This is a genomic window from Streptomyces sp. NPDC030893, from assembly GCF_055571535.1.
Window position 1 is genome coordinate 57,506 of the sequence record NZ_JBVIFC010000019.1, and the last position, 57,501, is coordinate 115,006.

Here is a 57,501-nt window from a genome sequence, read left to right on the forward strand (position 1 = left end):
CCCGACCTGGTGCATGATCCGCAGCACGCGCAGCACCGCGGTGTCGACGAGCGCCGCCTCCTGGGAGTCGCGGAAGATCGTGCCGACGTACTTCTCGGCGGACCAGTTGTCCAGCCAGGTGTCCTCGACCAGCCGGTAGACGGCGTCGGTGACGTCCCCGTAGCCGGGCACGCCGGCCAGCCAGACGTCCCGCTGGAAGCCGGGGTCGGAGAGCATGTGCAGCGCGGAGCGCACATTGCTGCGCCAGCGCCACCACGGCATGTCGTTGAGCGGCATGCCGCCCATGGTGGAGGAGCGACGGCCGCGACGGGAAGAGTTCTCCGAACCTTGCACGGTCATCGATCGTACGTTTCCGCGCATCGGGGAGGGTACGGGACCCCGTAATTCACCTCCGCGTCACCGTCCGTTGACCAAGGGTCACTCGGAGGTTGGCCGTGTGGCGGAATCGTGCGGGAGCATGACCGGCAGGCGACAGACCCGCAGCACCTTCCTCTCCCGCCTCCTCACCCGGCCCGGCAGAGCCGCCGCCCTGACCACGGGCGCGCTGGTGGCGTGCGGGTCGCTCGTCACCGGGTGCGGTGTCGTCCCCGGTGCCACGGGGGGCTCCGGGGACGACACCATCACCGTGATGACCTGGGCGCCGGAGGACACCGACGCCACCAACAAACCGGGAATGCCCGCGTTTGCCGAGGCCTACGCCCGCTCGGTCAACGCGGACGGCGGTATCAACGGCCGCCGCCTCGAGGTACTGACCTGCAACGAGCGCAACGACTCGGTGACCGCCGCGCGGTGCGCCCGGCGCGCGGTGGAGGAGCGGGCCGTCGCGGTCGTCGGCTCCTACAGCCAGTACGCCGAGGCCTTCCTGCCCACCCTGGAGGCGGCCGGCATCCCGTACATCGGCGGCTACGGCATCACCACGGCCGAGTTCACCAGTCCGCTGTCCTATCCGGTCAACGGCGGCCAGCCGGCCCTGCTGGCCGGTCTCGGCCGCACCCTCGCCGACAGCTGCGGCCCGGTCACCCTGGTCCGGCCCGACACCCTCGCGGGCGACCAGCTGCCCCCGCTGCTCGACTCGGGGCTGCGGGCGGGCGGACACGCGCTCGCCGGCGACCAGCGCGCGGCGGAGGCGGCGACCTCGTACGAGAACCACTCCCTGCGTGCCCTGGAGCGGTCGACCGCCGACCCCGCCGAGCCGGGCTGTGTGGTGCCCGCGCTCGGTGACAGCACGGGCACCTTCATGGACTCCTTCCGGCGGGCCCGCGCCGACTTCCCCGAGGTGCGCGCGGCGACCGTGCTGGGCAGTGTCGACCAGTCGGCGATCGACGCGTCCGGCGGGGCCTCGGGCCCGTACGAGGGGTCGTACGTCACCGGCTGGTACCCGGCGGCGGGCGATGCCCGCTGGGACGCCATGAAGAGGGTGATCGAGCAGGAGGCGTTCGGCGACAACCGGATCGACGCGGCGGACGCCGGTGTGCAGACCACCTGGATCGCCTACACCGTCCTCCGGCAGGCCGTCGAGTCGCTCGGCGACGGCGAGGTGACCGCCGACACGGTGAGCGAGGCACTGGACAGCGGTCTCAAGGTCACCACGGGCGACCTGACCCCCACCCTGCGGTGGAGGTTCCAGGACGAGCTGGCGGCCGTCGGCTTCCCCCGGCTGGTCAACGCGAACGTGACCCTTCAGGTGGTCGAGAACGGCCGGCTGGTGGCCGCCCGCGAGGGCTTCACCGACATGACGCGGACCCTGCGGGACGCGGACCTGTAGCCGGAGGCCGGCGGCCCGGTGCCGGTCCCCCTCGCCCCCCGGCGGCCGGTCAGAGCTGGGTCGGCTGGCGTTCGGTCAGGCCGTACTGCCTGGCGATCCCGTTCCACAGCGCGGCCGCCTTGCCCTTCTCGGCGGTCGCCGTGCCGCTCTCGCGGTTGCCGGCCTGGGTCTGCTTGGTCGTGCGGGCCTGGCCCTTCCGGCAGCCCTTCTTGCCGGCGACCTGGTCGGCCCAGGCCGCGTAGTGGTTGTCGGCCGAGGCCGACGCCTTCCAGGCCTTGGTCAGCGCGTCGCTCAGGGCCTGGTGGTCGGGCAGCTTGTCCACCGGGAGGGCGGAGAGGTCGGTCACCAGCTTGTTGCGCTCCCCGGCCGCCGCCCGCAGGTTCTTGGCCGCCTCCCCCAGGTTGCGGCAGGCCTTCACGTCCGCGACCGCGTTGATCACGGCGGTCCGGCTGTCGCCGCTGTGCGCGAGCAGCTTGTCCAGCTCGACGGCCTGCTCCCGGGCGGGGTCGACGGACGGTGACGGAGAGGCCTGCGCCTCCTGGGTCGCGGGCGCGGTGGCGGACACCGTCTCGTTGTCCCCGCCGTCGTCGCCGCCTCCGCTGCCGAGCAGGGCGCCCGCGCCGACCCCGAGGACGGCGATACCGATCCCGACCGCGGCGATCACCGGCACGCGGCTGCCCGTGCGGCCACCGCCGCGTCCGCCCCGGCCCCCACCGGCCGGGCCGGCCGGGTGGGCGGTGCGCCCGGGGTCGGGCCCGCCGTACTCGACGCGCGGGAGCTGCTGGGTGGATCCGGCCGGGCCGCCGTCGTCGCTGCGGAACAGGTTGTCGAACTCGGCGGGCGGCTGCCGGCCGGCGTCACCGGCCGGAGCGCCGTAGGGCTGCCCGGGCGGCTGGTCGGTGACGGGGGCGATGTACTGGGTGGCCTCGGCGTCGGGGCCGCCGGCGGGCGGCAGATGGCCTGCGCCGGGTGCGTGCGGCTGCGGCCCGCCCAGGTAGCGGGTCTCCTCGGAGTGGTGCGCGGCGGGCATCTCGGGCGGCAGCGCGCCCGGGCCCACCGGGGGTATGTACTGCGTCGCGCCTTCGTCGGCACCGCTCGCGGGCACCGGGGGTATGAACTGCGTCGCCCCCTCGTCCACACCGCCGGCGGGCACCGGGGGCAGGAACTGGGTGGCCCCCTCCGATCCGTCGGGGGCGGCGGGCGGCAGGGGCGCGCCACCGGCCGGGGCGCCGCCGTAGGGGTGGCCCGCGTCGGGGGTGTGGTGGGCGTTGTGCCCGGGGGCTCCGTAGGCGGAGCCGTACGCGTCGGAGGCGGCGTTCGCGCCCGGGTGGCCGCCGTATCCGGGGCCCGGCCGGGCGTCGGGGGCGGGCGCGGCGCCGTAGGGCGGGGGCGCGGCGTGGCCGCCGTACGCGTCCGGGCCGGCGTGCGGCGCGGGCGGGGCCGGGTGGCCGCCGTATCCGGCGCCCGGCTGCGACACCGGCGCGGCGCCGTGGGCAGGGGGGCCGTACGCGTCACCGGGTCCGGCGGGCGAGCCGTCCGCGCCGTAGCCGCCGCCGTGGGAGGCGGGCCGGGCGCCCTCGGGCGGCAGCGGGCCGGGGCCCTGGCCGCCGCCGGGCGGGTTCTGGGCGGCCCAGGAGGACTGTTCCGGCGTGCCGCCCCACCGGCCGTCGGGCGGGGACTGCCAGTCCTGGCCCGACGCCGGGCCGGGACGGCCGGCGCCGTCCTGCGGGCCGGGACCCCACGGTGTGCCCCAGGTCTGGCCGCCGGGCGGGGCCGAGGCGGGGAAACCGCCCGCGGAGGGCCGGCCGTCCGCACCCGCGCCCGGAGCGACCGGTCCGGCCGTCTCGCCCGGCAGCAGGGGCCGGCCACCGTCGGAGGGCAGCACGATGCCTTCGCGCGCGGGGCGCGCCGAGGGCTCCTCGCCCTGTCCACTCTGCGTCACCGGGACTCCTACCAATGGGGGACCTTGTGAATCGTCGGCTCACGCTACCGGGTCCCCGGAGCCCGGTGCCACGCAGCACAGAACCAGACCTCCTGCCCTGTGTGCGCGGTAACAAAACCAGGTCACCGCACGCTGATTACGTCACTCCTTCCTCCTCCGCCCGACGCCCAACTGCCGTCACGCCGCCGCCTGGAGCTCCATGCGCGCGCCGAACTCCCGTACCACCGGCTCCTCCCGGTAGGGCTCGAGACGCTGCTGGAGGTCCTCCAGGTACTCCGCGCCCCGGTTGGAGCGGAGCCCGCCCAGCAGCTCCGCCGCCTTCAGGCCCGTACTGCAGGCCTGTTCGATCTCGCGCTGCTGCACCTGCGCGGTGGCCAGCAGCACATAGCCGATCGCCCGCCGCCGGGCCCGCGCGGGAGGATGCCCGTCCAGGGACTGGCGGGCGCACCGCGCGGCGGCCTCGGCGTGTCCGAGATCACGGTGACAGTGCGCCAACTCGTCGGCCAGGTACGCCTCGTCGAAGTGCGCGATCCACACCGGGTCGTCGCCGGAGTCCGCGTCGGCGGCCTCCATGGCGCTCACCGCCCGCCCCGCCGCCGCCTGGGCGGCGTGCGTGTCGCCCAACAGCGCGTGCCCGCGCGCCTCCGCCGCGAGGAACATCGACTCCGCGCGCGGTGTCACCCGGCCCCGCGCCCCCTCCTGCGCCGCGCGCGCCAACTGCGCGATCTCGCGCGGGTTTCCGAGCTGCGCGGCCAGATGGCTCATGGACGCGGCGAGCACGTACCCGCCGTAGCCGCGGTCCCCGGCCGCCTGCGCCAGCCGCAGCGCCTGGATGTAGTAGCGCTGGGCGAGGCCCGGCTGGCCCGTGTCGACGGCCATGTACCCGGCGAGTTCGGTCAGCCGGGCCACCGCGGCGAACAGGTCCCGGCCCACGGCCTCGCGGTACGACCCCGCCAGCATTCCCGAGACGACGCTGTTGAGGTAGTGCACCACGACCGGGCGGACGTGCCCGCTGCCGTACTGGTGGTCCAGGTCGACCAGCGCCTGCGTCATGGACCGTACGGCCGCGACGTCGGACTGTCCCACGCGCGGGCCGGCGGAGCGCGCCACCTGCCCGTCGGGCGCGGTGATCAGCCAGTCGCGGCTCGGCTCCACCAGCGCGGAGGCGGCGACGGAGGAGCCGGACAGGAAGTCCCGCCGCCCCACGTCGCTGCGCCACAGCTCGCAGACCTGCTCGATGGCCCCCAGTACCGTCGGCGAGAACTGGAGACCGACACCCGACGCGAGGTTCTTGCCGTTGGCCATGCCGATCTCGTCGATCGTGACCGTACGGCCCAGTTTGCGGCCCAGGGCCTCCGCGATGACCGCCGGTGCCCGGCCCCTCGGCTGCTGTCCGCGCAGCCAGCGCGCCACCGACGTCTTGTCGTAGCGCAGGTCGAGGCCGTGCTCCGCGCCGCACATGTTGACCCTGCGGGCCAGTCCGGCGTTGGAGCATCCGGCTTCCTGGATGAGCGCCTGCAGCCGTTCGTTCGGCTGCCGCGCGACGAGAGGCCTTGCGGCCATGGCGTACCCCCTGAGGCTGCGGTGCCTGCCCACGCACCGGGTTGACGTTCTTCCGCGGCCGTACTTCTCACGTCCCGGCGAGAAGAACCGGCCGTGAAGATCGATGCCCCGCCGAAGTGCCGACAATGCGAAGCATGTGAGGATTGCCGGGGTAACGGCGGTTGCCGGCCCCCTCGTGGCTACCCATCCGCGGACGCGGTTCCCCCCGCGCGCCCCCGCGGATGCACCCATGCGCCCCGAACAGGGAACCGATGCTCCTCCCCCGCGCACGCGGGCGGGCGTAACCCCTGGTGACGGCCGTAGTTGTGTTCATCGTGGAAGAGACGATCGCGGGCACCGACGCCGTACAGATCCCGAAGCAGCGCGGGGAATCGCTGCTGGACGCCGCTGTGCGCTACGCGGAGGAGCGCCACTGGGACGTGTTCCCGGGCACCTGGCTGGAGGCCGTGGACGGGGTGCGCGGCTGTTCGTGCGGTGACACGGCGTGTCCCGCGCCCGGCGCGCATCCGGCCCGCCCGGACTGGCCGGCGCAGGCGACCGGCAGCGCGACGGTGGTCCGGCGGCTGTGGCAGCAGCAGCCGGACGCCTCGGTCCTGCTGCCCACCGGGCGGACGTTCGACGCGGTCTCCGTGCCGGAGACGGCCGGGTTCCTGGCGCTCGCGCGGATGCAGCGGATGGGACTGACGCTGGGGCCGGTGACGCTGACGCCCCACCGGCGGATGGAGTTCTTCGTACTGCCGGGGGCTTCCGCGAAGGTGCCGGAGCTGCTGCGCAAGCTGGGCTGGTCGTTGTCGTCGCTCGACCTGACGGTCCTCGGGGAGGGGGCGTACGTGGCCGCGCCGCCGACGCGGTTCGGGTGCCGGGGGGCCGTGCAGTGGGCCTGCCGGCCCACGGTCGCGAACCGGTGGCTGCCGGACGTGGAGGAGTTGCTCTCGCCGTTGGCGTACGCGTGCGGCCGGGACCGGTAGGCGCGCCTGTCGTCCCGCGGGGCTCGTGCCGTGTCGCGACCGCGGCTCCGTCGTGGCCCGTCGCGCCCAGGCGGCGGAGCCGCGTGCCGACACAGTCCCGGGCCCCTTCGGGCCGGCCGCGCTCCCCGTGGTGTGCAGGCTGACGGAGGGAGACCCGGTGGTGTCGGTGCCGTGAGTGGGCGGGGGCTCTGAGCGCCGCGTGGGGTGCTCAGACAGGTCCGAGGGTGTCCAGGAAGGGTTCGATGGCGGCCAGCCAGGTCTCCGGCTGGTCGTAGTGGACGAGGTGGCCGGCGTCGGCCACCTCGGCGTACCGGCCGCGGGGCAGGACGCGCACCATCTCCTGGGCCTCCGCGCGGCCCAGTTCCCCGTCGAGGCCGCGGACCACCAGGGCGGGGCAGCGCACCTGCGCCAGCTCCTCCCAGTGGGCGTCGAACACCCAGGTCTCCCGGGAGCGGAGCATCTGGTCCGGGTCGAAGACGGGGCGCCAGCCGTCGGGGGACTCGGCCATCGCCTCGGCGTAGAACGCGCCCCTCGCGGGGTTGGGGCGCTCCACCCAGGGGTCGTCCTCGCCGAACCACTTGCGTACGTCGGCGAGCGTGGCGAAGGGCACCGGCCAGGTCCTGAACCACTCGGCCCACTCGCGCTGCGAGGCCGCTCCGAGGGCGGAGGCCCGCATGTCGCAGATGATCAGGCCGTGGACCAGGTCGGGGCGTTTGGCGGCGAGCTGCCAGGCGGTCAGCGCGCCCATCGCGTGGCCGATGAGGACGGTGGGGCCGAGGCCGAGCTGCTCCAGGGCGGCCTCGGCGTCGTCGACGTAGGCGTCGCGGGTGAAGGAGGCGCGCGGGGGCTTGTCGCTGCGGCCGTGGCCGCGCTGGTCGAGGGCGACCGCGCGGTAGCGGGCGGAGAGCCGGCGGGCGGTGGACGCCCAGTGCGAGGCGCGGCCCATCAGGCCGTGCAGTAACAGCACACCGGGCGCGTTCTGCGGGGCGTGCTCCGCCGGGTCGGCCCCGTTCTTGGGCGGGTCGCCGAATTCCCAGGCGGCGAGCCGTACGCCGTCCGTCCCGGTCACGTCGATGCGTCGCGCCATGGTCCTGGCACCCCCCAAGCTCGCTGCCTGCCCACTGCCTGAAGCCTGCTGTCCTGGTCTGCCCGTTGCCACTGCCCGCAGAGTACGCAGGTTATCGAATGCGTATTCGAAAGTGCCCTCTTGCCCGGCAACACCCCTCGTACGAGTGACCCCCGGCGGGGATTGATCGCCGTGGCCCAGGGGAGATCTTCAGCGGGAGGCGGACCGCTCGGGGAAAACGGTCCGAGGGGAATGACCCTGGGAGCTCGGGGCTCCGGGTCAGCACAGGGGAGGACAGGCCCCGGCGCCCTACGGCGCCGGGGCTCCTCACGTGGTCACGGCACATCGTCCCGCCCCTCCCCGGCCGGGTGACATCGCTGTCGGCCCGGCCAAGAACCCCTCAGGTCATATGCCTCACGCGACAGCCTGGCACGCGATCGCGGCGAGCGCTGCCATTCGCCGTACTGGATCTCCGATTCGGCGCGTTCACACCGGCGGGCGGCTGCCGCCGACGGTGAGCGGGACGCGTGTCAGGGCTTGGCGACGAACACGTGGGAGGCCACCTCCATGTCCAGCTCGGCCGCCTCACCGCTGCTGCCGATCAGCACCCCGCCGCCGGCCGACTCCGTGGCGCTCACCACCGAACCGGGCTGCACGCCCGCCCGGCGCAGCGTGTACATCAGCTGCGCGTCCGTCTGGATCGGCTCGCCGATCCGGCGCACCACGACCGTCTTGCCCTCGGCACCCGGGTCGAGGTCGGCCAGCGACACCATGCCCTCGTCGAGGAACGGGTCGGCGCCGTCCTTCTCGCCCAGCTCCTCCAGGCCCGGGATCGGGTTGCCGTACGGCGACTCGGTCGGGTGCCTCAGCAGCTCCAGCACGCGGCGCTCGACGGCCTCGCTCATCACGTGCTCCCAGCGGCAGGCCTCGGCGTGCACCTGCTCCCACTCCAGGCCGATCACGTCGACCAGGAGACACTCGGCGAGGCGGTGCTTGCGCATCACGCGCGTGGCCAGCCGGCGGCCCTCCTCGGTGAGCTCCAGGTGCCGGTCGGGGGCGACGGAGACCAGGCCGTCACGCTCCATCCGCGCCACCGTCTGGCTGACGGTCGGCCCGCTCTGGTCGAGCCGCTCGGCGATCCGGGCACGCATGGGGACCACACCTTCCTCCTCCAGCTCGAGGATGGTGCGGAGATACATCTCCGTAGTGTCGATCAGTCCGGACATACATGCCCCTCGATGAGATCTGCGGATTGGCGCTGCCGGAGGCTGGACTGCTCACCGGCGCATGCGCTGGCCCAGGACTCAATTCTGACGCATCCGGCCGACAACCGGGCCGGGCCCCGTTCCGGCGGGGGGCTCACGGGGGCTTCCGGCACCGGGAAACCGGGCTTCGGACGCCGTATTGACACGGCACTGGTCCAGACCGCACGGTGATCCGCGACACGTCACCCGCTCACCCGCGAAGGGAAGCCGCATGAGCGACCGCACGCCGGCCGGCCAGTTCCTCGACGCCGCGATCGGCCTGCTGCGGCGGATCCGCGACGAGGAGGCCGACTCCGTCGCGGCCGCGGGCACGCTGCTCGCCGACACGGTCACGGACGGCGGCCGCCTCTTCGCCTTCGGCGCCGGGCACTCCTCCCTCGCCGCGCAGGACCTCGTCTACCGCGCGGGCGGGCTCGCCCTGATGAACCTGCTCACCGTGCCGGGCGCCGTCGGTGTCGACGTGAGACCGGCCACGCTGGGCTCCGCTCTGGAGCGCGTCGACGGGCTCGCGAGCGTCGTCCTGGAGTCCTCGCCGCTCCGCGCGGGCGACGCACTGGTGATCATCTCCTTGTCCGGGCGCAACGCGCTGCCGGTGGAGATGGCCGTGAAGGCGCGCGAGCTGGGCGTGAAGGTCATCGGCGTGACCTCGGTGGCGTACGCGACGCAGACGTCGTCCCGGCACGCCTCGGGGACGTTTCTGAAGGACCACTGCGATGTGGTGCTGGACTCCGGGATCGCGGTCGGGGACGCGGAGCTCACGCACGAGGGCGTTCCGGCGCCGTTCGCTCCCGCGTCGACGGTGGTGACCTCGGCGCTGCTCCAGGCGGTGATGGCCACCGCGGCCGCGGCGCTCGCCGATCGGGGTGTCGAGCCGCCGCTGCTGCGTTCGGGCAACGTGGACGGCGGTCACGAGTGGAACGCGCGCGTCTTCGAGGAGTACGCCGACCGGATCTTCTACCGCCACTGATTACGCCCCCGCCGCCCCTTCCCGTCCCGTCCCCGGGGGCTGCGCCCCCGGACCCCCCTTCGGCCCTTCGGGCCTCGTCCTCGATCGCCGGACGGGCTGAAAGTCAGCCCCTCCTGGGGGTACCCCCTCTGGGGGAGATTGAGGAGCGGGGTCTGGGGCAGAGCCCCGGGACGGGACGGGAAGGGGCGGCGGGGGCGAGGTCAACGGTCGGGGGCCACCAGCCCCGCCAAATCCAGCGCCGCGGCGATCCGTACCGCCACATCCTCCGCGTACATCGCGTCCGCGCGCTCGAACGCCTGACGCCCCGCCCCCCGCAGAAACGTCACAGCACCGAGCGTCCGCCCCCTGCTCCGCAACACCGTGCACAGCGCGTACACCGCGTCCCCCGGCCACTGCCGCCCCAGCGCCCACGCCCGCGCGTCCTCCACGCTCATCGAGCCCGCCCCGGCCCGCACGGACCCGGCCCGCTCCACGCACTGCACCGCGGGGTGCGACTCCGCGTACCGCACGGGCAGCCCCGCCCGCCCGTCGAGCCGGCTCGGCCCCGGCGCACCGGACGGAGTCGCGGCGATCCGCACCAGCCGCACCCGGTCGGCGCCCTCCACGTCCTCCGGGCATTCGGCCACGCGGTCGATCAGCGCGTGGTCGGCGAAACCGGCGAGCGCGAAGTCGAGGTGGACCGTCACCGCCTCCGCCGGGTCCTCGCACTCCGCCGCCGCGCGCGCCGCGCGGTGCAGCTGCTGCGCGCGGAACCGCAGCAGCGACGCCTCCTGCTCGCCCTGCCGGGACTCGGTCACGTCCTGGAACAGCCAGCCCACCCCGAGCGGCACCGGCTCCTCCGCCAGCGGTGACGCCAGCCGCACGAATCCGCTGCGCCAGCACCGCCGCCGCTCGCCCTCCGGTGTGCGCACGCTCACCCACAGCTCGGCCGGCGCGGGCGGCGCGCCCTCGGCGAGCACATGGGTCAGGGCGCTCTCCAGCTCCTCCACGCCCTGCGCCAGCAGATCCCCCAGCGGCCGGCCCAGTACGGACGTACGCCCCGCGCCCAGCGCCCGCGCGGCGTGCGCGTTCACCACGGCGGGGCGCAGATCGGCGTCGACCAGGACGACACCCCAGCTCGCGTCGTCCAGCAGCGCCTCGCTCAGCGCGATCGACCGCTCCAGGTCGATCTGCGCGTGCACCTCGCTGAACGCGCAGTACACCCCCGCCGGCTTCCCGTCGGGTCCCGGTACGGCCGCGGACTGGGTGCGCACCAGCACCCGGCCGCCGTCCTTCGTCAGCAGCGCGAACTCGTTCACCTGCCGGCCCGGCGCGTCCATGGCCGACATCAGCCGCGCCTCGACCTCCTCGGCGTCCGCGCTGCGCACGGCCCACCCGGCGAACCCGGGCCGGCCCACCGCCTCGTCCGCGCTCCAGCCGAGGATCCGCTCCGCCTCACGGTTCCAGTGCGTGACCGTCCCGTGCGCGTCGAAGGCGCACAGGGCGGCGTCCATGCCGTCGAGCAGCGCGGCGAGGAGGTCGGACCCGTCCGACCCCTCCCGCGCGGGCTCGGGCTCGTCCGGCCCCAGCTCGTCGGTGGTCCCACTACGCCGGGATGCACTCACCTGGACCCCCTGCAGGCTGCGTCCGCACGTACGGCACGACGGTTCGCTCACTCACCATCATTCAACTTGAACGTGACTCAGCGCACATCGGGTTCCCGCAAGATTGGGAGAATCGTTGTACGACCCCTCTCACTCACCGGACCGGTGGAACGGTGCCGTCACACCGTGCAGCGCGGCGGGCTCCGCCGGCGCCGGGCCCAGGGTGGTCGTGCCGGGCGCGGCCCGGTGTCCCAGTCCCGTGCGGTACGCGTCCAGCGCGGCCTCGACCTGGCCGGTGCGCCGCAGCAGGTCGCCGAGGAGCCGGCAGACATCGGCCACGTCCCCGGCCGCGCCGGAGCGTTCCAGCAGGGACAGCGCGGCCCGGTAGTGCTCCTCGGCCCCGGCCGTGTCGCCCCGGTCCTCCGCGATGAGGCCGAGGAGGCGGTGCGCGCCGCCCGCGTGCACGGCGCCCCGGTCGGGGTGCAGCTCCCCCAGCAGGCGGTCCAGCAGCCGCTCGGCCTCGCCGGTCCTGCCGCGGCGGCGCAGTACGTCCGCCAGTTCCACCTCGACCTGGCTGCGGTACAGGGCGGCACGGCCGGCGGTGAGGATCTCCCGCGCGGTGCGCAGTTGGCGCTCGGCGCCTTCCAGATCGCCGTCCTGGGCGTGGACGTAGCCGCGCATCCAGTGGCAGTGGGCGAGTTCCGTGCGGATCCGGAGCTGCTGGTAGAGCTCGGACGCCTTGGCCAGTGAGGCGTCGGCCTCGGCGGTACGGCCCTCGGCGATGAGCGTGCGGGCCACGCCCCGGTGCAGGGCGGCGACCAGCGCGGGATCGGACACCCGGGGGGCCAGCGCCAGGGCGAGTTCGGCGGTGCGGGCGGCGCGCACGTGTGCGCCCATGTCCATGTAGGGGGCGATGACGGCCGTGTAGAGCAGGAGCAGGGCGTCGGGGTCGTGCAGCCCGGAGGCGGTGAGGTTCTCCAGGGCGCTCTCCAGCAGGTGGACGGCGTAGCCCAGTTCGCCGGCGAGGTAGTGGGCGACGGCCCGGCCCCGGCGGGCCGCGGCGCGCTGCGGCAGCGGGGCGTCGGCCAGCAGCTCCTCGGCGGCCTCGAAGTGCCGGCGCGCCCCGGTCAGGTCGCCGGTGTCCAGGGCGCAGTGGCCGAGGCCGGTGAGCGCGGCGGCGCGTTCGGCCGTCAGGCCGTGCTCGGCGGCCCGGTCGAGCGACTCCCGGTACTGGGCGGCCGCCTGGACGGCGTCCCCGGTGGCGAGGGTGCGCTGTGCGTCGAGGAGGCGGGAGCGCAGTTCGGTGACGAGGTGGGCGGGGCGGCCGGTGGTCAGTTCCTCGTGGGTCACCCCGAGGCGCTCGGCGATGTGGCGGAGGGCGGCCTCGGAGGGGCGGGTCTTCCCGGACTCGACGGTGGAGATGTACGCGGCGGTGTAGGCGGGTTCGGCCACCTGACGTTGCGTCAGCCCGCGTCGTACGCGCAGCCGGTGGATGCGGACGCCCAGGGCGGACGGGTCGGGGCTGTCGGGTGCGGGGCTCGCGCCCGTCCCTCGCCGGTTCGTCACCGTTCCCCCTTTCCTTCCTGCTGGCCGGTCCCACAGTAATGCCGCGGGCGCGCGGTCCCGTGCGGCGCCCGGGACGGGCGGACCCGTCGCGGTGTTACGGAACGACCCTTGTCAGAAGCGTTCGACGGCCCTAATTTAAGCGGCAACTTAAGCAGAGTTACATCCTCGGTTATATCTGCTTCCTCGTCCGTGGGGGCTTTTCAGCGTGCGCACACACCCGTTCCGCATCACCGCCGCAGCCGGCGCCGTCGCCGCCGCGCTGCTCGTTCCGCTCACCTCTCCGGCCGCCTCGGCCGCCGACGCCGGCACCGTTTCTCCTTCCGCCGGGAAAAGCAGCAACACCGGCAAAGCCGACCTTCTCGATCGCCTTCTGGGCATACCCGGGATGAAGGTCGTCGCGGAGAAGCCGTACGACGGCTACCGCTTCTTCGTCCTCTCCTACACCCAGCCGGTGGACCACGAGGACCCGGGGAAGGGCACCTTCGAACAGCGGCTGACCGTCCTGCACCGGGGCTTCGACCGGCCGACGGTCTTCTCCACCGGCGGCTACGGCCTGCCCGCCGACCCGAACCCGAGCCGCTCCGAGCCCACGCGCCTGGTCGACGGCAACCAGGTGTCCCTGGAGTACCGGTTCTTCAACTCCTCCCGGCCGGACACCGGCACCGACTTCAGCGCCCTCACCTCCCAGCAGGGCGCCGCCGACCAGCACCGCGTGTTCAAGGCCCTGGAGCGGATCTACCCCGGCAACTGGATCGCCACCGGCGCCAGCAAGGGCGGGATGACGGCGACCCACTACGAGCGCTTCCATCCGGGCGACATGGACGGCGTGGTCGCCTACGTCGCCCCCAACGACGCGGACCGGCCCGGCGACGCGGCGTACAGCCGCTTCCTGCTGTCACGCGGCACCCCGGAGTGCCGGGCCGCCCTCGCCACCGCGCAGACCGAGGCGCTGAAGCGCCGCGACACCCTCTCCGCCCGCTACGAGCGGTACGCGGCCGAGAACGGCATCACCTTCGACCGCACCCTCGGCACCGCCGACCGGGCCTTCGAGATGATGATCCTCGACACCCCGTGGGCCTTCTGGCAGTACTACGACGCCTCCTACTGCGCCGGCATCCCGGGCGCGGACGCCACCGACGACGAGATCTGGGACTGGCTCGACGCCATCGCCGGCTTCTCGTTCTACAACGACCAGGGCCTGGACTACTACACGCCGTACTACTACCAGGCGGGCACCCAGCTCGGGTCGCCGGTCGTCCAGTACCCGTACCTGAAGGGCCTGTTGCGGTACCCGGACGTCAACAGCGCCCGCACCTACGTCCGCAAGGACATCCCCATGCCCGCGTTCGACCCGTCCTTCGGCAAGGACATCGACCGCTGGGTGCGCACCAAGTCCGAGCGGATGATGTTCGTCTACGGCGAGAACGACCCCTGGGGTGCCGAGCGCTTCACCCCTCTCACCGGCAAGGGCAACGGCAAGGGCCACACCCGGCGCGACAACCACCTGCTGGTCGCCCCCGGAGCCAACCACGGTGCCTCGATCGGCCAGTTGAGCACCGCCGACCGAAAGCGCGCCACCGACGCCCTGCTCCGCTACGCGGGGCTCGCGACCCCCGAGAAGCGGGCGGGCGCCGAGGCCCCCTACGACCGCACGCTCGACCGTCCCGACCGCGCGGCCGAGCGCGGACGCGGCCACGGCCGGCCCTGACCGCCTCCCGCGCCCCCTTCCGTCCCGTCCCCCTCACCCTCAGGGAGAACCCCGTGCGCATACCCCTCCGCAGAACCGCGGTGACGACCGCCCTCGCCCTCACCGCCGTCCTGCCCGCCGCGGCCGGCGCCGTCGCGGCCGACGCCCCGGCCACGGCCCCCGACAAGGTGGTCGGCGTCGAGTACTTCCCCGAGCCCGGCGGTGAGGGCGCCCGCGCCCAGGTGCCCGCCGACAGCCCGTACGCCGGGTCCGGCGCGTCCGCGCGGCAGCGGTCCGCCACCGGGGACGGCGACGTCGTCCCGCTCGCCGAGACCGGCCCCACCGCCGACCGCCTGGACGTCACGATCATCGGCGACGGCTACACCGCCGCCGAACAGGACGACTTCCTGGAGGACGCCCGCACCAAGTGGGACGAGGTCATGGACGTCGAGCCGTACAAGAGCTACGAGGGCCTCTTCAACGTCTGGGCCGTGAAGGCCGTCTCCCAGGACTCCGGTGTCACCGGCGACCCGTCCGCGGGCGACGTCAGGAACACCGCGCTCGGCTCGTACTTCTGGTGCGGCGGGACCGAGCGGCTGGTCTGCGTCGACCTCGACAAGACCAAGGCCTACGCCGACAGGGCCCCGGCCACCGACCTGGTCATCGTGGTCTCCAACTCCACCAAGTACGGCGGTGCCGGCTACTCGGGCCTGGCCGGCGACTACGGCTACGACGGCGTCTCCACGATCTCCTCGGACAACGCCCACTCCACCCTGATCGCCGCCCACGAGATGGCCCACTCCGTCGGCCTGCTCGCCGACGAGTACCAGTACGCGGGCTACGGCCCCTACCCGTACTCCGAGCCCGCCGCCGCCAACGTCTCGACGCTGACCGCGGACCGGATGGCGGCCCAGCGCACCAAGTGGGCGGCGTGGCTCGGCGAGAGCGACCCGAGCGGCGGCCTCGTCGGCACCTTCGAGGGCGGCGACTACTACGAGTACGGGATCCACCGCCCGACCGAGAACTCGATCATGCGGTCCCTGAGCACCGACACGTTCAACCTCCCCGGCCAGGAGGCGATGATCGCCGGCTTCTACCGGTCCGCGAACGCCCTCACCCCGCTGGTGGACACCTCCGGGACGGTCTCCCGCCGCAGCACGCTCTCCGTGCGCCTCGCCGACCTGGGCACGGGACTGGCCGACCTGGAGCTCCGCTGGTACGTCGACGGACGCGAGGCCAAGCAGGCCCGCGGCAAGACCTCCGTCGTCCCGGCCAGGCTCGGCACCCCGGCCGACCGGCGGTCCCACACGGTCACCGCGAAGGTCGTGGACACCACGGACGCCGTACGCGACCACGACGTCCGTGACCTCACGTCCAACTCGGTGACCTGGACCGTACGGCGCTGACACCCGCGCGGCGACCGTCCGTGACGGTCCGGGCACCGCGCGGGGCGGACGAAAAAAGTGGTTGATTCGCCGGCGAGCGCTTCTTAGTGTGGCGGTACTTCGGAAAGGAGGTGGTTCGGCAGATGTATGCAGACCGGACGGAAGAGGTGGCTGCGGGCCAGTAGCCCGCCGCCGTACTCGGTTCGGCGCCGGACCAGCGTGTGCGTGATGCACGCGACCGGCCCAATCCAACGCAGTCACCCGACCCGCGAGTCGCCGGTAACGTCCGGCCGGCTCCTCCCCAGGGAGGAACCAGACTCGCGGGTCGTCTGCGTTCCGAGTTGCGTTCCGACGGGGCCCCGCTCAGCGGGCGATGTCCCCGTAGCCCTCGATCTCGCGCGGGTCACGCGTCCCCGGGCCGACGTAGCGGGCCGAGGGGCGGACCAGGCGGCCGGTGCGCTTCTGCTCCAGGATGTGGGCCGACCAGCCCGCCGTGCGGGCGCAGGTGAACATCGACGTGAACATGTGCGCCGGGACCTCGGCGAAGTCCAGCACGATGGCCGCCCAGAACTCGACGTTGGTGGCGAGCACCCGGTCGGGCCGGCGGGCGTGCAGTTCGGCCAGGGCGGCCTTCTCCAAGGCCTCGGCGACCTCGAAGCGCGGGGCGCCCAGCTCACGGGCGGTGCGGCGCAGGACGCGGGCGCGGGGGTCCTCCGCGCGGTAGACGCGGTGGCCGAACCCCATGAGGCGCTCGCCCTTGTCGAGGGCCTGCTTGACGTACGCCTCGGCGTCCCCGGTGCGCTCGATCTCCTCGATCATGTGCAGCACACGTGAGGGCGCGCCGCCGTGCAGCGGTCCCGACATGGCGCCGACGGCCCCGGAGAGGGCGGCCGCGACGTCCGCGCCGGTCGAGGCGATGACCCGCGCGGTGAACGTGGAGGCGTTCATGCCGTGCTCGGCGGCCGAGGTCCAGTAGGCGTCGACGGCGGCGACGTGCTTGGGGTCGGGCTCGCCGCGCCAGCGGATCATGAAGCGTTCGACGATGGACTCCGCCTTGTCGATCTCGCGCTGCGGCACCATGGGCAGCCCCTGGCCGCGCGCGGACTGGGCGACGTAGGACAGTGCCATGACGGCGGCGCGCGCGAGGTCGTCGCGGGCCTGCTCGGCATCGATGTCGAGGAGCGGTTTGAGGCCCCACACCGGTGCCAGCATGGCGAGCGCGGACTGCACGTCGACGCGGATGTCACCGGAGTGCACGGGGATCGGGAAGGGCTCCGCGGGCGGCAGCCCGGGATTGAACGCCCCGTCGACGAGCAGTCCCCAGACGTTGCCGAAGGAGACGTGCCCGACCAGATCCTCGATGTCGACGCCCCGGTACCGGAGGGCGCCGCCCTCCTTGTCCGGTTCGGCGATCTCCGTTTCGAACGCGACGACTCCTTCGAGCCCGGGTACGAAGTCGGACATCAGGCGGCTCCTCGTGAGGTGGGTGACAGATGGTGTTGTGGGGTGGGACGACCATGTGTCGGGTCAAGTCGGCGCGAGCGGGTACGTCCGGTGGATCCGCGGTCACGCTGTGTGGACTCGCGGTCCGGGACGTCATCCCTGTGATGCCCGGCTGGCGGTCGCCCAACCGGATCAGTGCCTGCACGATATCCCTGAGTGCCACTTTTGGGGAGGGTTCGCGGCACTGAGTGCCATGGGGTGACGAAGGACACCGCTCCCCAAGGGTTCACGCATGCGGCAGGATGACCGCGTGACCGACCGAGACGCCGTTCCCTTCGACCTCGCCGCGATGCGCAAGCAGTACCGGACCGAGGGGCTCTCCGAGACCGACCTGGCCGCCACACCCGTCGAGCAGTTCGCGCGCTGGTTCAAACAGGCCGCGACGGACGGCGGGCTGTTCGAGCCGAACGCCGTGATCGTCTCGACGGCGGACGCGGAGGGAAGGCCCAGCTCACGCACGGTGCTGCTGAAGCACTTCGACGACGGCGGGTTCGTCTTCTACACGAACTACGACTCCCGCAAGGGCCGTGACCTGGCGGCGAACCCCCAGGTCTCGCTCCTCTTCCCCTGGCATCCGATGGCCCGGCAGGTCATCGTCACCGGCACCGCGCGCCGCACCGGCCGCGACGAGACGGCGGCCTACTTCCGTACCCGCCCGCACGGCTCCCAGCTGGGGGCGTGGGCCAGCGGCCAGTCGTCGGTGATCGCCGGCCGCGCGGAGCTGGACGCCTCGTACGCCGGGCTCGCGGCCCGTTACCCGGAGGGCGAGCAGGTGCCGGTCCCGCCGCACTGGGGCGGCTTCCGGGTGACCCCGCGGACGGTGGAGTTCTGGCAGGGCAGGGAGAACCGCCTCCACGACCGTCTGCGGTACGTGGCGGAGGCGGACGGGGGCTGGCGGGTGGAGCGGCTCGCTCCGTGAACCGGGGCGGCCCGGCGAGGCGCCTGGCGGCTCGGCCCGGCGAGGGGCGGCTCAGCCCAGCGCTTCCTCCAGCAGCGCCGCCCACTGCGCCACCACCCGCTCGCGGCGGGCCGTGTCGTCGGTGAGGAGGTTGGCGAGGCCCAGGCCGCGGGCCATGTCGAGCAGGCCCTGGACGGTTTCGCGGACGCCCGGGCGGGACTCGTCGGCACCGAGGAGTTCGACGGCGATGCGGTGGGTCTCGCGGCCCACGCGCAGTTCCAGCTCGGTCACGCGAGGGCGCAGCTGTTCCTCGTCGGAGGCGGCGACCCAGAGGTGGAGCGCCGCGCGGAAGACGGGGCCGGTGTAGAGGTCGACCAGTGCGGCGACCACCGCGCGGCGGTCGCCGGCCGCGGCGCCCTCCGGGAAGAGGGCGCGCAGGGCGGTGGAGCGTTCCTCGGCGACGTACTCCACGGCGGCCGTGAAGAGGTCCTCACGGGTCGGGAAGTGGTGCTGGGCGGCTCCCCGGGAGACGCCCGCGCGTTCGGCGACCACGGTGACCGTGGAGCCCGCCCAGCCGTGTTCGGCGAGGCAGGCCACGGCGGCTTCCAGGAGCCGCTGCCGGGTGGCCCGGCTGCGGTCCTGCTTGGGGACTCGTTCCGCACGGTCGGTCGTGCTCACACCACCCACTCCGGATCCCGTCGTTCGAGGAAGGCCGTCATTCCCTCCCGCGCCTGCGCGGAGGCGAACAGGCGCGCCGAGAGCGCGGTCAGGCCGGCCGCGTCCCGGTCGAAGGTCTCCAGCACCCTAGCCGTGAGCAGCCGTTTCGTCTCGGCCAGGGCTTGGGGGGCGGATCGGCGCAGGCCGTCGAGGACGGGGGCGAGGGTCTCGTCCACGTCCTCCCCGGCCGCCGTGAGCAGGCCGATGCGGGCCGCTTCGGCGGTGTCGAGGCGTTCCCCGGTGAGGTAGTAGCGGGCCAGGGCGCGCGGGTCGGTGCGGGGCAGCAGCGGCAGCGAGATGACGGCGGGCGCCACCCCGATGCGGACCTCGGTGAAGGCGAACGTCGCCGTGTGGGAGGCGACGGCGATGTCGCAGGCGGCGAGCAGTCCGAGCCCGCCCGCGCGGACGTGTCCGGTGACCCGCGCGACGACCGGTTTGGGCAGCTCCACGATCTGCCGCAACAGGCCGACCAGGGCGTCCGGTGCGGGCGGGTCGCGCAGGTCGGCGCCGGCGCTGAAGGTGGTGCCGGTGTGGGTGAGGACCACCGCGCGGACGCCGGTGTCCCCGCCGGCGTCGGTGAGGGCGTCGGCCAGTTCGCCGATGAGAGCGGCGGACAGGGCGTTGCGGCGCTCCGGGGCGTCGAGGGAGAGCGTTTCGACGCCCCGCGCGTGGCTGCGGCCGATCAGGGTCACGAGGGCTCCTTGTGCGCCGCGCGGAGTTCGCGGCGCAGGATCTTTCCGGAGGCGGCGCGCGGGACGCCGTCGATGAAGGTGACGTGCCGGACGCGCTTGTAGGGGGCGACGTGCTCGGCGACGTGCAGCATGACCTCGTTCTCGGAGAGGCCGGGGGCGGACGGGTGGCGGACGACGTGGGCGTGCGGGACCTCGTTGCCGTCGTCGTCGTAGACGCCGATGACGGCGGCGTCGGCGACTCCGGGGTGGGTGAGGAGCAGCGCCTCGAGTTCGGCGGGGGCGACCTGGAAGCCCTTGTACTTGATGAGTTCCTTCACGCGGTCGACGACGAACAGCCAGCCGGCCTCGTCGACGTGGCCGACGTCCCCGGTGTGCAGCCAGCCGTCCGGGTCGATCATCGCGGTGGTGGCGTCGGGGCGGCCGAGGTAGCCCTTCATGACCTGGGGCCCCCGGATGAGGATCTCGCCGGACTCGCCGGGGCCGAGGTCCTTTCCGGGGTCGTCGAGGGAGACGATGCGCATCTCGGTGCCGGCGATGAGCTTGCCGACGGTGCCGGGCGGCGCGTCGTCCATGGCGTCCAGGGGGACGACATGGGTGCCCGGGGACAGTTCCGTCATGCCGTACGCCTGCCCGACCGGCGGCAGCCCGAGCCGCCGGGAGCAGGCGGCGGCGAGGCTCGCGTCCAGGGGCGCGGCGGCGCTGACGACGTGGTGCAGGGAGGACAGGTCGTACTGGGCGACCAGGGGGTGCTTGGCGAGCGCCAGGACTATGGGCGGGGCCACGTACAGGCCGGTGATGCGGTGGTTCTGGATGGCCGCGAGGAAGGTCTCCAGGTCGAAGCGCGGGAGGACGACGACGGTGGCGCCCTGGCGGAGCGGGGCGTTCATGAGGGCGGTGAGCCCGTAGATGTGGAAGAACGGCAGGACGGCGAGGATGCGGTCGCCCGGTCCGGCCGTGATCGACGGCTGGAGCTGGGCGAGGTTGGTGGCGATCTGCCGGTGGGTGAGCATGACGCCCTTGGGGACGCCGGTGGTGCCGGAGGAGTACGGCAGCGCGGCGACGTCCTCGGCGGGGTCGATGTCGACGACCGGCTCGGGGGCGGTGCAGGCCAGCATGTCGATCAGGGAGCGGTGGCCCGGCGCGCTGTCGCAGACGAAGATCTCCTCGACCCCGCCCGCGATCTCGGCGGCCCGCCGCGCGGTCTCCAGCAGCGGTGAGACGGTGACGATCCAGCGGGCCGCGGAGTCCTTCAGCTGCTTGCCGAACTCCTCGGCGGTCGCCAGGGGGTGCACGGTGGTGACGGCGGCGCCCGCGCGGGTGGCCGCGTAGAACGCGGTGGGGAAGGCGATGGTGTTGGGGCTGTGCAAGGCGAGCACGTCCCCCTTGCGCACGCCCGCCTCGGCCAGTCCGGCGGCGACCCGCCGGTGGAAGCGGTCGACCTGTTCGTAGGTGAGGGTGGTGCCGTCGGTGCCGTCGATCAGCGCCGGGGTGCCGCCGAATTCGGCGGCCCGGGTGAGCACCGCGTCGTGGATGGGGAGTTCGACCGGTGCGACGTCCGCGTACTCGCTTCGGAACATGGTTCCTCCAAGACGGCCGAGGGGCCCGGCCTAGTACGACTTGGGCAGGCCCAGGGTCTGGTGGGAGACGTAGTTGAGAATCATCTCCCGGCTCACCGGGGCAATACGAGACACGCGCGCGGCGGTTATCAGCGAGGCGAGCCCGTACTCGCGCGTGAGGCCGTTGCCGCCGAGGGTGTGCACGGCCTGGTCGACGGCCTTCACACAGGCCTCGGCTGCCGCGTACTTGGCCATGTTGGCGGCCTCGCCCGCGCCCACGTCGTCGCCGGCGTCGTAGAGGTGGGCGGCCTTCTGCATCATCAGGCGGGCGAGTTCGAGGTCGATGTGCGCCTGGGCGAGGGGGTGGGCGATCGCCTGGTGGGCGCCGATGGGGGCGTTCCAGACGGTGCGTTCCCGCGCGTACGCGACGGCCTTGGCGAGGCTGTACCGGCCCATGCCGATCGCGAAGGCTGCCGTCATGATCCGCTCGGGGTTGAGGCCGGCGAAGAGCTGGAGCAGACCGGCGTCCTCGTCCCCGACGAGCGCGTCCGCGGGCAGTCGTACGTCGTCGAGGACCAGCTCGAACTGCTTCTCCACGGCGTTGAGTTCCATGTCGATGGGGCGCCGCTGGAAGCCCTCCGCGTCGCGCGGGACGATGAACAGGCAGGGCTTGAGCCTGCCGGTGCGGGCGTCCTCGGTGCGGCCCACGACGAGGGTGGCGTCGGCGATGTCGACACCGGAGACGAACACCTTGCGGCCGGTGAGCAGCCAGTCGGTGCCGTCCCGGCGTGCCGTGGTGGTGATGCGGTGGCTGTTGGAGCCGGCGTCGGGTTCGGTGATGCCGAAGGCCATCAGGCGGCTGCCGTCGGCGAGGGCGGGCAGCCACTCCCGTTTCTGGGCCTCGGTGCCGAAGCGGGCGATGACGGTGCCGCAGATCGCCGGGGAGACGATCATCATCAGCAGGGGGTTGCCGGCGGCGCCCATCTCTTCGAGGACGAGGGAGAGTTCGGTGATGCCGCCACCGCCTCCGCCGTGTGCCTCCGGCAGGTTGACGCCGATGTAGCCGAGCTTGGCTGCTTCCTGCCAGAAGGGGCGGTTGTCGGCACCGGGGGTGCGGGGGTGGTTCTTCGCGAACGTGGCGACGGCGTCGCGGAGGGCCTTGTGCTCTTCTGATTCGATCACCGGCATGAGCGCTCCTGAGAGGGGGGCTTCGGGTCGTCGGGAGGGTGCGGGTTCGTCGTGGTTACTCGCGCAGTTCCCCGCGCCCCTGGGTGGGTTGCACCACCGCCAGCAACATGCCGGGCTCCACCTGCTGTCCTGTTACGGCGTGGAGGGCGCTGAGGGTTCCCGTGGTCGGGGCGGTGATCCTGTGTTGCATCTTCATGGCCTCCAGCCAGAGCAGGGGCTGGCCGGCCTCCACCTCTGCTCCCTCGGTCAGGCCCTCCGCGATGCGGACGACCGTGCCCGGCATGGGGGCGAGGAGGGAGCCGGGGGCGTGCTGGACGGTGGGGGCGGGGAAGCGGGGGAGGGCGGTGAGGGGGGTGGCGTTCACGTACACGCGGTCGCCGTAGCGGCTGACCTCGAACCGGCGTCGTACGCCGGCCACGTCGAGGATCACCAGGTCCGCGCCGGCGTGCACGACCTGCACCCCGTCGGCTGTCAGTCCCTCACGTGTATGCCGGTAGCGGACCTCGTGCTCCTCGTCCCCCAGGGCGTACCGCTTGATCTGCGGCTGGGAGGCGACGTTGCGCCAGCCGCCGAAGCGGGAGCGGCCGTGGGCGTCGGCGAGGGCGGCGGCGAGCGGGGCGTACGGGTCGGGGGCCGGGGCGGTCAGCTCGGGCAGGTGGCGGTCGTAGAAGCCGGTGTCCATGCGGGCCCCGGCGAACTCCTCGTGGCGCAGGGAGCGGACGAGGAGGTCCCGGTTGGTGACGGGACCGTGGATCACCGCGCGGTCGAGGGCGAAGGCCAGTGTGCGGATCGCCTCCGCGCGGGTGGGCGCGTGGGCGACGACCTTGGCGAGCATCGGGTCGTAGTGGACGCCGATGTCGTCGCCGTCCGTGCAGCCGGTGTCCAGGCGTACGGAGTCGGGGACGGCGAGGCGGTGCAGCCGGCCGGTCTGCGGTGCCCAGTCGCGGGCGGGGTCCTCGGCGTAGAGGCGGGCCTCCACGGCGTGCCCCCGCGCGGGAGGCGGCTCGTCGGCCAGGGCGTGGCCCTCGGCGACCCTGATCTGCTCGGCGACGAGGTCGATGCCGAACACGGCCTCGGTCACGGCGTGTTCCACCTGGAGCCGGGTGTTCATCTCCAGGAAGTGCGCCCGGTCCCCGGCGACGAGGAACTCCACGGTGCCGGCGCCGACGTAGGAGACGGCACGCGCGGCGCGTACGGCGAGGGCGTGGAGTTCGCCGGTGAGCCGCGGGGTCAGTCCGGGGGCCGGGGCCTCCTCGATCACCTTCTGGTGCCGGCGCTGGAGGGAGCAGTCGCGTGTACCGAGCGCCCACACCGTGCCGTGCGTGTCGGCGAGCACCTGCACCTCGACGTGCCGTCCGCCCTCCACGTACGGCTCGGCGAACACCTCGCCGTCCCCGAAGGCGCTCGTCGCCTCCGCGCGGGCGGCGGCCAGCTCGCCCGCCAGGTCCGCGAGGCGCCGTACCACGCGCATGCCGCGTCCGCCGCCGCCCGCCGCCGCCTTCACCAGGACCGGCAGGTCGGCCTCGGTGACGTCCCGCAGGGGCGCGACGCCCATCAGTTCCTTGGCGCGCGTCTTGGACGCCATCGCCTCGATCGCCTCCGGGGGCGGCCCGATCCACACCAGTCCGGCGTCCTGGACGGCCCGCGCGAAGCCGGCGTTCTCGGAGAGGAAGCCGTAGCCGGGGTGAACGGCGTCCGCGCCGGCCGCGAGGGCGGCCTTCACGATCAGGTCGCCGCGCAGATAGGTGTCGGCGGGCGCCGACCCCGGCAGTCGTACCGCCGTGTCCGCCGCACGTGTGTGGAGCGCGTTCCCGTCGGCGTCCGAGTGCACGGCGACGGTCCGGATTCCCAACGCGCGGCAGGTGCGCGCGATACGGCAGGCGATCTCGCCCCGGTTGGCGACGAGTACGGAAGTAATCAGGGGCATCGTGGGCCTCACATCCGGAAGACGCCGAAGCCACCCCGCGCGCCCTCGTAGGGGGCGGTGTGGATGGCCGACAGGCACAGGCCGAGGACGGTGCGGGTGTCGCGCGGGTCGATGACGCCGTCGTCGTACAGCCGCCCGGAGAGGAACATGGGCAGCGACTCGGACTCGATCTGCTGCTCCACCATGGCGCGCAGCGCCGCGTCCGCCTCGTCGTCGTAGGGCCGTCCCTTCGCCGCCGCCGACTGCCGGGCGACGATGGACAGCACGCCGGCGAGCTGCTGCGGGCCCATGACGGCGGACTTGGCGCTGGGCCAGGCGAACAGGAAGCGCGGGTCGTAGGCGCGGCCGCACATGCCGTAGTGGCCGGCGCCGTAGGAGGCGCCCATGAGGACGGACAGGTGGGGGACGCGGGAGTTGCTGACCGCGTTGATCATCATCGCGCCGTGCTTGATGATGCCGCCCTGTTCGTACTCCTTGCCGACCATGTAGCCGGTGGTGTTGTGCAGGAACAGCAGCGGGATGTCGCGCTGGTTGGCGAGCTGGATGAACTGGGCGGCCTTCTGGGACTCCTCGCTGAAGAGGACTCCCCGGGCGTTGGCGAGGATGCCGACGGGATAGCCGTGGAGAGCCGCCCAGCCGGTGGTGAGGCTGGTGCCGTAGAGGGGTTTGAACTCGTCGAAGTCGGAGGAGTCGGCGATCCGCGCGATGACCTCGCGCGGGTCGAAGGGGACCTTCAGGTCGCCCGGGACGATGCCGAGGAGTTCGTCCTCGTCGTACTGGGGCGGGGCGGCCGGTCCCGGGTCCCCGTACGCCTTGCGGTGGTTGAGGCGGGCGACGACGCGGCGGGCCTGGCGCAGCGCGTCCGGTTCGTCGACGGCGAAGTGGTCGGCGAGGCCCGACACCCGCGCGTGCATCCCGGCGCCGCCCAGGGACTCGTCGTCGCTCTCCTCCCCCGTCGCCATCTTCACCAGGGGCGGGCCGCCGAGGAACACCTTCGCCCGCTCCTTGACCATGATCACGTGGTCGGACATGCCGGGCACGTACGCGCCTCCGGCGGTGGAGTTGCCGAAGACGACGGCGACGGTCGGGATGCCGGCCGCGGAGAGCCGGGTGAGGTCGCGGAAGACGGCGCCGCCCGGGATGAAGATCTCCTTCTGGGAGGGCAGGTCGGCGCCGCCGGACTCGACGAGGCTGATCACGGGCAGCCGGTTGGTGAGCGCGATGTCGTTGGCGCGCAGGGCCTTCTTCAGGCTCCACGGGTTGCTCGCGCCGCCGCGCACGGTCGGGTCGTTGGCGGTGATCAGGCACTCCACGCCCTCGACGACGCCGATGCCGGTGACGAGCGAGGCGCCGACGGTGTAGTCGCTCCCCCAGGCGGCCAGCGGGGACAGTTCCAGGAAGGGCGTGTCGGGGTCGAGGAGCAGTTCGATGCGCTCGCGGGCGAGCAGCTTGCCGCGCGTGCGGTGCCGCTCGACGTACTTCTCGCCGCCGCCCGCGAGGGCCTTGGCGTGCTCGGCGTCGAGTTCGTCAAGCTTGGCGAGCATGGCCGCGCGGTGCTCCCGGTACTCCGGGTCGGCCGTGTTCAGCGCGGATTCGATGACCGTCACAGCAGGGTCTCCGGGATGTCGAGGTGCCGGGAGCGCAGCCATTCGCCGAGCGCCTTGGCCTGCGGATCGAAACGGGCCTGAGCGGCGACGCCCTCGCCGAGGATTCCCTCGACGAGGAAGTTCAGGGCGCGCAGGCGGGGCAGGACGTGCCGGGTGACGGGCAGACCCGCGGCCTCGGGGATCAGCTCCCGGAACCGGTCCACGGTCAGCTCGTGCGCGAGCCACCGCCAGGCGTCGTCGTCGCGGACCCAGACGCCGACGTTGGCGTTCCCGCCCTTGTCGCCGCTGCGGGCGCCGACGAGGAGGCCGAGGGGGGCTTTCCGCGTGGGTCCTGCGGGCAGCGGCTCGGGGAGCGCGGGTTCCGGTACGTCGTCGAGTACGGCGGTGTCGTGGGGCGCGTCCACGGTGACGCGACGACCGTCGTGGAGGACGGCCACGTGGTCGACGTCGCCATGGGGGACGTACACACCGTCGAAGACTCCATAGGGGGAGCCCTTTCCCGGTGGCGCCATGACATGGAACCCGGGGTAGCTTCCCAGCGCCAGCTCGACGGCGGCGGCGCTCAGCACGCGTCCGGCCTTCTCCTGCTCCGGGTCGCGTACGACGAGCCGCAGCAAGGCGCTCGCGGTCTCCTCGGTACCGGCGTCGGGCCGGTCGGTGCGGGCCAGTTCCCAGCGCACGTCGGCGGGGGGTGTGGTGGCGAGCGCGTCGCCCATCTGCTCCTTCACCAGGTCGGCCTTGGCTTCGATGTCGAGCCCGGTGAGCACGAACACGACCTCGTTGCGGAAGCCCCCGAGCCGGTTGCGCCCGACCTTGAGCGTGGGCGGCGGCGCCTCCCCGCGCACCCCCTCGATACGCACCCGGTCGGGCCCGTCCTGGGTGAGCCGTACGGTGTCCAGCCGCGCGGTGACGTCCGGCCCGGCGTACCGGGCGCCGCCGGTCTCGTAGAGCAGTTGCGCGGTGACCGTGCCGACGTCGACGAAGCCGCCGGTGCCGGGGTGCTTGGTGATGACGCCGCTGCCGTCGGCGTGGATCTCGGCGAGCGGGAATCCGGGCCGCCGGAGGTCGCCGGGGCGGCGCTCCCCGAAGAAGGCGTAGTTGCCGCCGGTCGCCTGTGTCCCGCACTCCAGCACGTGCCCGGCGACGACGGCTCCCGCGAGCCGGTCGTGGTCCGCCGGCGCCCAGCCGAAGTGGGCGGCGGCGGGCCCGGTGACGAGGGCCGCGTCGGTGACCCGCCCGGTGACGACCACGTCGGCGCCCGCGCGGAGGCATGCCGCGATCCCGAAGCCGCCGAGGTAGGCGTGGGCGGCGAGGCTGCCGGGGTACCGCGCGGTGAGGTCGTCGCCCTCGACGTGGGCGACCCGTACGGGGATGCCGAGCCGCCCGGCCAGGGCCCGTACGGCGTCGGCGAGCCCGGCGGGGTTGAGCCCGCCGGCATTGGTGACGATCCTGACGCCCCGCTCGTGCGCGAGCCCCAGGGTCTCCTCCAGCTGCCGCAGGAAGGTGCGGGCGTACCCGGCGGAGGGGTCCTTGAGCCGGTCGCGGGCGAGGATGAGCATGGTCAGCTCGGCGAGGTAGTCGCCGGTGAGGACGTCGACCTCGCCGCCGGTGAGCATCTCGCGCGGGGCGTCGAAGCGGTCGCCGTAGAAGCCGGAGAAGTTCCCGATGCGCAGGGCCGTCGCCGTCGCCGTCACCGTGCGGTGTCCCCCTTCGGCTCCCGTCCGCCGCCGGGCGGCCCGGCGAAGGCCTGGGCGATGTCCAGCCAGCGGCCTGCGTCGGGGCCCTCGGCGACGAGGGCGAGGTCCGCGCGGTGGGCGCGCTGGGTGACGAGGAGGCAGAAGTCGAGCGCGGGCCCGGTGACCCGCTGGGGCGCGTCCTCGGGACCGTACGCCCACACCTCACCGCCCGGCCCGGTGAGCTCGACCCGGAAGGGCTCGGCGGGCGGGGTGAGCCCGTGCGCCCCGTACGCGAAGTCCCGGGTCCGTACCCCGAGCCGCGCCACATGCCTGAGCCGGTCGCTGGGTGGCCGCATCACACCAATCGCGTCCGCGACGTCCAGTCCATGGGCCCAGGTCTCCATGAGACGGGCGGTGGCCATGGAGGCGGCCGACATGGGCGGCCCGTACCAGGGGAACCGCGCCCCGGCCGGGGCCTCCCGCAGCGCCTTCTCCAGCGCCGCCCGCCCCTGACGCCACCGCGCGAGCAGGTCGGCGGGCCGGGCCCGGGCGTACTCCTCGGCGCCCTCGTCGACGAAGGTCCCCGGTGCGGCGAGGGCCCGCTCCACCAGCGCCCGGAACCCGTCCGGGTCGGTGACGGCGAGCAGCGCGGAGTGGTCGGTCCAGGCGAGGTGGGCGATCTGATGGGCCACGGTCCACCCGTCGGCGGGCGTCTGCCGTGCCCACTGCTCCGCACTCAGTCCGGCTACCAACCGGTCCAGTTCGTCACTCTCGGCACACAGGTCGTCGATCACGGGTGTCGGATCGGACACGAGGCGCTCCCCTCGGGACACGGACACGGCGGTGTGCGTGGAGCATGGCAGGGAGCAATAAAACAATCAAGCACGCTTGCTGGATTTTCTTCGCCGAACCACGACACCGACAGGCGAGTGTCGCCGGCGGCAAGCAACTGCCCGCAACATTAGGTTGGGCTAATGTTGCGGGCTGGCCGAACCATATGAGCTGCGCTTCTTCGAAGATGTACTTGACGGGATCAAGACCCTTGGCGGGACGGTAAGCATTCGGATGCTTTTCGTCTTCGATCCCGAGCGGCGGGCCATCTTCCTGGTTGCGGGCAACTAGGCTGCCGGGGTCACTCAGGGGCGGGTCAGCCAGATCGAGCGGGGCACCGCCCGGCTGGACACCGCGACGATGGCGGCGTACCTGCACGCGATCGGTGGCGAGCTGACCATAACGGCCACGGTGGGCAACCTTTCGGTGCGGCTGTAGGCGCGCGCCCGCGGAGGCTCACGCTCCGCGCGTGAAGGCCGCGTCGGTGACGTCGCGTTCCAGGACGACCCCCTGGAAGCCGTACGTGCGGATCGAGGGCACCTTGAGGATCAGGCAGAACCGTTCGGTGGAGGCGACGGTGTCCGCTATCCGGCGGTAGGAGCGGCGGAGGAAGTAGGCGGCGGCGTGATTGGTGATCGCGCTCTGCCCGCAGATCAGGATGACGGGACGCTCCCCGCCCGGCGCGGTGAACTTCGCGACCAGCACGTACTCCTCGCGCCCGGCGTCCCGCCGATGGCACACCCCGCCCGCCTCGATGGCCAGCGGATGGTCCGGGTGGGTGTAGGGGTGGAAGGTGACCCCGGGGAGGGAGTGCGCGACATGGCCCGCGCTCCGTACGTTCGAACCGAGCGGGCCCCCGATGCAGAACTCGGGCCTGTCCCCGTTGCCGCCCCGGAAGTCGTCGCTGCGGACGACCTCGACCTCGCACCCCAGACCGTGGCTGAGGACGGCCGTCTCGATCATGGCCTGCACGTCGTGGTGGTGCGTGGTGCCCGGAGCGCCGTACTTGTTGTTCATCACGATCAGGCAGGTGTCGCCGGGCCGTGCGCCGACGACTCTCGCCCGCAGCCGCACCTCGCGGCTGTGCTTCCCGCGCTGCCACAGCCACACCGCCAGCCCGCTCAGGCAACTGGCCAGCAGCCCCAGGAGAAGATCGCCGAACGCCCCCGCCACCATGCCGCTCCCCCCTGTGAGTGCCCCGTCCCTACCCGGACGGGCCGCCGTGCACGCCCCTACTGTCCCACCGGACCACCGCGGTCCCAGCGATCAGGGGTCAGGGGTCACCGTACGGCGCCGTCAGGAGCCGCCCCCGGCGCCCTTCACTCTCCTCCCCCGCCCCACCTGTGTCCGCACCGCCCCCATGCTCGCCGCGATGACGAGGGCGATGGCGGCGGCCTCGGCGGTGGAGAGGGCCTGGTCGAGGATGAGGAAGCCGGCCGCCGCGGCGAGGGCGGGTTCCAGGCTCATCAGGATGGCGAAGGTGGAGGCGGGCAGGCGGCGCAGGGCGAGGAGTTCGAGGGTGTAGGGGAGTACGGAGGACAGCACCGCGACCGCCGCGCCCAGGGCGAGGATCGTCGGGTCGAGGAGCTTCGTACCGGACTCGGCGATGCCCAGCGGCAGGAAGAGGACCGCCGCGACGCCCATCGCGAGGGCGAGCCCGTCCGCCTGCGGGAAGCGGCGCCCCGTACGCGCGCTGAAGACGATGTAGGCCGCCCACATGGCGCCGGCGCCCAGGGCGTAGGCGACACCCACGGGATCGAGGCTGCTGAAGCCTCCGCCGCCGAGGAGGAACACGCCGGCGAGGGCGAGGGCCGCCCACACGAGGTTGATCGCCCGCCGGGAGGCGAGCACGGAGAGCGTGAGCGGGCCGAGGACCTCCAGGGTGACCGCCGGACCGAGCGGGATACGGGCGACGGACTGGTAGAAGAGCCCGTTCATCGCCGCCATGGCGACACCGAAGACGATCACCGTGCCCCAGTCGGCGCGCGAGTGCCCGCGCAGCTTCGGCCGGCACAGCAGCATCAGCACGACCGCCGCGACCGCAAGGCGCAGCGTCACGACCCCCAGCGCACCGGCACGCGGCATCAGCGTCACCGCGAGCGCCCCACCGAACTGCACGGAAACCCCGCCGGCGAGCACCAGCCCCACGGGCCCCAGGGAACCGCGCCCGCGCGGGGCCCCGGACGGCGCGGGCGCGTGACCGCGCCCCGTCCCGGGAGCGGCGGTGGGCGGGGCGGCGGCGGCGCTGGGGGTGGTCACGGGGCTTCCTGGGGGCTCGGTGCGGCGGGGCGGGGGCTACTGGTGTCGGCATCGCGCATCACAGTGAACTGTCCGGTCCAGAGTAATATCCTCCCGGCCTTCCGGACAGGACCGTAGGACGACTACGTACCTGACGATCGGTCCCCCGCCCCGCCCGGGTCAACTCGGTTCCGTCATACGGACCCCGTTTCCACGGACCGGGACGGGCCGGACGGCGCGGGAGCCGGGCGCCGGGACGGGCCGGACGGCGCGGGAGCCGGGCGCCGGGTCGGGTAGTCGAGGTCGGGAACCTCGATACCCAGCTCGGCCAGCCGGGCCGCCACCTCGGCCGGACTCCTGCCCGACCTGCTCGCCATCCCCAGGACCTCCCCGGTGTCCAGCGGGTTCTTGTACGAGCCGTGCTCCCGGGGCATGCCCTCCAGCAGGTCCTCGTCGTCCACGTCGATCGCGGCCGGCAGGCGGGGATCGTGGCCGAGCCGCCCCAGGCGTTCCCCGGTCTCCTGTGGGCCGCGTCCCGTGCGCCGCGCGGCCCGCAGCGCGTGCCGCCACGAGGGGGTCTCCCCCCAGGCGAGCCAGGGCCCGTGATCCGCCGTCTCCCTGCTGAGCAGGATCACGTCCCCCTTCTCGAATCCGCCCACGTCCGGCAGTCGCCAGTCGCCGTAGCCCAGTTCCCGGAGCCGGTCCGCGATGTCCTCGGGGGTGCGGTCGAGGAGTCGGGCGGCGAGAAGCACGTGGCCCGGAGCTGCCCGTTCGAGCCAGGGCGCGCGGCCGTCGGCGTTCAGGCTGACGATCACCGCGTCGTCGGGGTGCGGGGTGAACTCCAGTGCGTAGCCGAGGGCGATCAGCCGGGTCGCGACGTCGTACGGACTCGCCCGCAGGTCGCGGGCGGCGCGCCGTACGTCGTCCGCCGTCACACCGGTCGTCGAGCGGAGCCGGCCCCCCGCACTCGCGTTCTCGCCGATCAGGGCCAGGTCACCGGCATACGCCGTCTCCGGCAGCCCGTCGGGCACGTCGCGGAACCCGAGGGCGCGCAGCCGTCGCGCGATCCCGGCCGGCGCCACCCCCTCGGCATGGGCCCGCCGCACGATGTGCGCGACCGGAACGGGCTCGTCCAGTGCCAGTTGGCCGCCGGATTCGGTGGTGGCGAGGTCGGCGTCGCGCTCCGCGACGGACTCGGGCAGCGGACCGTCCGGGAGGACGACGTCGGTGTAGCCCAGCTCCCGGTAGCGGTCCGCGACCTCGCGCGGGCCGGTGCCCGAGTCGGCCGCGGCCCGCATGACCCGGCCGTAGGGAACGGTGTCCGCCATCACCGGCGCGCCGTCGTCCGCCCGCGCACGGGCGAGCCGGAGGTCGTCGTCGGTGACGCTCCGGTCCGGGACGTCGGGCAGACGGGTGTAGCCGAGCTCCGCCAGCCGGGCCAGAACCGGTGCGGTGCTCGTCCCCCGGGCGTGGGCCCGGTGCAGGACGTGCCCGACCGGCACCGGGTCCGTGCGGGACAGCCAGGGCCCGGCCCCTGCGAGGGACTGGCCGCTGATGAGCGCGAGGTCGTCCTGGGACACCTCGGCGGGGAGCTGCTCCGCGGGGATGCGGTAGCCGAGCAGCCGCAGCCGGTCCGCGATCCCGGCGGGCGCCCGCCCGGTCCCGGCGCCGACCGCCACGACGTGCGCGAACCACTCGGGGTCGTCCTGCGCGAGCCGGCACCGCTGCCCGTCCCACTCGTACGCGAGGAGCTCCACGTCCTCGGGCGTCACGCGTGTCACGTGTGTCACGGAACCGGCCGGCGGGCCCTCGGGGAGCCGGCGGTACCCGAACCGGCCGAGCCGGGCGACGACCTCGCCCGGGTCCCGGTCGTGGGCCTGGGCGAAGCGCAGGACGTGGTGGAGCGGCACGGGCTCATGCTGTTCCGTCAGCCAGGGCTCGCGCCCGTCCAGCCCTTCGCTGACCAGCACCGCGTCGGCGGAGGTGAACTCCGCCACCCCCGGGGCGACCTGGTAGCCCAGGCGGGCGAGACGCTCGCCCGCCGCGACGATCTCGGACGCCACCCAGCGCGGGCGCTCGGCCGCGCGCCCCTTGAGCCGGAGGGTTTCCAGCACGTGGACGACCGGCACGGGGGTGTCGTCCGCGATCCAGTGTCCTCGCCCGCTCCCGTTCCGGTCCCGGATCAGCTCCTCGTCGCCGCGCAGCAGCACTTCGGCCGGAAAGGTGTCGGGCGCGGGTGCCGGAACGCCCAGTTCGGTGAGCCGGGCGGCGATCCCGGCGGGCAGCCGCTCCAGCCGTACGGCCATCGACACGACGTGTCCCCGGAGACAGGCGGTGGTCTCGTCCCCGATCCAGGGCGCGACACCGTCGCCGTCGCGGCTGATCAGTTTGACGTCGTCGTCCGTGACCGAGGCGAGCTGCTCGGGAGAGGGCACCCGGTACCCCAGCTCGGCGAGGCGGGAGCTGATCGCGCCGGGGTCACCGCCCCGCACCGCCGCACGCAGGACGTGGCGGAGCGACACGGGCTCTTCGGGGTCCAGCCAGGGGGCTTCGTGGTTCAGGGCGCGGCTGACGATGCGCCGGTCGGGACGGTCGAGGGAAGCCGGATCGTGCGGCACGGTGGCCTTTCTGGGGTGGGAGGGGGTGAGAACGAACGGGGTTCACTCGGAGACGGCGACGTAGCGGACGGGTTCCTCGTACAGCTCGTCGTCCTCCTCGCACCGGTCGGACAGGTCCACCCGTACGCCCGCCGGTTCGAGGGCGTCCCAGAGCCGCAGCATCATGGCGTCGCTGAGGAAGTGGTGGCGCAGGTCGAGGTGGCGCAGGTGGGTGAGTGGCTGGCCGCTCAGCAGGGCGGCGGCGCCCTCGTCGCCGAGCGCGCCCAACGACAGCTTCAGCGATTCGAGCCGGGCCACGACCGGGGCGTGCGCGACGGCGGCGGCTATCTCGTCCTGGAACATGCTGTTCTGCAGCCCCAGATGACGCAGCGCGGGCAGCCGCTCCCCGGTGAGCAGCGGCGCGAGGTCCTCGACCGTCGTGTCGCAGCCGTACTCCTCGTCACCGATCCACAGCTCCAGGTACTCCAGGGACGGCAGGTCGGAGGCGGCCACGTTGCGCACGACCGCGCCGGGCAGCCCGCCGCTCTCGAAGCGCAGGGTGCGCAGCCCCTCGTGACGGATGACGGGGAACTCCAGGTCGTTGCTGCCGCGTATCCCGAGCTCCCGCAGCCGCGGGTACGCCTCCAGGAGGGGGCCGACATCGCCGTGCCCCACCCAGGAGATCTCGCTCTCCTCGAAGTGGACGTCGGCGAGGAACAGCGCCTCCAGGTTGGTGAACCGGTGGCTCAACTCGACGAGGTCCTCCCGCTGTTGGAAGCCGTTGGCCTCGAAGCCGTACCACGGGCTGCCGATGAGGAGCGCGCGGATCTCCTCCAGCGGCATGGTCCCGATGAAGCGGTCCCAGTAGTCGTACGAGTCCTCGTTCTCGTCCCTCATCCCGACCCGGACGCGCCACGCCACGGACCCGGGATCCTCCGGCAGGGGGAACCCGGAGGACACCTCCGGGAAGTCCAGGACCGGCAGTCCGTGGAACGAGCGCAAGTGGTCTTTGTTGTTGGGGTGTTGAGGCACACCGGCCAGCAACTCCATGCTGTCCCCTTGGTTTCGTGGAGGCTGAGGTGCCCACCGTTCTAACAGTGGCCGGTGACAACGCCCGTACGCGCCCCGTACGCGGGACCCGGCCGCTTTGCGGGTACGGTCCCCATGACGCCCCCGTACCCGCCCCACCACACCCACCGAGGTCCCGTGCTCCGCCGACTCGTCACCCGCCTCTGGCGCCTGCTGCGCCCCTTCCAGAGCCGCATCATGTGGCTCCTGCACGCCAAGTTCGTGGTCGGCGTGACCGGCGTCGTGCGCGACGACGAGGGGCGCGTACTGATGCTCCGGCACCGGATGTGGCCCCCGGGCCGCCAGTGGGGCCTGCCGAGCGGCTTCGCCCGCAAGGGCGAGGACTTCCGGGCGACGGTGGTGCGCGAGGTCAAGGAGGAGACCGACCTCGACGTGGAGGTCGGCCGCCTGATCATGCTCAACAGCGGCCTGCGCACCCGCATGGAGGTGGCCTACGAGGCCCGCCTCCTCGGCGGCGAACTCCGCCTGGACCCCTTCGAGATCCTCGAGGCCCGCTGGTGCCCCCCGGACGACCTGCCGGAGGGCACCCAGCCGGCATGCGGCCCACTGGCACGGGGCGAGACGGCGCCCTGAGGGCGTCGGGCCCGTACGCGCGGATCTACGTCTCAGGCCGCTCGGCGACGAAGGACCCGAGGCCCACCTCGGCCCGGACCAGCCCCTCCGCCTTCAGGTGGGCCAGCACCTTCTGGGCAGTCGACGCGGCGACACCGAACTCCGCCGACAACTCGACGACCGACGGAACCCGGGCACCCACGGGATAGGTCCCGTCCGAGATGCGCTCGGTGATGGCGGCGGCCACCTGTCGCCAGACGGGCCGAGTGCGGTCGAGTTCGGGAGTCATGCAGTGGACGCTAAAACTCCGCGGTAGACCGTGCGACCGCGGTAGACTTCGGTAGACCGCGCTCAACCAATAAGAGCCCCGGCGACGGATGCCGCCGTCCCGGGGCGTAGTCACCAGATGAGTTGTGAACGGAGCTGATGACATGACCGACCTTATCGGCCGTCTCGTTGCGTGGGTGAGCCTGTTGCGACGACCACGCGGAGTACACCGTCGTACCGGGCCCCACGCGGAGTCGCCGTCCGCGCCGCCCCCGCCTCGCTCTGCGGCCGCGCGGACGGCCCTCCCTGCCCACCGCAGCCCATACGGCCTCCACCGTCTCCTCGACGGAGCGGAGACCGTCGCCGTGCGCCCCTACGTCACCGCCCCCTGGTTTCAGGAGAGGCAGGCGGCATGAGTGAAGCGCGTGAGCCCCGGCTGTTGCCCTGGGTCGGGGACGAGGGCAAGGCCTGTTATCTGATCGGCGACGATCACGGCGGGGCCGTCTCCCGGCTGGCCGACACCACCGAGGCCGTGCAGCTCGGGATGGGGCGGGAGCTGCTCGCGCATGCCCGGGAGCTGCTGCCGGGCACACCGCGCGGTGAACTCCGCCACCTCGCCGAGTGCCTCACCCACGCCCTCGCCGACGCGCTGCGGGTCGCCGAGAGCCGGGGGCAGCGGCTCGGCTGAGCGCGTCGGGGGCACCAGGGCGGCGACTGCTCACTCCTCTTCCAGAGCCGCCGCCAGGACCTCCGCCAGGTGCCGTCCCCGGACGCCCGCCAGCTGTTCCAGTTGCGTCCGGCAGGAGAAGCCGTCGGCCAGGACCACCGCATCCCGCGGTGCGTCGCGGACCGCCGGCAGCAACTGGTCCTCCGCGCAGGTGACCGAGACCTCGTAGTGGCCCTTCTCGAAGCCGAAGTTGCCTGCCAGGCCGCAGCAGCCGCCGGCCAGGTCACCGGTGAGGCCGGCGGCCGCGCGGAGGCGGCGGTCGGGGGCCTCGCCCAGGACCGCGTGCTGGTGGCAGTGGGTCTGGCCGGTGACCGGGCGGTCCAGGGACGGTGGGGTCCAGTGCGGGGCGTGCTGTTCCAACGCCTCCGCGAAGGTCAGTACGCGTGCGGCGAGCCGCGCCGCGCGGGGGTCGTCGTGGAGGAGTTCCGGGGCGTCCGTGCGCAGAGCGGCCGCGCAGCTCGGTTCCAGGACGACCAGGGGGGCGTCGGTGGCCAGGACCGGTTCCAGGAGGTCGAGGGTGCGGCGCAGGACCGTACGGGCGCGGTCGAGCTGGCCCGTGGAGATGTACGTCAGGCCGCAGCAGACGCGGGACCTGCGGGCCGTGAGCAGGGTCAGGGCCGAGCGGGTGCGGGCGTCGCCCACCCCGCCGGTCGTCCGCAGGGTCGGGGGCAGCGCCACCCGCAGGCCCGCCGCCTCCAGCACGCGTACGGCCGCCCGGCCCACCGACGGAGAGAGGTGCTCCGTGAACGTGTCCGGCCACAGGACCACCAGCCTGCCTTCACCGGAGGGCGCTCCGGCTCCCCTGCCCCGCCACCAGCGGGTGAACGTCTCCCCCGGCACGCGCGGGATCTCCCGCTCGGCCGCGATCCCGCCCAACCGTTTCGCCGTCCGGGCCAGGGGGCCCACCGAGGCGAGTGCGTTCACCGCCCCCGCCGTCCTCGTCCGCGCCACCCAGCCCAGCCACACCGGCAGCCACCCCATCGCGTAGTGCGCGGCCGGGCGGCGGCGGCCCTCGTAGTGGTGGTGCAGGAACTCCGCCTTGTACGTGGCCATGTCGACGTCGACCGGGCAGTCCGAGCGGCAGCCCTTGCAGGACAGGCACAGGTCGAGCGCGTCCCGTACCTCCGTGGAGCGCCAGCCGTCGGTGACCAGCTCGCCCGCGAGCATCTCGTGCAGCAGACGGGCGCGCCCGCGCGTGGAGTGCTGTTCGTCGCCCGTCGCGCGGAACGACGGGCACATCACCGCCGGCCCGGACACGGACGTCGTACGGCATTTCGCGACGCCCACACAGCGGCGCACCGCCGCCGAGAAGTCGCCGCCGTCGGCCGGGTAGCCGAAGGCGACGTCCACCGGTTCGCGCGGGAGGACGGCGAAGCGGAGGTTCGCGTCCAGGGGCGCCGGGCGGACCAGCATGCCGGGGTTGAGCAGGTCGTCCGGGTCCCAGAGGGCCTTCACGCGCTCGAAGAGGGCGACCGTCTCCGGGCCGTACATGCGCGGGAGCAGCTCCGCGCGGGCCTGTCCGTCGCCGTGTTCGCCGGAGAGCGAGCCGCCGTGGGCCACGACCAGGTCGGCCAGCTCCTGCGAGAAGCTCCGGAAGCGGGCGATGCCCGGCCCGGTCAGCAGGTCGAAGTCGATGCGGACGTGGATGCAGCCGTCCCCGAAGTGCCCGTACGGGGCGCCGCGCAGCCCGTGGGAGGCCAGCAGCGCCCGGAAGTCGCGCAGGTACGCGCCGAGCCGGTCCGGCGGCACCGCGCAGTCCTCCCAGCCGGGCCAGGCCTCCGTGCCGTCCGGCATCCGGGTCGCGGTGCCGCTGGCGTCCTCGCGGATGCGCCACAGGGTGCGCTGCCGGGCCGGGTCGGTGACGACCAGGGAGTCCACGACGTCCGCCGCGCGGACGATCGTCTCCGCACGCGCGTGGGCCTCCGCCGCCGTATCGCCGCCGGTCTCCACGAACAGCCAGGCGCCCCCGCGCGGGAGGCCCGCCCCGGACGGCACCAGATCGGCCGCCATGCCCTCCACCGTCAGCGGGCCGTGCTCCAGCAGCCCCGCCGCCGCCTCCGCCGCCCTGCTCTCGTCCCCGTACGCCAGCACGGCGAGCGCACGCGCGCGTGGTGCCCGTACGAGGTCCACGACCGCCTCCGTGAGCACGCCCAGGGTGCCCTCCGAGCCGCAGAAGGAGCGGGCGACGTCCGCGCCCCTCTCGGGCAGCAGGGCGTCCACCGCGTAGCCGGAGATACGGCGGGGGAGGTCGGGGAAGGCCGTGCGCAGGCGGGCCAGTTCGCCGTCCACCAGCTCCCGCAGTCCCGGGGGAGCGCCCGTCCAGTCCCGGCCGGGGCGCAGCCGCTCCCCGCGCGGGGTGAGGACCGCCAGCTCGCGCACGCTGTCCGCCGTCGTGCCCCAGGCCACCGAGTGGGAGCCGCAGGAGTTGTTGCCGATCATGCCGCCGAGCGTGCAGCGGCTGTGGGTGGAGGGGTCCGGGCCGAAGCGCAGGCCGTGCGGGGCGGCGGCCTCCTGGAGGCGGTCGAGGACCAGGCCGGGCTGGACGACGGCCGTGCGCGCCTCCGGGTCGAGGGACAGCAGACGGTTCATGTGCCGTGTGAAGTCGAGCACTATGCCCGTGCCGGTCGCCTGCCCCGCGATCGACGTGCCGCCGCCGCGTGGCACCACCGGGACACCGTGGGTCCGGCACACCGACAGCGCGGCCGCCACGTCGTCCGCGTCCCGTGGCGCCACCACGCCCAGCGGCACCCGGCGGTAGTTGGAGGCATCCATCGTGGTCAGCGCACGCGCGGTCACGGAGAAGTCGACCTCGCCGCGCACGGCGGAGCGCAGTGCGGCCCGCAGTTCCCGGTGATCCGTCATGCCCTCAGGATGCCTCCGCGGGCGCCCGGAGCACGCGACGGCGCACACGGTCCACGACGCCCCGGCTTCCCCCGCAACGCGGTATTTACCGAATACGGAAGCGGAATCTTCCCAAGCTGATCACGAACTCTCATATAGTGACCGCGAGTTGCGCGCAGTTGTCGGACCTCGTTCGGAAAAGCGACCCCAGAATCAGGTCCGGCGTCCCCATGGAACCCACCCGAGGGCCGCGCAGACACGACGGCGCACGCCCGCGGACCGACCGAGGACCCGACCGAGGACCCTGATTGATGACCTCCCCCCTGCTCCCCGGCGACCGCCCCACCCCCCGCAGTCTGTTGCCCGTCCCCCTGCTCACCGCGGTACTCGCCGCGCTCGCGGTCCTCGCCGCGCTCTTCCTCGTCCCGGACGCCGCGGTCGGGGCCGTCGCCGTGATCGGCACGGTCGCCGCCGTGCTGCTCTGCGCGGCCGCCGCCGCGGCCACGTACGCCGTCCTCTCGGCGCGTGCGGCGCGGACCCGGCTGGAGTCCGTGACCCAGGACGTCGGACGGCTGCTCCAGGAGCGGTCCCGGCTGGCGGAGGAGGCCCGCCGCCAGCACGAACGGCTGACCGGTGAACTCAACCGGGAACGCGGCCGGTTGTCCGCCGATCTGGACCAGGAGCGGGCCCACCTCGCCGAGACCCTGGCCGCCGAGCGCGACCGGCTCACCGACCAGCACGCCGACACCACACTCCGGTTGACGCGGGAACACGCGGACGAGCGGGACCGGCTCACCGCCGAGCACTCCGCCGAACTGGCGCGCGCCGCCGAGCGGCACGCCGAGGAGATACGCCGCCTCACCGACGAACACACCGCCGACATCGGCCGGTTGAACCACGACCACGGCGACGAGCGGGAGCGGCTGAGCGAGGAGCGCGACCGTGCCGCACAGGAGGCGGCCCGGCTCACCGAGCAGAACGCGCGGCTCACCGCCAAGCTGCGGGAGGCCCGGGGCGCCCGCGCCGCCGCCGTGTCCGCGACCGCCAACGCGGCCGGCCGGATGCAGGCACTGTCCACCGGCATGCTCGCCGACCTGCGCGCGATGGAGGAGAAGCACCACGACGAGGAGGTCCTCGCCGACCTGCTCCACCTCGACCACCGCACCGCGCAGGCGGGCCGGCTCGCCGACTCCGTCGCCGTCCTCACCGGCGCCCGCTCCGGCCGCCGCTGGGCCAGGCCCATCGCCATGGAGTCGATCCTGCGCGGCGCCATGGGCCGGATCAGCGGCTACCAGCGGGTCCGCGTCCACTCCGCCAGCGACGCCGCCGTCGCCGGGCACGCCGCCGAGGGCGTGATGCACGCGCTCGCCGAACTCCTCGACAACGCCGCGAACTTCTCCCCGCCGACCGCCGAGGTCCACGTGTACGTCGAGGAGGTCCCGGCCGGGGTCATCGTGTCCGTCGAGGACAGCGGGCTCGTCATGGGCGAGGCGCAGCTGCGCCGTGCCGAACGCGCGGTCTCCGGCGAGTCCGCCGAACTCGGCGGCCTGACCGGTACCCGGCTCGGTCTCGCCGTGGTCGGCCGGCTGGCCCGCCGGTACGGGCTGCGGGTCTCCTACCGTCCCTCGGCCCGCGGCGGCACGGGTGTCCTGATGCTCGTCCCGCAGGACATCCTCGTACCGGCGGACGCGGCGCCCACCGCCCCGCTCCCGGCAGCCGCCACACCCGGCGGCACCACCCCGCAGGCCGCCACGGCCCCCGAGCCCCCGGCGGGCTCCGGGACCCCGTCCGCGGAGCCGACGGGCCCCGGCACCGGCCTCCCCCAGCGCCGGGACAGGGGCAGCGCCCCGACAACCGCCCAGGCAACCACCCCGGCCACCCCCACCACCCCCACCCGGCCGGAACCGGACACCACCCACGCCACCGCCCACGGCGCCGACACCCCGACCGGCACCCCCGGCACCACGACCCGCACCGGCAGCACCCCCGCCGCCGCCTCCTACGCCGCCGCCCGCGCGGGCGGCGACCTCGACCCCGACCCGGTCCCCACCCACGAGTCCCCGTCCCCGGACGGCGACGCGGCGGCGCCCCTGGTGCTGCCCCGCCGCCGCCGCGGCCGGACCCTCGCCGAGGCCGAACGCACCCGTTCCGGCAGCGGCCGCACCCCTGCCCCCCGGCCCGCCCCCACGGCCGAGGAGACCAGGGCCCGCACCGCCCGCTTCAGCAGCTTCCGCCAGGCCGTCCGCACCCCCACCCCGGACGACACGGCCGACCCGGACAGCGGCACCACCGCGGACGCCCCCGACCCCGGCGCCCCGCGTACGACCCCCGATCCGACCCCCGACGACCGGCCCACCCCCACCCCCGCGACCTTGGAAGGCGACACCACCTCATGACCGGCACGACGACCGCCGACGAGAAGCTCACCTGGCTCCTGGAGGGGCTGCTGGAGCGCACGCCGGGCGCGCGGCACGCGCTCGTGCTCTCCCGTGACGGCCTGAAACTGTGCCGTACCCCGGAGCTCTCCGCCGACCAGGCCGACCAGCTCGCCGCGATATCCGCCGGCATCCAGTCGCTGTCGCACGGCGCCTCCGTCGAGTTCGGGGACGGCAGCGGCGGAGTGCGCTCGGCGATGACCGAGTTCTACGGGGGCGTGCTGTTCATCGTGGAGGCCGGCGAAGGCGCCCACCTCGCCGTCGTCACCAGCGAGGACGCCGACGCCGGACTCATCGGGCACAACATGAGCGAACTCGTGGAACAGCTCGGCGAGCACCTGACCGCGCTGCCCCGCACCTCATGAGCAGGCCCGGCAGGGACGACGCCCCCGACCGGCTGTACACCCTCACCGGAGGACGCAGCCGGTCCGGCCCCGACAACCCCTTCGACCTGGTGACCCTGGTCGTCGCCGAGTGCGATCCGGTGCCCGGCATGCAGTCCGAGCACGCGGCGATCCTGCGGCTGACCGAACGCCCCACGGCGGTCGTGGAGATCGCGGCCGAGCTGAAGCTGCCCGTGAGCATCACCCGGATCCTGCTCTCCGACCTGCAGGCGGCGGGACGGGTCAGCGCCCGTCACCCCCGCAAGGCCGCCGTACCCGACCCCGACATCCTGGAGCAGGTGCTCGTTGGACTCCGCAACCTCTGACACACGCGCCACGGCCGAGACCCGTACGCCGCTGGGCGCATCGGCCGACAACGGCCTGAAGATCGTGGTCGTGGGCGGCTTCGGCGCCGGCAAGACGACGATGGTCCGCTCGGTCAGCGAGATCCGTCCCCTCAACACCGAGGAGACGATGACCCAGGCCGGCGAGGCCGTCGACGACACCAGCGGGGTGAGCGGCAAGACCGCGACCACCGTCGCCTTCGACTTCGGCCGCATCACCCTCGACGCGCACAACGTGCTGTACCTGTTCGGCGCGCCCGGCCAGGAACGCTTCTGGTTCCTGTGGGACCGGCTGTTCTCCGGCACCCTCGGCGCGGTCGTCCTCGTCGACACCCGGCGCATCGACGACTCCTGGTACGCCATCGACCGGCTGGAGAAGCACGGCACGCCGTTCATCGTGGCCTGCAACGACTTCGGCGGGGCCACCTTCACCCCGACGCAGATCCGCGAGGCCCTCGACCTCGACCCGCACGTGCCGCTGGTGAACTGCGACGCGCGGTCCCGGGAATCCAGCAAGATCGTGCTGATCACGCTGGTGGAACACATCCAGAGCCTGTACGCCGACCCGGCCCGAGCCCCCCGTCAGGAGCTGGTGTGAGTCCCGCCTCCGTCCCCGATGCCGTCCGCTTCCAGGGGTCCCTGCTCCAGGGCGACCCGGCCCGCGTGTACCGGGAGATGCGGCGCGAGCACGGCAGCGTCGTACCGGTGGTGCTCGACGGCGACGCACCGGCCTGGCTGGTGCTCGGCTACCGCGAACTGCACCAGATCACCGGCGACCCCGTGCTGTTCAGCCGCGACTCCGAACTGTGGAACCAGTGGGAGAACATCCCCGACGACTGGCCGCTGCTGCCGATGATCGGCCGCCGGCAGCCGTCGATCCTCTACACCGTCGGCGAGCGGCACCGCGAACGGGCCGGGATGCTGGTGCACGCGCTCGAAGCGGTCGACCCGTTCGAACTGCGCGGCTACGCCGAGAAGTTCGCCGACGAACTGATCGACGGGATCTGCGCCAAGGGTTCCGCCGACATCATCGCCGAGTTCGCGATGCTGCTGCCCGTGCGGGTACTGGCCCGGCTCTACGGCTTCCCCGACGAGGCCGGCCCGGCCCTGGTCACCGCCCTCAACGACATGATCGACGGGCGGGAGCGGGCACTCTCCGGCCAGACCCACCTGTTCACGTCGATGACGGAACTGGTGGCCGACCGCGCCGAGCGGCCCGCCGAGGACGTCACCTCCCGGATGCTCGCCGACACCGCCGGCTTCACCGCCGAGGAGGTCTGCCAGGACCTGATGGTGATGCTGGCGGCCGGGCACCAGCCGACCGCCGACTGGATCGGCAACTCGCTGCACCTGATGCTCACCGACAGCCGGTTCGCGGCCTCCCTGTTCGGTGGCCGCAACAGCATCGCCGAGGCGATGAACGAGGTGCTGTGGGAGGACACGCCGACGCAGAACGTGGCCGCCCGCTGGGCCTCCCGCGACACCCAGCTCGGCGGACGCCGCATCCGCGCCGGCGACATGGTGCTGCTCGGGCTCCAGGGCGCCAACTCCGACCCCCAGGTGCGTACCGACGGCTCGGCGCTGACCGGCGGCAACAGCGCCCACTTCTCCTTCGGCCACGGGGAGCACCGCTGCCCGTTCCCGGCGCAGGAGATCGCCGAGGTGATCGCCCGGACCGGCATCGAGGTCGTACTGGACCGGCTGCCGGACATCGACCTCGCGGTGCCCGCCGCGAAGCTGACCCGCCGCCCCTCGCCCTGGCTGCGCGGTCTGTCCGAACTCCCGGTCACGTTCACACCCACTCCCGCCCTTGGAGGCACGCGCGCATGACGGCTCCCACGGACACCACGCCGACGGACACCGGACAGACCCGTATCCCCCTCGACCCCTTCGTCTCCGACCTGGACGGCGAGAGCGCGGCGCTGCGGGCCGCGGGGCCGCTGGCCGCCGTGACGCTGCCCGGCGGCGTGCCGGTGTGGGCGGTCACGCACCACGCCGAGGCGAAGAAGCTGCTCACCGACCCGCGCCTGGTGAAGGACATCAACGTCTGGGGTGCCTGGCAGCGCGGCGAGATCGCCCCCGACTGGCCGCTGATCGGGCTGGCGAACCCGCCCCGCTCCATGCTCACCGTGGACGGCGCCGACCACCGCAGGCTGCGCACCCTGGTCGCGCAGGCGCTCACCCCGCGCCGGGTGGAGCGGATGCGGGAGCGGATCACGGAACTGACCGAGAGCCTGCTGGATCAGGTGGCCGCGGAGCCCGGCGACACGGTGGACCTGAAGGCGGCGTTCGCCTACCCGCTGCCGATGTACGTCATCGCCGACCTGATGGGGCTGGCGGAGGAGCGGCTGCCGCGGCTGAAGGAACTCTTCGAGAAGTTCTTCTCCACGCAGACCCCGCCCGAGGAGGTCATCGCGACCCTGACCGAGCTGGCCGGGATCATGACCGAGACGGTCGCGCACAAGCGCGAGAACCCGGGCGACGACCTGACGTCCGCGCTCATCCAGGCGTCCGAGGACGGCGACCACCTCACCGACGAGGAGATCGTCGCCACGCTCCAGCTGATGGTCGCGGCCGGCCACGAGACGACGATCTCCCTCATCGTCAACGCGGTGGCCAACCTGTCCCGCCACCCCGAGCAGCGGGAACTGGTGCTGTCCGGGAAGGCCGACTGGTCGGCGGTGGTCGAGGAGACGCTGCGGTACGCCACACCGACGTCCCACGTGCTGATCCGGTTCGCGACGGAGGACATACCGGTCGGGGACAAGGTCCTCCCGGCGGGTGACGCGCTGATCGTGTCGTACGCGGCGATCGGCCGCGACGAGCGGGCGCACGGGCCGACGGCGGGCGACTTCGACATCACCCGGGAGAGCGCCAACCGGCACATCTCCTTCGGCCACGGCCCGCACGTGTGCCCCGGCGCCGCCCTGTCCCGCCTGGAGGCCGGCGTGGCCCTCCCCGCCCTGTACGCCCGCTTCCCGGAGCTGGACCTGGCGGTCCCGGCGAGCGAGCTGCGCAACAAGCCGGTGGTCACCCAGAACGACCTGTTCGAGCTCCCGGTGAGGCTCGGCGGCTGACCGCCGCGGGCGGTGGACGGCCCTTCCCCGGCCCGTCCACCGCCCGTCCACCGCCGGCACCTCACCCGTCCACCGCCCGTCTCAGCGGACGGACGATGTTGCGCCCGGGTTTCCCTCAGCCGCTAGGCTCCCGTCGTGGCCGAGATCCAGATTCCCGCTGACATCAAGCCCGCCGACGGACGTTTCGGCGCGGGTCCCTCCAAGGTGCGGACGGAGGCGCTGGACGCCCTGGCCGCGACCGGCACGTCCCTGCTCGGCACCTCCCACCGCCAGGCCCCGGTCAAGAACCTGGTCGGCACGGTGCGCGAGGGCATCTCCGAGCTGTTCTCCCTCCCCGAGGGCTACGAGGTGGTCCTCGGCAACGGCGGCTCCACCGCGTTCTGGGACATCGCGACCCACGGCCTGATCGAGAACAGGTCGCAGCACCTCACCTTCGGCGAGTTCAGCTCCAAGTTCGCCAAGGCCGCGAAGCTCGCCCCGTGGCTCGCCGAGCCCACCGTCGTCTCCGCCGACCCGGGCACCCACCCGGAACCGTCCGCCGAGGCCGGCGCGGACGTGTACGCCTTCACCCACAACGAGACCTCCACCGGCGTCGCCATGCCGATCCGGCGCGTCGCCGGCGCCGACGAGGGCTCCCTGGTCCTGGTGGACGCCACCTCCGGCGCGGGCGGCCTGCCGGTCGACATCGCCGAGACGGACGTCTACTACTTCGCCCCGCAGAAGTCGTTCGCCTCCGACGGCGGCCTGTGGATCGGCGTGTTCTCCCCCGCCGCGATCGAGCGCGCCGAGCGGATCCACGCCTCCGGCCGCCACATCCCCGAGTTCTTCTCGCTCCCCACGGCGATCGACAACTCCCGCAAGAACCAGACGTACAACACCCCGGCGCTGGCCACCCTGTTCCTCCTCAACGAGCAGCTGGAGTGGATCAACGGCCAGGGCGGCCTCGCCTGGTCCACGGCCCGTACGAAGGACTCCTCGACCCGCCTGTACGCCTGGGCGGACGAATCCAAGTACGCCGCCCCCTTCGTCACCGACCCGGCCCAGCGCTCCCAGGTCATCGGCACGATCGACTTCACGGACGAGGTCGACGCCGCCGCCGTCGCCAAGGTCCTGCGCGCCAACGGCATCGTCGACACCGAGCCCTACCGCAAGCTCGGCCGCAACCAGCTCCGCGTCGCGATGTTCCCGGCGATCGACCCGGCGGACGTCGAGGCCCTGACGACGTGCGTCGACTACGTCATCGAGCAGCTGTAGGAGCGTCCCGTACGACGCCGAAGGGCGCCCGGTGGACCGATCCACCGGGCGCCCTTCGCGCGTGCGACGCCGCCTGCGCGGACCGTGATCAGCCGGCGTGGACCGGCACGTCGGCGAGCTGCTGCGGGGTGCCCTTGGGGCGGGTGCCGCGGAGCATGGTCGCGGCGACGACCGCCGCGGCGACCAGAGTCACGGCGGTGGCGAGGAACACCGCGGAGTAGCCGTCGGTGAGGGCGGCCGCCCGGTCGCCGCCGACGGTGGAGGACCCTTCGGCGGCACTGAGGTAGGTCGTCGTGAACACCGACAGGCCCACGCATCCGCCGATCTGCAGGGTGGAGTTGACCAGGGCCGACGCCGCGCCCGCGTCGTGGGGGCGGACGCCGGTGAGAGCGACGTTCTGGACCGGGATGATCACGAACGCGACTCCGGCGCCCACGACCACCAGGCCGCCGAAGACCTCCGTCCAGTAGCTTCCGTCGGGGGTGATGAAGGACAGCCACAGCATCCCGGCCGCGGCGATCAGCGGACCGCCGGTCATCAGCACACGGGGGCCCCAGAGGGGCAGCAGCCTGGCGGCCACGGGTGCGGTCACCATGGTGGCGAAGGTCATCGCGAGGCTGGCGAGTCCGGCCGGCAGCGGGGAGAACCCGAGCACGAACTGCAGGTGGAACATCAGGTACAGCGTCATCCCGATGAAGACGGCGCCGATGGCCGCGTGGATGAGGAACGCTCCGGCACGGACCCGGTCACGCACGATCCGCAACGGCAGCAGCGGCTGCGCGACGCGGGACTCGATCCACACGAACACCGCCAGCAGCACCAGGCCGCCGGCGAGGAAACCGAGGGTGTCCGGCTCGGTCCACCCGGACTCGGCCAGGGTGAACCCGTAGACCAGGGCGGCCAGGCCGAGGGTGACGGCCAGGGTGCCCCAGATGTCGTACCCGTGGTCGCCGTCGACCCGGCTCTCGGAGACGAACAGCAGCGCGCCGACCAGGCCGACGACGGCGAAGACGATGTTGACCAGCAGGCACCACCGCCAGTCGGCGTACTCGGTCAGGACGCCGCCCAGCGCCAGGCCCACCGCCGCGCCCGTGCCGGCGACGGTGCCGAAGACCGCGAACGCCGTGCCGCGCTCGCGCCCGGCCGGGAACGTGACCGTCAGCAGGGCCAGCGCCGCGGGTGCCAGCAGCGCCGCGAACAGGCCCTGCAGGCCGCGCGCCGCGATCAGCTCGGTCCCGCTCTGCGCGAGGCCGCCCCACACCGAGGCGGCGCCGAACCCGAGCATCCCGACCATGTAGCTGCGCTTGCGGCCCCAGTAGTCGGCGACGCGTCCGCCCAGCAGCAGCAGCGCGCCGAACGCCAGGACGTACGCGGTGATGACCCACTGCCGCTCGGTGTCGCTCAGCCCCAGTTCGAGCTGGGCCTGGGGCAGGGCCACGTTGACGATCGTCGCGTCGAGCACGACCACCAGCTGCGTCAGGGCGATCACCGACAGCGCCCACCATCGGCGGGGGTCGGGGGCCACGGGCGGGGACGGCGGGGCGGACATGCAGAAACCTCCGGGGTTCTGTGAGGAGCGCCGGAGGTTTCAAGCCTCGGACCAGGCACCGGACCACCGGGCCTGACCACCTCGGCCATGGGGCCGAGCAGGGTTCCATTCTAACCACCGGGCACCGCACGTCCGGGGCCGCCGACGGGCGGGACGGGCGGGAGGCCGACCGGTCAGCCGACGGCCCGGGCGTCGAGGACGCCCAACTCGGCGCGGGCGGCGGCCGGATCGGTCCCCCGCGTCCTCGCCCGGCGGACGGCGGTGTGTGACGGGCGTCCGGTTCAGCTCCGGCGACGCCGCCTGGCCAGCCCGAACAGGATCGCGACGACGACGGCCACCGCGACGGCACCGCCGATCCTGACCTCGCCCCCGCTTCCGCCGATGGCGGTGTCCTTCCCGTCCTCCGCGGGGGTGCCCTTCCCGCCACCGCCGGCGCCCTTCTCGGCGGCGCCGGGCGCCTCCCGGGACTCCACAGGGCTCTCCGCGCCCTCGCTGCCGTACAGCAGCCGGGAGCCGTCGGCGGAGTAGGTCACCGACTCCCCCTGCCCCTGGAGCGGCACGCTCAGCCGGTCCTCGCGCCGGAGCTTCCCGCCGTTCCAGGCGTAGTGGATGCCGCCGAAGTAGCCGCGTACGGCGAGGTCCTGACCGTCCGGGGAGAGCGCGGCGTCGGTGGCCCACAGCTCGACGGGGGCGATCGGCCGGAAGACGTTGTCACCGGACGGGGAGAGCTTCTCGGGCCCCTCGTAGAGGTGTCCGCCCTCCTCCTTCTTGTCGATGATGTACACGCGTCCGGTCTTCGGGTGCACGATCATCGACTCGGCGTCCCGGGCCCCGTCGGAGTACTTCACCACGTACTGCGTGGCCCGCACGGTCGCGTCCCCGAGCTCCTTCGGCTCGGGGAGCTCGTAGATCCAGACGTACGGCCACGTACCGCCGAGGTTGTCACCGATGTCCCCGACGAAGATCCTGTCGCCGGGTCCGACGGAGATCGCCTCGACGTCCCGGGGCGTGCCGATGCCGGTGAGGGTGAGGCGGGCGACGGTCTCGCCGGTCGCGCCGTCGACGGCGTAGAGGTGGGGGCCGTCGTCGCTGTCGTTGTGCGTCCAGTAGACGCCGGGGTGGAGGCGGGAGGCGGCGAGCCCGCTGGACTCGGTGATGCGCGGGTCCTTGATGGTGAACCCCTCGTCGCCGTCGGCCGCGGAGGCGGCGGGCGCGGCGAGCGCGCTCGTGAGGAGGATCGCGGCAAGCAGGGCGAAGGGTCTGCGCATGTGCCAAGAGTGCCATTGTTCAGCGGACTTCATCGCAGGGGCGGGTGGTCGGGCTCACATCGCGGCGGCCCGGCCGATCGACGATGATGAGCGTGTGCTCAGGTTCATGCCCGTAGGTGACTCGATGACGATCGGGAGCGCGGGTGAACACACCTGGCGCTACCGGATGTGGCAGCACCTGTGCACGGCGTACGGGGGCCCGTTCACGCTGGTCGGCCCGCGCGAGACGCTCCACGACCCGTCGGCGGACGCGCCCACGTCGTACGCGTACGCCGATCCGGACTTCCCGCGCGCCCATCTGGCCGGCTGGGGCGAGGGCTGGCACCACATGACCCCGCTGATCGGCGAGGCCGTGCGCGCCTGCCGCGCGGACGTGCTGCTGGTGTCGCTGGGCCTGATCGACCTGGGGTTCTACACCAACGCCGAGCAGACGGCGGCCAACGTGCGCGCGTTCGTCGCCGAGGCGCGGGCCGCGAGGCCCCGCGTCCGCATGGCCGTCATGCCGGTGATCCGCAACATACGGGTGGAGGCGGACCCGTCCTTCGCCGAACAGGTCGCCCATTTCAACGAACTCCTCGCGAAGACCGTCACCGACCTGGACGACCCCGGCTCCCCCTTGCTCCTGGTCCCCCCGCCGGCGTCGTACGACTTCCACACCGACACCTACGACGGCACGCACCCCAACGAAACCGGCGAACACAAGATCGCGGGCGCCTTCGCGGAGGCGATGTGGCGGGAGTGGGACCTGGGCGGGCCGTACGGGGCGGTGTAGCGACCGGGGTCGCGCTACCAGGACGTGGAGTTCGTCGCCGAAGTCATCTCGAAAGACACGGCGCAGAACGACTACGACCCCAAGAAGACCGCCTACGCCCTCGCAGAGGTTCCGGTCTACCTGATCGCCGACCCCTACGTCCGCAAGTGCCGCCTGTTCACTCACCCGAAGAACGGCACCTACGTGAGCGACACGTCCATCGACTACGGCGGGGAGGTCGACATGACGAACACCCATGTGGGCCTACTTCTCAAGACCGACGGCCTTCCCCACGGCTGAGCCCTCTTGCATAGAGCGCACTCCAAGCCGTTGGCTTGACGGCCATGGAGTACACGCAGCTCGGACGCACGGGACTCAAGGTCAGCCGGCTCGTCCTCGGGACGATGAACTTCGGCCCGCAGACCGACGAGGCCGACTCTCACACCATCATGGACGCCGCCCTGGACGCGGGGCTGAACTTCTTCGACACGGCCAACGTGTACGGCTGGGGCGAGAACAAGGGCCGTACCGAGAGCATCATCGGCAGCTGGTTCGCCAAGGGCGAGGGCCGGCGCGACAAGGTCGTCCTCGCGACGAAGGTGTACGGGAACATGGGCGCCGACGGCGAGGCCTGGCCCAACCACGACAAGCTGTCCGCCGTGAACATCCGGCGCGCGGTGGACGCCTCGCTGAAGCGGCTGGGGACCGACTACATCGACGTCTACCAGTTCCACCACATCGACCGGCAGACCCCGTTCGAGGAGATCTGGCAGGCGATCGACGTCCTGGTCCAGCAGGGCAAGATCCTCTACGTCGGTTCCTCGAACTTCCCCGGCTACAAGATCGCCCAGGCCAACGAGATCGCCGCCCGGCGCGGCGGCACCATCGGCCTGGTCAGCGAGCAGTGCCTCTACAACCTCGCCGAGCGCCGCGCCGAGATGGAGGTCATCCCGGCCGCGCAGGAGTACGGGCTCGGGGTGATCCCGTGGTCGCCGCTGCACGGCGGTCTGCTGGGCGGGGTCCTCAAGAAGGAGGTCGAGGGCGGTCGCCGCGCCTCCGGCCGGGCCGCCGACACGCTCGCCGATCCCGCCGCGCGCGCCCGGATCCAGGCGTACGAGGACCTGCTCGACAAACACGGCATCGAGCCCGGCGAGGCCGCGCTGGCCTGGCTGCTCACCCGTCCCGGGGTGACCGGCCCGATCGTCGGCCCGCGCACCGCGGCGCAGCTCGCGTCCGCGCTGCGGGCGGTCGAGCTGAGGCTGAGCGAGGAGCTGCTGGCCGCGCTGGACGAGATCTTCCCGGGCCCGGGCCCGTCGCCGGAGGCGTTCGCCTGGTAGCGCGGGGCACGCCGTGACGGCCGGCGGCGGCGCTACTTGCCGAGCGCTGCCGCCAGCCCCACGACGACGAACATCAGTACGAGCGCACCGGCCATGATCCGGTTCCGGGTCTTCGGGTCCACGCCTTCGAGCCTAACCGGCCGCGCCCAGTGCCCGGCGGGCGACCGCCTCGTAGCGCGGCTGCTCGCCCGGTGTCCCGGACGTCGGCAGGTGGCTGCGGACCAGCACCAGCTCCCGCACGGTCCAGGTGCGGCTGCGGAAGTCCGCCAGGACCTCGAGAAAGGGCCGTACGTCGACACCGTCCCGGCTGCGGGCCACGGTCAGGTGGGCCTTGTAGCGGCGGTGGTCGTCCATCGGTACGCCGGCCTTGCGCGCCGCCGCCTCCGACCGCTCGGCGAGCAGCCGCATGGTGCGCAGGTCCCCGTCCGCCCCGGCCCACAGCGCCCTGCCCCGCCCGAACTGCCCGCCCCCGCGCAGCGCCAGCTCGAACGGCTCGGTACGGGACGCCGCGCGGGCCAGCCGGTCGGTGAGCTCCGGCACGAGCTCCTCGTCGACCTCGCCGTAGAACGCCAGCGTGAAGTGCCACCCGGCCCGCTCGGTCCACCGCATCCCGCCGGCACCGGGCAGCTCCCTCAGCCGCCCCACCTCACCGGCCAGCTCACGGACCACGTCCTTCGGGGGCAGCACGGCGGCGAAGAGTCTCATGACGCCAGTGTCACAGGGGAACGTCCGTACGCTCACGCGTGTCCCGGTCGCCGTGCGTATCGTTGTACCGCGCGGTTGCACGCATCGAGCGGCAGCCGGGGAGGAGCGCCACGATGACCGTCCTCGACGACAGGATCGCGATGGCCGAGAGCAGCGACGAGCTCACACTCGACACCATGTTCGAGTGGCTGGAGAAGATGCCCATCCCCGAGGGTTACAAGACCGAGATCGTCGGGGGGCACATCTTCATGGCGCCGCAGCGGGACACCCACTGGGAGATCATCGCGGACATCTACAACCAACTGCGCGTGAAGTACCCGCGCAAGCGGGTCAAGTCAGGTGTTCGCGTCGACTACCCGGGACACCTCAACGGTTTCGCCTCCGACATGACTCTGCTGACCGAGGGCGCCGCCAAGAACGGCAAGGGGCGGTGGCGCTGCGAGGACGTCGAGTTCATCGCCGAGGTGATTTCGACGAGGACCGCCGGCAACGACTACGGACCGAAGAAGGACGCGTACGCCGCCGCCGGCGTGCCGGTCTACCTCATTGTCGACCCGTACACCGGCGAATGGCATCTGCACACACTGCCGAAGGACGGGAAGTACCACGGCAACTTGCGCTTCGACTTCGGCAGCGAAATCGACCTGACCAGGACGGTCGTCGGTCTCGTTCTCAAGACCGACGAGTTCCCCCGCGGCTGACGGCCGCTACCCCACCGGCGCCAGCGCCTCCTGACGTTCCCGTGGTACGAACCGCACCCTCGGGTGGCCGCCGTGCCAGCGGACCGACAGGCGCAGGCCGCCGGCCCTCGCCAGGACCAGGCCGATGACGGCCGCCGCGGTCACCGCGACCGCTCCGCCGGCCGCGAAGCCGACGCGGGCGCCGTAGGTGTCGGTGATCCAGCCGACGATCGGGGCGCCGACCGGGGCACCGCCGAGGAAGACCATCATGTAGAGGGCCATGACGCGGCCCCGCATGACCGGGTCGGTGGCCATCTGGAGGCTGGTGTTGGTGGTGACGTTGACCGTCATCGAGAACAGGCCCAGCGGGACCATGATCAGGGCGAACATCCACAGCCGGGGCGACGCCGCGGCGAGGATCTCCAGCGCGCCGAAGGCGATCGCGGCCACGATCAGCAGCCGCAGCCGTGCCGTGCCGCGGCGGGCGGCGAGCAGGGCGCCGGAGACGGAGCCGACCGCCATCAGCGTGTTGAACATGCTGTAGACGCCCGCGCCCCCCTCGAAGACGTCGTCGGCGAAGGCCGAGAGGTAGACGGGGAAGTTGAAGGCGAAGGTGCCGATGAAGCCGACCAGGACGATCGGCCAGAGCAGCTCGGGGCGTCCGGTGACATAGCGCACGCCTTCCCGGAGCTGGCCCTTGCCGCGCGGGGCGCGCTCGACGGTGTGCAGCTCGCGGGCGCGCATCATCATCAGGCCGGTGAGCGGGGCGACGAAGGACAGGCCGTTGAGGAGGAACGCCCAGCCGGTGCCGACGCCGGTGATGAGCAGGCCCGCGACGGCGGGGCCGACGAGCCGGGCGGACTGGAAGTTCGCGGAGTTCAGGCTGACGGCGTTCTGCAGCTGGCCGGGGCCGACGAGCTCGGCGACGAAGGCCTGGCGGGCGGGGTTGTCGACGACGGTGGCGAGGCCGAGGGCGAAGGCGGCGACGTAGATGTGCCAGACCTCGACCCGGTCGGTGAGGGTGAGGACGGCGAGCGCGATCGCGGTGAGGGCCATCGCGATCTGGGTGACGATGAGGGTGGGCCGCTTGCGCAGCCGGTCGACGAGGACACCGCCGTACAGGCCGAACAGCAGCATCGGCAGGAACTGCAGGGCCGTGGTGATGCCGACGGCGGCCGAGGAGCCGGTGAGGCTCAGCACCAGCCAGTCCTGGGCGATGCGCTGCATCCAGGTGCCGATGTTGGAGACGACTTGGCCGAGGAAGAACAGGCGGTAGTTCCTGACCCTCAGCGAGGAGAACATCGAGTTCCTCGAACTCTTCGGGTTCTTCGCGTTCTTGCGGACGGGGGTGTCGAGGGCGGGCCGGGTGTCGTGGGGGTCAGGTGCGGGGGCGGAAGCTGCTCCGGATCCCGTACTCAAAGGGGTTCGCCTCCTTGCTACGGCCGCTGCCCGCGGCGCGCTTGCGTGCTCAGATGTGCGCGAGTTTCTCCAGCACGGGTGCGGCGGCGCGCAGTTTCGCCCACTCGTCCTCGTCGAGGTCCTCCACCAGGGTCGCCAGGAACGCGTTCCGCCGGCGGCGGCTCTCCTCGAGCATCGCCTCCGCCTGCTCGGTCTGCGTGACGACCTTCTGGCGCCGGTCGTCGGGGTGCGGCTCCAGGCGGACGAGTCCCTTGGCCTCCAGCAGGGCCACGATGCGCGTCATCGACGGCGGCTGGACGTGTTCCTTGCGGGCGAGTTCGCCCGGGGTGGCGCGGCCGCAGCGGGCCAGGGTGCCGAGCACCGACATCTCGGTGGGGCTGAGCGACTCGTCGACGCGCTGGTGCTTGAGCCGACGGGACAGCCGCATCACGGCGGAGCGGAGGGCGTTCACGGCGGCTGCGTCGTCGCCATGGCTGAAGTCCGGCATGGTCATTAGCGTAACTCATTACTCTCGCTAAAGAACACCGGGAGGAGCGCATCCGGCCGTGAGACCTGCCACTCCTGTCACGCCGGATCACCCGTACGAGTGATCCGGCGGCGAAACACGACGCATCGCACCGTGATGTGCGGCAACGCTCATGCCCATGGGGACCGACGTGCTCAGCCTTCGCATGGACCGGGAACTGCTCGAACGGCTCCGGGAGCATGCCGCCAAACGCGGCATGAGCGTCCAGGACTATGTCGTCCGGACGCTCATGCGCGATGACTTCGACCAGCGGTTCCGCACCGCCGTCGAGGAGACGGAGAAGTTCTACGGGGTCACCTGAGGGCCCGGGTCCTCACCTCAGGTGAGGCCCAGCGCCGGCATCAGGTAGTAGAAGGCGAAGACCCCCGCCACCGCGTACATCGCCGCCGGCACCTCCCGGCCGCGGCCGGCCGCCAGGCGCAGCACCGCGAAGGCGATGAAGCCCATGCCGATGCCGTTGGTGATCGAGTAGGTGAACGGCATCATCAGCATCGTCACGAAGGCCGGGATGGCGATCGTGTGGTCCGCCCAGTCGATCTCCTTGATCGAGCCCGCCAGGATCAGGAAGCCGACCGCGACCAGCGCCGGGGTGGCCGCCTGGGACGGGACCATGGTGGCGACGGGCGTGAGGAACAGCGCCGCGGCGAACAGACCGCCGGTGACGACGTTCGCGAAGCCGGTCCGCGCGCCCTCGCCGACACCGGCCGTGGACTCCACGAACGCGGTGGTGGCCGAGGCGGAGCTGGCGCCGCCCGCGGCGACCGCGACACCGTCGATGAAGAGGACCTTGTTGATGCCGGGCATCTGGCCGTCGCCGTCGGTCAGTTTGGCCTCGTCGGAGACGCCCATGATCGTGCCCATCGCGTCGAAGAAGCACGACAGCAGCACGGTGAAGACGAACAGGACGCCGGTCAGCACACCGACCTTCTCGAAGCCGCCGAACAGGCTGACCTCGCCGATCAGGCCGAAGTCGGGGGTGGCGACCGGGTTGCCGGGCCAGGTGGGCGTGGTCAGGCCCCAGGACGGGATGTCCGCGACGGCGTTGATGATCAGCGCGAGCACCGTCATGGCGACGATGGAGATGAGGATCGCGCCGGGCACCCTGCGCACGATCAGCGCCAGCGTGAGCAGGACGCCGAGGACGAAGACGAGGACGGGCCAGCCGTTGAGGTGCCCGCCGGCGCCGAGCTGGAGCGGGACGGTGGTCTGGGCGACGTCCGGGATACGGGAGACGAAGCCGGAGTCGACCAGGCCGATCAGCATGATGAACAGGCCGATACCGATGGCGATGGCCTTGCGCAGTCCGTACGGGACGGCGTTCATCACGCGTTCCCGCAGACCGGTGGCGACCAGCAGCATCACGACGAAACCGGCCAGCACCACCATGCCCATGGCGTCCGGCCACGACATGCGCGGCGCGAGCTGGAGCGCGACCACCGAGTTCACCCCGAGGCCGGCGGCGAGCGCGATCGGCACGTTGCCGATGACACCCATGAGGAGCGTGGTGAACGCCGCGGTCAGGGCCGTCGCGGTGACCAGCTGGCCGTTGTCCAGCTGGTTGCCGTACATGTCCTTCGCGCTGCCCAGGATGATCGGGTTCAGCACGATGATGTAGGCCATCGCGAAGAAGGTGGCGAAACCGCCGCGGACCTCACGGGAGAGGGTGCTGCCGCGCTCGCTGATGCGGAAGTAGCGGTCGAGGGCGCCGGGGTCGGAGCCGGCGCCCGGCTGCTCGGGGGTGGGGGCCTTGGTGGGGGCCGTGGACATGCGGGGACCTCATCACCGGTGGGCTTCCCCCAAAGCCCTTTGGTGTTTTCTACGAAGGAAAGCGGCCAGAAACAAACGGATTCAGTATGAACATATAACGGCGTCGATGCTATCTCCGCGCGTAGACGCACCGGGCGGGGCAGGCGCCCGGTGCGGCGCACCTCACGCCGTGCGCCCGCCGGCGGCCCTCGTAAGCTGTCCGCATGGCCGGGCTATTTTCGGGATCCCCCAAGCACGAGGCGCCGGAGCCCCTGGAGGGCCCCGTGGTCGCCACCATCGTCGGCGGCACGATCATCTGGTTCGCGCTGTTCCTGGTGCAGCTGCCGTTCTACGGCTGGTTCGACGACCACGGCCACACCTGGTGGCTGTGGACCTGCCTGGCCGGCGGCGGGCTCGGCTTCATCGGCATCTGGTACGTCCGCAAGCGGGACGCGGCCATCAAGCGCGACGCCGCGCTGAAGGGGACGGAGGCGGACGGGGCGGACGGGGCGGTCTGAGCGGCCCGGCTGCCGTACCGTCTCCCATCCCCGCAGTCCCCGCCAGCCCCCCGCCAGTCCCTGGGCCGGCACCGTACGACCACGGCACGACCGGCCGTGCGCGGCCGTCCTCCCCAGGTCGGATCTTCCGCCGTTCGGTTGGGTGCGCCACCGGATCCGCACGTACCGTCAGAGGCATGACGCATCTCGACGCGGGCGCCGCGACCGGTGCCGCGCCGCCCGCCGCGGTCACCTCCGCGGCGACCGGGCTGACCCGGGCGGAAGTGGCCGAACGGGTGGCGCGCGGCCAGGTCAACGACGTACCGGTACGCAGCAGCCGCTCGCTGACCGAGATCGTCCGTGCGAACGTCTTCACCCGGTTCAACGCGATCATCGGCGTGCTCTGGGTGATCATGCTGATCGTCGCGCCCATCCAGGACAGCCTGTTCGGCTTCGTGATCCTCGCCAACACCGGCATCGGCATCATCCAGGAGTGGCGGGCGAAGAAGACCCTGGACTCCCTCGCGGTGATCGGCGAGGCGCGGCCCACGGTGCGCCGGGACGGGACGGCCGCGCGGGTCGGCACGTCCGAGATCGTGCTGGACGACGTGATCGAGGTCGGGCCGGGTGACAAGGCCGTCGTCGACGGGGTGTGCGTCGAGGCGGACGGGCTGGAGATCGACGAGTCGCTGCTCACCGGCGAGGCCGACCCGGTGGTGAAACAGCCCGGGGACCAGGTGATGTCCGGCAGCTTCGTCGTCGCGGGCGGGGGCGCCTTCCGGGCGACCCGGGTGGGGCGCGAGGCGTACGCGGCGCAGCTCGCCGAGGAGGCGTCCCGCTTCACCCTCGTCCACTCCGAGCTGCGCA

Annotated in this window: 49 protein-coding genes and 1 pseudogene (2 of these 50 only partly in view); 22 read left to right on the plus strand and 28 right to left on the minus strand. The window is 72.9% G+C overall.

From position 1 onward, the window contains the following. Positions 1–339: the 5' portion of an SCO4402 family protein gene (locus ACZ434_RS28330; RefSeq protein ID WP_468460727.1), read on the minus strand. It extends 162 nt beyond the left edge of the window; the window shows 339 of its 501 coding nt (coding positions 1–339); its start codon is at positions 337–339; its stop codon lies off the left edge, out of view. Between the two features lie 118 nt (positions 340–457). Here ACZ434_RS28330 and ACZ434_RS28335 point away from each other — a divergent pair, with 118 nt between their 5' ends. After that, a complete protein-coding gene (locus ACZ434_RS28335) occupies positions 458–1,765 on the plus strand; it encodes an ABC transporter substrate-binding protein (RefSeq protein ID WP_468460729.1) in 1,308 nt (435 codons plus the stop codon). Positions 1,766–1,814: 49 nt separating this feature from the next. Here ACZ434_RS28335 and ACZ434_RS28340 read toward each other — a convergent pair whose 3' ends face one another. Together ACZ434_RS28340 and ACZ434_RS28345 are read right to left on the minus strand one after the other, a co-directional pair. Then, entirely contained in the window at positions 1,815–3,707 is a 1,893-nt protein-coding gene (locus tag ACZ434_RS28340) for a hypothetical protein (RefSeq protein ID WP_468460731.1), read from the minus strand. Between the two features lie 177 nt (positions 3,708–3,884). Then, positions 3,885–5,270, minus strand: a complete 1,386-nt coding sequence (locus ACZ434_RS28345) for a transcriptional regulator (protein WP_468460733.1) — start codon at positions 5,268–5,270, stop codon at positions 3,885–3,887. A 305-nt stretch (positions 5,271–5,575) separates the two neighbouring features. Here ACZ434_RS28345 and ACZ434_RS28350 point away from each other — a divergent pair, with 305 nt between their 5' ends. After that, positions 5,576–6,238, plus strand: coding sequence for a bifunctional DNA primase/polymerase (locus ACZ434_RS28350; protein WP_468460837.1), 663 nt, complete (start codon positions 5,576–5,578; stop codon positions 6,236–6,238). 208 nt (positions 6,239–6,446) lie between these two features. On the opposite strand, the gene ACZ434_RS28355 is transcribed toward ACZ434_RS28350, so the two are convergent. Both ACZ434_RS28355 and ACZ434_RS28360 read right to left on the minus strand, forming a co-directional pair. Continuing rightward, on the minus strand, positions 6,447–7,325 hold the full coding sequence (locus ACZ434_RS28355; RefSeq protein ID WP_468460735.1) for an alpha/beta fold hydrolase: 879 nt from the start codon (positions 7,323–7,325) through the stop codon (positions 6,447–6,449). Positions 7,326–7,834: 509 nt separating this feature from the next. Beyond that, positions 7,835–8,530, minus strand: a complete 696-nt coding sequence (locus ACZ434_RS28360; protein ID WP_468460737.1) for a metal-dependent transcriptional regulator — start codon at positions 8,528–8,530, stop codon at positions 7,835–7,837. Between the two features lie 250 nt (positions 8,531–8,780). Here ACZ434_RS28360 and ACZ434_RS28365 point away from each other — a divergent pair, with 250 nt between their 5' ends. Continuing rightward, complete coding sequence (locus tag ACZ434_RS28365; protein ID WP_468460739.1) at positions 8,781–9,536, plus strand: SIS domain-containing protein; 756 nt, start codon at positions 8,781–8,783, stop codon at positions 9,534–9,536. Between the two features lie 200 nt (positions 9,537–9,736). Here the strand turns inward: ACZ434_RS28365 and ACZ434_RS28370 are convergent, their stop codons facing one another. Together ACZ434_RS28370 and ACZ434_RS28375 are read right to left on the minus strand one after the other, a co-directional pair. Beyond that, positions 9,737–11,140: a PAS domain-containing protein gene (locus tag ACZ434_RS28370; RefSeq protein WP_468460741.1), complete on the minus strand. Its 1,404-nt coding sequence runs from the start codon at positions 11,138–11,140 to the stop codon at positions 9,737–9,739. Positions 11,141–11,269: 129 nt separating this feature from the next. Beyond that, positions 11,270–12,685, minus strand: coding sequence for a helix-turn-helix domain-containing protein (locus ACZ434_RS28375; RefSeq protein WP_468460743.1), 1,416 nt, complete (start codon positions 12,683–12,685; stop codon positions 11,270–11,272). A 205-nt stretch (positions 12,686–12,890) separates the two neighbouring features. Here ACZ434_RS28375 and ACZ434_RS28380 point away from each other — a divergent pair, with 205 nt between their 5' ends. Next, positions 12,891–14,393, plus strand: coding sequence for a S28 family serine protease (locus tag ACZ434_RS28380; RefSeq protein WP_468460745.1), 1,503 nt, complete (start codon positions 12,891–12,893; stop codon positions 14,391–14,393). A 53-nt stretch (positions 14,394–14,446) separates the two neighbouring features. Then, entirely contained in the window at positions 14,447–15,778 is a 1,332-nt protein-coding gene (locus ACZ434_RS28385) for a M64 family metallopeptidase (RefSeq protein ID WP_468460747.1), read from the plus strand. A gap of 342 nt (positions 15,779–16,120) precedes the next feature. Here ACZ434_RS28385 and ACZ434_RS28390 read toward each other — a convergent pair whose 3' ends face one another. Further along, positions 16,121–17,221 (minus strand): citrate synthase 2, encoded by a 1,101-nt coding sequence (locus ACZ434_RS28390; RefSeq protein ID WP_468460749.1) that lies wholly within the window; start codon positions 17,219–17,221, stop codon positions 16,121–16,123. A gap of 271 nt (positions 17,222–17,492) precedes the next feature. Between ACZ434_RS28390 and pdxH the strand changes: the two genes are divergently transcribed. Further along, entirely contained in the window at positions 17,493–18,179 is a 687-nt protein-coding gene (gene pdxH / locus ACZ434_RS28395) for a pyridoxamine 5'-phosphate oxidase (protein ID WP_468460751.1), read from the plus strand. A 51-nt stretch (positions 18,180–18,230) separates the two neighbouring features. Here pdxH and ACZ434_RS28400 read toward each other — a convergent pair whose 3' ends face one another. The 12 genes from ACZ434_RS28400 to ACZ434_RS28455 all read right to left on the minus strand — a co-directional run bounded on the left by ACZ434_RS28400 (position 18,231) and on the right by ACZ434_RS28455 (position 34,237). Beyond that, the gene (locus ACZ434_RS28400) at positions 18,231–18,845 is read right to left on the minus strand and encodes a TetR/AcrR family transcriptional regulator (protein ID WP_468460753.1); all 615 of its coding nucleotides are present in this window, start codon (positions 18,843–18,845) and stop codon (positions 18,231–18,233) included. Beyond that, positions 18,833–19,567 (minus strand): enoyl-CoA hydratase family protein, encoded by a 735-nt coding sequence (locus tag ACZ434_RS28405; RefSeq protein WP_468460755.1) that lies wholly within the window; start codon positions 19,565–19,567, stop codon positions 18,833–18,835. Before ACZ434_RS28405 ends, ACZ434_RS28400 begins: the two co-directional genes overlap by 13 nt. Then, on the minus strand, positions 19,564–21,144 hold the full coding sequence (locus tag ACZ434_RS28410) for a 4-coumarate--CoA ligase family protein (RefSeq protein WP_468460757.1): 1,581 nt from the start codon (positions 21,142–21,144) through the stop codon (positions 19,564–19,566). Before ACZ434_RS28410 ends, ACZ434_RS28405 begins: the two co-directional genes overlap by 4 nt. 30 nt (positions 21,145–21,174) lie before the next feature. Then, complete coding sequence (locus ACZ434_RS28415; RefSeq protein ID WP_468460759.1) at positions 21,175–22,311, minus strand: acyl-CoA dehydrogenase family protein; 1,137 nt, start codon at positions 22,309–22,311, stop codon at positions 21,175–21,177. A 55-nt stretch (positions 22,312–22,366) separates the two neighbouring features. Beyond that, on the minus strand, positions 22,367–24,232 hold the full coding sequence (locus ACZ434_RS28420) for an acetyl/propionyl/methylcrotonyl-CoA carboxylase subunit alpha (protein ID WP_468460839.1): 1,866 nt from the start codon (positions 24,230–24,232) through the stop codon (positions 22,367–22,369). 14 nt (positions 24,233–24,246) lie between these two features. Then, positions 24,247–25,845, minus strand: a complete 1,599-nt coding sequence (locus tag ACZ434_RS28425; protein ID WP_468460761.1) for an acyl-CoA carboxylase subunit beta — start codon at positions 25,843–25,845, stop codon at positions 24,247–24,249. Then, positions 25,842–27,539, minus strand: coding sequence for an acyclic terpene utilization AtuA family protein (locus tag ACZ434_RS28430; protein WP_468460763.1), 1,698 nt, complete (start codon positions 27,537–27,539; stop codon positions 25,842–25,844). Before ACZ434_RS28430 ends, ACZ434_RS28425 begins: the two co-directional genes overlap by 4 nt. After that, positions 27,536–28,333, minus strand: coding sequence for a TIGR03084 family metal-binding protein (locus tag ACZ434_RS28435; RefSeq protein ID WP_468460765.1), 798 nt, complete (start codon positions 28,331–28,333; stop codon positions 27,536–27,538). Before ACZ434_RS28435 ends, ACZ434_RS28430 begins: the two co-directional genes overlap by 4 nt. 475 nt (positions 28,334–28,808) lie before the next feature. Continuing rightward, entirely contained in the window at positions 28,809–29,528 is a 720-nt protein-coding gene (locus ACZ434_RS28440; protein ID WP_468460767.1) for a hypothetical protein, read from the minus strand. A 120-nt stretch (positions 29,529–29,648) separates the two neighbouring features. After that, entirely contained in the window at positions 29,649–30,611 is a 963-nt protein-coding gene (locus ACZ434_RS28445; protein ID WP_468460769.1) for an EamA family transporter, read from the minus strand. 173 nt (positions 30,612–30,784) lie between these two features. Next, positions 30,785–33,208 carry a wHTH domain-containing protein gene (locus ACZ434_RS28450; protein WP_468460771.1) on the minus strand — a complete coding sequence of 808 codons (2,424 nt, stop codon included), beginning with the start codon at positions 33,206–33,208 and terminating at the stop codon, positions 30,785–30,787. 42 nt (positions 33,209–33,250) lie between these two features. Beyond that, positions 33,251–34,237, minus strand: a complete 987-nt coding sequence (locus ACZ434_RS28455) for an STM4015 family protein (protein ID WP_468460773.1) — start codon at positions 34,235–34,237, stop codon at positions 33,251–33,253. 114 nt (positions 34,238–34,351) lie between these two features. Between ACZ434_RS28455 and ACZ434_RS28460 the strand changes: the two genes are divergently transcribed. Then, complete coding sequence (locus ACZ434_RS28460; protein WP_468460775.1) at positions 34,352–34,849, plus strand: NUDIX hydrolase; 498 nt, start codon at positions 34,352–34,354, stop codon at positions 34,847–34,849. A gap of 25 nt (positions 34,850–34,874) precedes the next feature. On the opposite strand, the gene ACZ434_RS28465 is transcribed toward ACZ434_RS28460, so the two are convergent. Then, positions 34,875–35,117, minus strand: coding sequence for a GntR family transcriptional regulator (locus ACZ434_RS28465; protein ID WP_468460777.1), 243 nt, complete (start codon positions 35,115–35,117; stop codon positions 34,875–34,877). A gap of 390 nt (positions 35,118–35,507) precedes the next feature. On the opposite strand from ACZ434_RS28465, the gene ACZ434_RS28470 reads away from it, so the two are divergent. Further along, positions 35,508–35,783 (plus strand): hypothetical protein, encoded by a 276-nt coding sequence (locus ACZ434_RS28470; protein ID WP_468460779.1) that lies wholly within the window; start codon positions 35,508–35,510, stop codon positions 35,781–35,783. Positions 35,784–35,813: 30 nt separating this feature from the next. Here the strand turns inward: ACZ434_RS28470 and ACZ434_RS28475 are convergent, their stop codons facing one another. Next, positions 35,814–38,684, minus strand: coding sequence for an FAD-binding and (Fe-S)-binding domain-containing protein (locus ACZ434_RS28475; protein WP_468460781.1), 2,871 nt, complete (start codon positions 38,682–38,684; stop codon positions 35,814–35,816). Between the two features lie 290 nt (positions 38,685–38,974). Here ACZ434_RS28475 and ACZ434_RS28480 point away from each other — a divergent pair, with 290 nt between their 5' ends. The 7 genes from ACZ434_RS28480 (at position 38,975) to serC (ending at position 46,156) form a co-directional block, all read left to right on the plus strand. Then, positions 38,975–41,059 (plus strand): ATP-binding protein, encoded by a 2,085-nt coding sequence (locus ACZ434_RS28480; protein ID WP_468460783.1) that lies wholly within the window; start codon positions 38,975–38,977, stop codon positions 41,057–41,059. Continuing rightward, positions 41,056–41,463: a roadblock/LC7 domain-containing protein gene (locus tag ACZ434_RS28485; protein WP_468460785.1), complete on the plus strand. Its 408-nt coding sequence runs from the start codon at positions 41,056–41,058 to the stop codon at positions 41,461–41,463. Before ACZ434_RS28480 ends, ACZ434_RS28485 begins: the two co-directional genes overlap by 4 nt. Further along, positions 41,460–41,807, plus strand: coding sequence for a DUF742 domain-containing protein (locus ACZ434_RS28490; RefSeq protein WP_217130489.1), 348 nt, complete (start codon positions 41,460–41,462; stop codon positions 41,805–41,807). The genes ACZ434_RS28485 and ACZ434_RS28490 overlap by 4 nt, the downstream gene beginning before the upstream one ends. Beyond that, positions 41,788–42,423: a GTP-binding protein gene (locus ACZ434_RS28495; protein ID WP_468460788.1), complete on the plus strand. Its 636-nt coding sequence runs from the start codon at positions 41,788–41,790 to the stop codon at positions 42,421–42,423. Before ACZ434_RS28490 ends, ACZ434_RS28495 begins: the two co-directional genes overlap by 20 nt. Further along, complete coding sequence (locus ACZ434_RS28500; protein ID WP_468460790.1) at positions 42,420–43,655, plus strand: cytochrome P450; 1,236 nt, start codon at positions 42,420–42,422, stop codon at positions 43,653–43,655. Before ACZ434_RS28495 ends, ACZ434_RS28500 begins: the two co-directional genes overlap by 4 nt. Continuing rightward, entirely contained in the window at positions 43,652–44,902 is a 1,251-nt protein-coding gene (locus ACZ434_RS28505) for a cytochrome P450 family protein (RefSeq protein WP_468460792.1), read from the plus strand. The genes ACZ434_RS28500 and ACZ434_RS28505 overlap by 4 nt, the downstream gene beginning before the upstream one ends. 135 nt (positions 44,903–45,037) lie before the next feature. After that, entirely contained in the window at positions 45,038–46,156 is a 1,119-nt protein-coding gene (gene serC, locus ACZ434_RS28510) for a phosphoserine transaminase (protein ID WP_468460794.1), read from the plus strand. Between the two features lie 88 nt (positions 46,157–46,244). Here serC and ACZ434_RS28515 read toward each other — a convergent pair whose 3' ends face one another. Next, positions 46,245–47,705: an MFS transporter gene (locus tag ACZ434_RS28515; protein WP_468460796.1), complete on the minus strand. Its 1,461-nt coding sequence runs from the start codon at positions 47,703–47,705 to the stop codon at positions 46,245–46,247. 281 nt (positions 47,706–47,986) lie between these two features. Beyond that, positions 47,987–48,973: a WD40 repeat domain-containing protein gene (locus ACZ434_RS28520; protein ID WP_468460798.1), complete on the minus strand. Its 987-nt coding sequence runs from the start codon at positions 48,971–48,973 to the stop codon at positions 47,987–47,989. Between the two features lie 124 nt (positions 48,974–49,097). Between ACZ434_RS28520 and ACZ434_RS28525 the strand changes: the two genes are divergently transcribed. From ACZ434_RS28525 to ACZ434_RS28535, 3 genes and pseudogenes are all read left to right on the plus strand, one after another. Beyond that, the gene (locus tag ACZ434_RS28525) at positions 49,098–49,745 is read left to right on the plus strand and encodes an SGNH/GDSL hydrolase family protein (RefSeq protein ID WP_468460800.1); all 648 of its coding nucleotides are present in this window, start codon (positions 49,098–49,100) and stop codon (positions 49,743–49,745) included. A 12-nt stretch (positions 49,746–49,757) separates the two neighbouring features. After that, positions 49,758–50,024: pseudogene (locus tag ACZ434_RS28530) on the plus strand (Uma2 family endonuclease); the annotation flags it as partial. Positions 50,025–50,068: 44 nt separating this feature from the next. Beyond that, positions 50,069–51,061 carry an aldo/keto reductase gene (locus ACZ434_RS28535; RefSeq protein WP_468460802.1) on the plus strand — a complete coding sequence of 331 codons (993 nt, stop codon included), beginning with the start codon at positions 50,069–50,071 and terminating at the stop codon, positions 51,059–51,061. A gap of 132 nt (positions 51,062–51,193) precedes the next feature. On the opposite strand, the gene thpR is transcribed toward ACZ434_RS28535, so the two are convergent. Continuing rightward, a complete protein-coding gene (gene thpR / locus ACZ434_RS28540) occupies positions 51,194–51,766 on the minus strand; it encodes an RNA 2',3'-cyclic phosphodiesterase (protein WP_468460804.1) in 573 nt (190 codons plus the stop codon). A gap of 113 nt (positions 51,767–51,879) precedes the next feature. Here thpR and ACZ434_RS28545 point away from each other — a divergent pair, with 113 nt between their 5' ends. Next, positions 51,880–52,467, plus strand: a complete 588-nt coding sequence (locus ACZ434_RS28545) for a Uma2 family endonuclease (RefSeq protein ID WP_468460806.1) — start codon at positions 51,880–51,882, stop codon at positions 52,465–52,467. A 6-nt stretch (positions 52,468–52,473) separates the two neighbouring features. Here the strand turns inward: ACZ434_RS28545 and ACZ434_RS28550 are convergent, their stop codons facing one another. Continuing rightward, a complete protein-coding gene (locus ACZ434_RS28550) occupies positions 52,474–53,865 on the minus strand; it encodes an MFS transporter (protein WP_468460808.1) in 1,392 nt (463 codons plus the stop codon). Between the two features lie 49 nt (positions 53,866–53,914). Then, entirely contained in the window at positions 53,915–54,352 is a 438-nt protein-coding gene (locus ACZ434_RS28555) for a MarR family winged helix-turn-helix transcriptional regulator (RefSeq protein WP_468460810.1), read from the minus strand. Between the two features lie 157 nt (positions 54,353–54,509). Here ACZ434_RS28555 and ACZ434_RS28560 point away from each other — a divergent pair, with 157 nt between their 5' ends. Next, complete coding sequence (locus tag ACZ434_RS28560; protein WP_468460812.1) at positions 54,510–54,692, plus strand: ribbon-helix-helix protein, CopG family; 183 nt, start codon at positions 54,510–54,512, stop codon at positions 54,690–54,692. Positions 54,693–54,709: 17 nt separating this feature from the next. Here ACZ434_RS28560 and ACZ434_RS28565 read toward each other — a convergent pair whose 3' ends face one another. Next, entirely contained in the window at positions 54,710–56,158 is a 1,449-nt protein-coding gene (locus ACZ434_RS28565; RefSeq protein WP_468460814.1) for an NCS2 family permease, read from the minus strand. A 203-nt stretch (positions 56,159–56,361) separates the two neighbouring features. Between ACZ434_RS28565 and ACZ434_RS28570 the strand changes: the two genes are divergently transcribed. Together ACZ434_RS28570 and ACZ434_RS28575 are read left to right on the plus strand one after the other, a co-directional pair. Continuing rightward, complete coding sequence (locus ACZ434_RS28570; protein WP_468460816.1) at positions 56,362–56,655, plus strand: DUF2530 domain-containing protein; 294 nt, start codon at positions 56,362–56,364, stop codon at positions 56,653–56,655. A gap of 176 nt (positions 56,656–56,831) precedes the next feature. Beyond that, positions 56,832–57,501 carry the 5' portion of a cation-translocating P-type ATPase gene (locus tag ACZ434_RS28575; protein ID WP_468460818.1) on the plus strand. It continues 1,733 nt past the right edge of the window, so the window shows 670 of its 2,403 coding nt (coding positions 1–670); the start codon lies at positions 56,832–56,834; its stop codon lies off the right edge, out of view.

What these genes read in the sequence shown, in the direction of transcription:
- ACZ434_RS28335 (WP_468460729.1), top strand. Translation starts at nt 458, where the DNA reads ATGACCGGCAGGCGACAGACCCGCAGCACCTTCCTCTCCCGCCTCCTC.
- ACZ434_RS28345 (WP_468460733.1), bottom strand. Translation starts at nt 5,270, where the DNA reads ATGGCCGCAAGGCCTCTCGTCGCGCGGCAGCCGAACGAACGGCTGCAG.
- ACZ434_RS28355 (WP_468460735.1), bottom strand. Translation starts at nt 7,325, where the DNA reads ATGGCGCGACGCATCGACGTGACCGGGACGGACGGCGTACGGCTCGCC.
- ACZ434_RS28360 (WP_468460737.1), bottom strand. Translation starts at nt 8,530, where the DNA reads ATGTCCGGACTGATCGACACTACGGAGATGTATCTCCGCACCATCCTC.
- ACZ434_RS28365 (WP_468460739.1), top strand. Translation starts at nt 8,781, where the DNA reads ATGAGCGACCGCACGCCGGCCGGCCAGTTCCTCGACGCCGCGATCGGC.
- ACZ434_RS28390 (WP_468460749.1), bottom strand. Translation starts at nt 17,221, where the DNA reads ATGTCCGACTTCGTACCCGGGCTCGAAGGAGTCGTCGCGTTCGAAACG.
- pdxH (WP_468460751.1), top strand. Translation starts at nt 17,493, where the DNA reads ATGCGGCAGGATGACCGCGTGACCGACCGAGACGCCGTTCCCTTCGAC.
- ACZ434_RS28410 (WP_468460757.1), bottom strand. Translation starts at nt 21,144, where the DNA reads ATGTTCCGAAGCGAGTACGCGGACGTCGCACCGGTCGAACTCCCCATC.
- ACZ434_RS28415 (WP_468460759.1), bottom strand. Translation starts at nt 22,311, where the DNA reads ATGCCGGTGATCGAATCAGAAGAGCACAAGGCCCTCCGCGACGCCGTC.
- ACZ434_RS28440 (WP_468460767.1), bottom strand. Translation starts at nt 29,528, where the DNA reads ATGGTGGCGGGGGCGTTCGGCGATCTTCTCCTGGGGCTGCTGGCCAGT.
- ACZ434_RS28455 (WP_468460773.1), bottom strand. Translation starts at nt 34,237, where the DNA reads ATGGAGTTGCTGGCCGGTGTGCCTCAACACCCCAACAACAAAGACCAC.
- ACZ434_RS28460 (WP_468460775.1), top strand. Translation starts at nt 34,352, where the DNA reads ATGACGCCCCCGTACCCGCCCCACCACACCCACCGAGGTCCCGTGCTC.
- ACZ434_RS28465 (WP_468460777.1), bottom strand. Translation starts at nt 35,117, where the DNA reads ATGACTCCCGAACTCGACCGCACTCGGCCCGTCTGGCGACAGGTGGCC.
- ACZ434_RS28470 (WP_468460779.1), top strand. Translation starts at nt 35,508, where the DNA reads ATGAGTGAAGCGCGTGAGCCCCGGCTGTTGCCCTGGGTCGGGGACGAG.
- ACZ434_RS28475 (WP_468460781.1), bottom strand. Translation starts at nt 38,684, where the DNA reads ATGACGGATCACCGGGAACTGCGGGCCGCACTGCGCTCCGCCGTGCGC.
- ACZ434_RS28480 (WP_468460783.1), top strand. Translation starts at nt 38,975, where the DNA reads ATGACCTCCCCCCTGCTCCCCGGCGACCGCCCCACCCCCCGCAGTCTG.
- ACZ434_RS28485 (WP_468460785.1), top strand. Translation starts at nt 41,056, where the DNA reads ATGACCGGCACGACGACCGCCGACGAGAAGCTCACCTGGCTCCTGGAG.
- ACZ434_RS28490 (WP_217130489.1), top strand. Translation starts at nt 41,460, where the DNA reads ATGAGCAGGCCCGGCAGGGACGACGCCCCCGACCGGCTGTACACCCTC.
- ACZ434_RS28505 (WP_468460792.1), top strand. Translation starts at nt 43,652, where the DNA reads ATGACGGCTCCCACGGACACCACGCCGACGGACACCGGACAGACCCGT.
- ACZ434_RS28515 (WP_468460796.1), bottom strand. Translation starts at nt 47,705, where the DNA reads ATGTCCGCCCCGCCGTCCCCGCCCGTGGCCCCCGACCCCCGCCGATGG.
- ACZ434_RS28520 (WP_468460798.1), bottom strand. Translation starts at nt 48,973, where the DNA reads ATGCGCAGACCCTTCGCCCTGCTTGCCGCGATCCTCCTCACGAGCGCG.
- ACZ434_RS28525 (WP_468460800.1), top strand. Translation starts at nt 49,098, where the DNA reads ATGACGATCGGGAGCGCGGGTGAACACACCTGGCGCTACCGGATGTGG.
- ACZ434_RS28535 (WP_468460802.1), top strand. Translation starts at nt 50,069, where the DNA reads ATGGAGTACACGCAGCTCGGACGCACGGGACTCAAGGTCAGCCGGCTC.
- thpR (WP_468460804.1), bottom strand. Translation starts at nt 51,766, where the DNA reads ATGAGACTCTTCGCCGCCGTGCTGCCCCCGAAGGACGTGGTCCGTGAG.
- ACZ434_RS28545 (WP_468460806.1), top strand. Translation starts at nt 51,880, where the DNA reads ATGACCGTCCTCGACGACAGGATCGCGATGGCCGAGAGCAGCGACGAG.
- ACZ434_RS28555 (WP_468460810.1), bottom strand. Translation starts at nt 54,352, where the DNA reads ATGCCGGACTTCAGCCATGGCGACGACGCAGCCGCCGTGAACGCCCTC.
- ACZ434_RS28560 (WP_468460812.1), top strand. Translation starts at nt 54,510, where the DNA reads ATGGGGACCGACGTGCTCAGCCTTCGCATGGACCGGGAACTGCTCGAA.
- ACZ434_RS28565 (WP_468460814.1), bottom strand. Translation starts at nt 56,158, where the DNA reads ATGTCCACGGCCCCCACCAAGGCCCCCACCCCCGAGCAGCCGGGCGCC.
- ACZ434_RS28570 (WP_468460816.1), top strand. Translation starts at nt 56,362, where the DNA reads ATGGCCGGGCTATTTTCGGGATCCCCCAAGCACGAGGCGCCGGAGCCC.